Below are 57,671 nucleotides of genomic sequence, written 5' to 3'. Positions count from 1 at the left end.
TACTGTAACGATGTCCGGTTTTATTCCATAATGTTCATAAGCAAACATTTTGCCTGTTCGTCCCATTCCACATTGAATTTCATCACAAATCATTATTATATCATTTTCATCACAAAGCTTTCTTATTCCTTTGATAAATTCTTCATCTGCAGGATATATTCCACCTTCGCCCTGAAGTGTTTCTAAAACAATCGCGCATGTTTTATCAGTTATTAATGACTCAACGCTTTCAAGATTGTTGTACTCAGCAAATTTTATTCCATCAATCATAGGTCCAAATGGTTCCTGATAATGTGCATTTCCTGTAACTGCCAACGCTCCTAATGTTCTTCCGTGAAAAGAATGGTTCATAGCTATAATTTCATGATTTGCATGACCGTCCCTGTCATACGCATATCTTTTAGCCATTTTTATAGCACCTTCAATTGCCTCTGTTCCACTATTTGTGAAAAACACTTTTTTAAGACCTGTTGCCTCAACAACTTTTTGTGCTGCTTCAATTGCCGGTACATTGTAATATAAATTAGAAGTGTGTATTACCTTGTCAATCTGCGCTTTCAATGCATCATTATATTTTTTATTATTATATCCTAATGCAAATACAGCAATTCCTGCTGCAAAGTCCAAATATTTCTTTCCATTTACATCATACAAATATACTCCGTCGCCTTTTTCTATTACAATTTTAAATCTGTTGTATGTATGTACTAAAAATTGCTCTGCTTTATCCATATATTCCTGAGCTGTCATTTCATTTCTCCTTGTATAAATATATTGCCACATCCTTTGATTGTTGGCTAATTATAGGAAATATTTATAGAAAAACTCTCTTCATTTTGTTTTCTATTCATTCCCAAATTTTTCCTGGTCATCTGCTAAAATAGCTGTTCCGATACCTTTATTTGTAAATATTTCAAGTAATAAGCAGTGTGGAATTCTTCCATCTAAAATATGTACTCGTGAAACGCCATTGTTAATAGCATTTATACAGTTATTAATCTTAGGAAGCATTCCTCCCTGAATAGTTCCATCCTCAATCAAATTTTTTGCTTCAGATACTGTCATTTCAGAAATAACTGTATTTGGATCATCCTTATCCATATAAACACCTTCTGTATCTGTAAGGAATGCCAATTTTTCTGCATTTACTGCTTCTGCGATTGCACTTGCAGCATCATCAGCATTAATATTATATCCGTGGAAATCTTCATCCAATCCTATCGGACATACAATAGGAAGGAAATCCTTTTCTATCAAATCTAAAAGGATATCCGGATTTACCTTTGTTACTTCTCCTACATATCCAATATCTTCACCCTGTGAATATTTCTTTTTAACATTAAGCATGCCACCGTCTTTACCACTTATTCCGATTGCTTTTACGCCAAGCTGTTCCACAATCTGAACAAGTTGTTTATTTACTTTATTAAGGACCATTTCCGCAACTTCTAATGTATCTTCATCTGTTACTCTTAATCCGTTTATGAATTTTGGCTCCATTCCAAGCTTATTAACAAAACCGCTTATTGCTTTACCTCCACCATGAACGATGATTGGCTTAAATCCTACTAATTTCAAAAGAGTAATATCCTGTATTACACTCTGCATAAAGTTTTCATCAAGCATAGCACTTCCGCCGTATTTAATAACAATAATTTTTCTGCTAAATCTCTGAATATAAGGTAACGCTTCAATTAATACATTTCCTTTTTCAATCCATTTTTCCATCTCAAGTTCTTTTGATCCCTTCATAATCATGGCCTGCCTATCCTTCTTTCTCTATTCCTTTTTTTATTATTAATTGCTTTTTTAACTTCTGTAATCTGCATTAATTGATACATATTCATGAGTCAAATCACATCCCCATGCTGTTGCTTCACAATCTCCCATTTTCACATCAGCAATTGTTGTAACTTCAGGCTCTGACAAAATCTTTGTAGCCATCTTTTCACTGTAATCTGTTGCTCTACCATTTTCAACTATTTTTAATTTTCCAACTTTGCTTTCAAAATAAATATCTACACTATCAGGATTAAATTTAGCTGTTGAATATCCCATTGCGCATAAGATTCTTCCCCAGTTTGCATCATGTCCGTAAATTGCTGCTTTTACAAGACTTGATGTAACTACAGATTTCGCTAATGTAACTGCCTGTTCTTTTGATTCGCAGTTAATCATTTTTACTTCTAAAAGAGCTGTTGCCCCTTCACCGTCTCCTGCAATCTTCTTTGATAAAGTTACTGTTACTTCATGTAATGCTTCTACAAATTTATAATAGTCTTTGTTCTTTTCAGTAATCTTTTTATTTTCTGCTAATCCATTTGCAAGTAATAATACTGTATCGTTTGTGGATGTATCTCCATCTACAGAAATCATGTTAAATGTATCTTTTATATCATTACTTAATGCTTCATATAATAAATCTTTTGAAATGTTAACATCGGTTGTAATAAATCCTAACATTGTACACATATTTGGATGAATCATTCCTGATCCTTTACACATACCACCAATTGTAACCTTCTTGCCACCTATCATTAATTCAACTGCTACTTCTTTTGGTACTGTATCTGTTGTCATTATTGCTTCCGCTGCCAAATGTCCACCATCTAAACTTGCATCTAATGTAGGTACGAGCATTCCTATTCCGTTTACAATTTTATCCATAGGAAGTTGAGCTCCTATTACACCTGTAGATGCAACTAATACGCTTTCCTTGTCAATCCCAAGCATTGCTGCTGTTTCCTGTGCCATTTCTTCACAGTATTTCATGCCTTCTTCACCTGTGCATGCATTAGCTACTCCGCTGTTACATACAACTGCCTGTGAAAATTCGTTTTCATATATCATTTTCTGATCCCATTTTACGGGAGCTGCTTTTACCTGATTTGTTGTAAATGTTCCTGCTGCTGTACAAGGTACAACACTGTATATCATTGCCATGTCTTTTTTATCTTTTTTTATTCCTGCGTTTAAGCCCATTGCTGAAAAGCCCTGTGGTGCTGTTACGCCGCCTTTTATTTTCTTCATTATATTGCCTCCAAATTTTACATCTGCTTCGCAGATTCCATCTCGCTGTGTTTACATTTGTGATTCCCTGACTTTCGCCATTCTTTTCACATCGTCTCTTCGTTCCGATGTACAACACGGCTTTCGCCGTGCTTCTCTAACCATACAAAACATATTGTTTGCAAGCTAGCTTGCCCAATATGTTTCCATATTCAGCTCGATTCCAGTTGCTTTGCAACTTTCATCTCGCTGTGTTTACATTTGTGATTCCCTGACTTTCGCCATTCTTTTCACATCGTCTCTTCGTTCCGATGTGCAACACGGCTTTCGCCGTGCTTCTCTAACCATACAAAACATATTGTTTGCAAGCTAGCTTGCCCAATATGTTTTGTATGGTTAGTAGAATGGCGATAAGTTGTACTTATGGGAACATTGGTACTTGTTGTAAGCCTTCGTTTTCCGGTAATCCAAATATTATATTCATGTTTTGGACTGCCTGGCCTGCTGCTCCTTTTATGAGGTTGTCAAGGGCTCCCATCATTATGATTCGTCCTGTTCTTTCATCTATTTTGAAGCTTACATCTACATAATTGCTTCCTTCTACCCATCTTGTTTCAGGTGGTGTTTCGTTTTCTAATACTCTTATAAACTGTTCTTTTTTATAATATTTATCGTAAACTGCTTTTACTTCTTCATATGTAACTTCTTTTTTGAGATTTGCGTATGCAGTTACTAATATTCCTCTCTGCATTGGTACTAAGTGTGGTGTGAAGTTTATAAGCACTTCTTCGCCTGCAGCATATCCTAACTGCTCTTCTATTTCAGGTGTGTGTCTGTGTGTTCCTACACCATAAGCTTTTATGTTTTCATTTACTTCGCAAAATAAGTTTGGAACTTTTGCTCCTCTTCCTGCTCCTGACGTTCCTGATTTAGCATCTATAATAATTGATTTTGGATCAATTAATCCTTCTTTTACCATAGGATATATTGACAAAATGCTACATGTAGTGTAACATCCCGGATTTGCAATCAATCTTGCTTTCTTTGTCTTTTCCCTATTTATTTCACATAATCCATAAACAGCTTCATCTATAAATTCAGGACTTTTGTGTTCTATCTTGTACCATTTTTCATAAGTAGCAACATCCTTAATTCGGAAGTCTGCACTTAAATCTATAATCTTTACCTTATTTAATATTTCTTCATTAACTAATGATGAACATAATCCCTGTGGTGTTGCTGTAAATATTACATCTACTTTATCTGCCAACTCTTCTATATTGTCATCCAGACATTTTTCATCAACTATCTCAAACATATTCGCAAATACGTCTGCATACTTCTTATCTATATAGCTTCTTGAGCCATACCATACAACCTCTGCATCTTTATGCTGCTGAAGCAATCTTACTATTTCTACTCCCGCATATCCTGTAGCACCTATGATTCCTACTTTTATCATAACAGCCTCCTCTATTTATTCGGTAAAAAACTAACTAAATTCTATAATTACCTATTTAATTGCCGTAACTTTTATTTTAATCCTTTCCTTTATATATGTCAAAGATTGGTTACTGTAATCCTATCTTTTCTTATTAAAGATATAAATTTATTAATTTCTCTTTCTTTTGTCCGTGGTTCAGTATACATCTTTTATGCATATTATGCAATATATTCTTTAAATTTTGCATAAAATAGCTCATTTTTAATTTTATCTTGCATTTTATACATCATTGTTGTATAGTATCAGATAGTAAAAATATTAATGGAGGAATCACATGAAAGAGAAAGTTGTTTTAGCATACTCAGGTGGACTTGATACTACTGCTATCATCCCTTGGTTAAAAGAAAATTATAATTATGATGTAGTTTGCTGTTGTGTAGACTGTGGACAGGGTGAAGAATTAGATGGTCTTGAAGAAAGAGCCAAATATTCAGGCGCTACTAAATTATATATAGAAGACATTACAGATGAATTTTGCGATGACTATATTGTTCCTTGCGTTCAGGCTGACGCCGTATATGAAAACAAGTACTTATTAGGTACTTCAATGGCTCGTCCGGGCATTGCAAAAAGATTAGTTGAAATTGCAAGAAAAGAAGGTGCAGTTGCTATTTGCCACGGTGCTACAGGTAAAGGTAATGACCAGATTCGTTTCGAGCTTAGTATCAAAGCTTTAGCTCCTGACATTAAGATTATTGCTCCTTGGAGAGATGATAAGTGGAAAATGGATTCACGTGAAGCTGAAATTGAATATTGTAAAGCTCATGGAATTGACCTTCCATTTGGTACAGATCAAAGTTACAGCCGTGACAGAAACTTATGGCACATCAGCCATGAAGGCTTAGAATTAGAAGATCCTGCAAATGAACCAAACTATGAACATCTTTTAGTTTTAGGTGTTTCTCCTGAAAAGGCACCTGATGAACCTGAATATGTTACAATGACATTTGAAAAGGGTGTTCCTACTTCAGTTAACGGAAAGCAGATGAAAGTTTCTGACATCATTCGTGAATTAAACCGTCTTGGTGGAAAGCACGGAATTGGAATTATCGATATCGTTGAAAACCGTGTAGTTGGTATGAAATCACGTGGTGTTTATGAAACTCCAGGTGGAACAATTCTTATGGAAGCTCACAGACAGCTTGAAGAATTAGTTCTTGACCGTGCTACAATGGAAACAAAGAAAGATATGGGCAACAAGTTAGCTCAGATTGTATACGAAGGAAAATGGTTTACTCCTCTTCGTGAAGCAGTTCAGGCATTTGTTGAATCAACTCAGGAATATGTTACAGGTGAAGTTAAATTCAAACTTTACAAAGGAAACATTATTAAAGCCGGAACAACTTCTCCATATTCATTATATAATGAAAGTCTTGCATCATTTACAACAGGTGATTTATATGACCATCATGACGCTGACGGATTCATTACTTTATTTGGCTTACCATTAAAAGTAAGAGCTATGAAAATGCAGGAATTAGAAAAAAATAACAATAAATAATTAATTAAAATTTAAAAGCCTGACTGTCAATTGATTGTCAGGCTTTTTGTCTTTCCTTTTTTTACATTTTATAGTAAAATGGTCTTTGTGTTTAATTATTATCATTGTTAGTTATTACGATGATTTTATTACTTTTTACCAATCACCCGATTTTACAGATAAAAGATAATAAAAAGGATAATAAATTATGAAAGTAAAAGATTCAATTATTGTTATCCGCAAGGCTATTTTGTGCCATATAAAAAATCCTGAAATAAGGCAGTTTCTATATGGTCTTTTAAGTTATGAAATGATATCATACATCTTTTTTGGCGTATTTACAGCTATTATAGATTATTGCGTTTATGCATTTTTGTCTGTTCTTGGAATGAACGTTATGTTTTCAAATGCATTGTCATGGTTATGTGCCGTGATATTTTCATTCTCGACTAACAGACGATGGGTTTTTAAAATGGGTTTTGATAATATTAAGGATGTTTTACATTCCTTTAATAAATTTGTGTGTGCAAGATTTGCCACCCTTATCATGACTGAAGTAATGTTATTAATAGCACAGCTTGCGGCTTTCAATATATATCGTACTAAGATATTTGCCATGATTTTAACGGTAATTATCAATTACATAATAAGTAAATTATTTATTTTTAAGTAAAGCGGACTTATATTTATATCGGTTCGTGTTTACATTAATATATAATGAATTGAGGATGTTTAAGGAGAATAAAAATGAACAAGAAAAATTTTTCAATCTCAAAATGGTTCGATGAAAACAAGTTATATTTGCTTGCTTTTATTTTGCCTGTAATTTCAATGTTATTTGTTTACTACTTTAAGGATGTCTATCCTTTTGGAGACCAAATGTACCTTCGTAGTGACTGTTATCATCAGTATGCACCTTACTTAGATATTTTAAAAGAAAAATTATCTTCCGGTGGCAGCCTTCTTTATACCTGGGAAATTGGTGGTGGTATGAACTTTGTAGCTCTTGCGGCTTACTATCTTGCAAGTCCGTTCAATCTCTTAGTTTTATTTTTACCGGGAACAATTTCAGATGCAGTAAGTTTCTTTATTGTTGCTAAAATGGGACTTGCCGGTTTTTCAGCTGCATACTATCTTTCAAAAAGATTTGGTAATAAAGACTTAATCGTTGTGATATTTAGTATGCTTTATGCTTTATCAGCATATTTTGCAGCTTTTAGCTGGAACATTATGTGGCTTGACTGTATGTTCCTTCTTCCATTTATTATGCTTGGACTTGAAAGACTTGTTAATGAAGGAAAATGTAAAATGTACTGCATTTCTCTTGCTTTAACAATTTTTTCTAATTACTATATAGCAATTATGTTATGTATTTACAGTGTTTTATACTTCATTTACTTATCATTAGTTCGTAATTTTGATGAAGAAATAAATAAAGTTAAATCTCACCTTATTGCAATTAAAGATTTTGCTTTATATTCATTATTAGCAGGTGGACTTGCAGCATGCGTTGTTCTTCCTGAATATTTTAACCTTTTAACAACAAAATCTGCTGACTCAAGTTTTCCTGAAAAACTTGAAGAATATTTTTCAGTATTATATATGTTATTCAGATCGTTATTTGCAATTCCAGTTGCAGATTTAAAGTATCCACATGACCCTAATATCTACTGTTCTATCATAGTATTTATTTTGGTTCCATTATTTGTAATCTGCAAAAAAATTAATATCAAAGAGCGAATTGGTAAAACAGCTTTAGCTTTAATTTTCCTTTTAAGCTTTAGTTTTAATATTCCAAACTACATATGGCATGGATTCCATTTTCCAAACAGCCTTCCATGTAGAGAATCATTTATTTACATTTTTCTTATTGTAACTATGGCATATGAAGCATTTTTACATATAAGAGAAATAAATGGAAAACATTTAGTCGCTACTTTTGCAGGCTCTGCTTTATTAATTCTTGTATTAGAAGAATTGTTCAAGAATGCTGACTTTTTCAGTGATTTAGTAATAACAACAGACATTACAAAAATAATTTACACAAGTTTATTATTCCTTGTTATTTACGTTGTACTTATTGCATTGTATAAATATCATGAGAATTTTAAATTCCTTATTTCATATTTATTAACAATAGTTGTATTTATAGAATTAACTCTTAACTTCAACGTTACAGGTATTCCAAGTACTTCTAACAGGGATGCTTATGTTGAAAGTAACGAAGCCTTCAAGCAGTTAAATGAAGCTGCAAAGAAAGATGCTGACGCTGATGGAGTTAAGTTCTATAGAAGCGAACAGTTATCACATAGAACACGTAATGATGGAGCATTGTTCAAATACAATAGTATTTCTACTTTCTCATCTGTATCATCCGCAGCTATTCAGGATTACTTTACTTCTATCGGATTACAGACATCATTTAACGCTTATTCATCATATGGAATTACTCCACTTACAGCAGCTTTATTCTCATTAAGATATGAATACTCTACCGGTGATACTTCTTTCCCAACAGAGAGTTCACTTTTATCATCAGCAAGTTATATGGCTGATGGAAATAATCAGACAACACTTAATATTTATAAATATGAAAAGAGTCTTCCTCTTGGATTTGTAATTAACTCAAGTACAATGTCTGAATGGGATTTATCAGGTAGTGACCCATTTACAATTCAAAACAGTTTTGTAACTACAGCTATTAGCGGTGGCAGTACAATATTCCATAAAATTCAGTCAGACAGTACAGCTTCATTTACTGCAGAATTTGCTCCAAGCGACGGAACAGATAATAATATTCCAACTGTCACACCGTCAAGTTTGGATGTATATTTCTACTGTCCTACATCTGCTGAAACTTTAAATGCCAATATTACTACACCTGATGGTGTTACAACATCACAATCTTTCTCATCAACTCAGCAGAATTATATCTGCCATATCGGTACCGTTGAGAAAGGAAGCACAATTACAATTACAGCCGGAGATGGTTCTGCAATTTCCGAATGCTATGGTTATGCTTTTGACAGTGATGCATGGGCTGTTGATTATGAATTATTAAATTCTCAGCCATACACTATCGAATCATTTAAAGATACTAAAATTGAAGGTTCTGTAACTGCTGCATCAAGCGGATTACTTTACACTTCAATCCCATATGACAAAGGTTGGTCAGTATATGTTGACGGGAACAAAGTAAAACCTATTGCTATATGTTCCGGCTCATTAATGGGTGTTTATGTATCACAGGGAACACACTCCGTTACATTTAAATATACACCTAGTGGATTTGTTTACGGAATACTTATTTCACTTGTATCATTGTTAATTCTTTTAGCTCTTATATTTAAGAAAAAATTAATTGCATTAATAAAAAAAGATGATATAAACAACAATGGTAACAAGAACAAAAAAGAAGATGCCCAAAAGATGAAAAATGAAAATATAAGTAAAAACAACAATAAAAACAATTAGGAAGAAATAACTTCTCAAGACAATGTTACAGATAATAATCCTAAAGTTCCTGAGCATTAGTCAAATAAAAGATTTATGAATTAGAATTAATAATAAGCATAGATATGAATATATACTAATACGAATATATATCAATGTATTATATTTCATTCATAACAATATAAAAAAAGAACTGAAAATGATATTTTGTCTGCTTGACATTAACGTATCATTTTCAGTTCTTTTTTTATTATTAAATTAAATATATGTTGGGTCAAAAACCCCAGTTTGGATACTTACGGATTTTTTGTGTCATGTACACTCACAATCCCAATCTTAAATAATTCAAATTATATTATTCAGCTGCAATAGTATCAAACACATCCATTATATTTGTGCTAACCATATTTTCTCCATCAGGAAGTGCTATATCATCCCATGCAGATGTATTAAAATCACTCTTTACGTCGCTGATATAATTGTCATATACCTTACTAAATGCAGAATTCTTAGTACTTTCAATAATTGCACTCTTATTCTGTGCTGTCTCATCTTTTAAATAACTGTTTTCACAATATACCAGATATAATCCGTCATCCTGAGTAATTATTGAACTCATTTCTTCATTTGCTAAATCAAATGCGGCAATTTCATAATCCTGTGTTGCCTCATTTTTCTTTATTGTTTTTGTTACTAATTCATCATCACTATACTGCTTTGCTTCTTTTGCAAATGTCTGATATCCACCATTAACAAGACTTATTACTTCCTCTAACTGTTTAGTTGCTTTATTTGTTTTCGTCTTTGTAGTATCGATATGAATATACTGAACTTTAATTACTCTGGCTTCTTCATCGCTTATCTCTTCTCCTACATTAGCTGTCAATGTATTATAAGCTTTCTTTGCCTTGTAATAATTTGTAAATAATGTTTCAACTGTCTCTTCTGTTGCCGTTGTATAATCCTTTTCTTCATCTGTAAGACTATTATAATACTCTTTTGCTGCTGCAGCTATTGAAGTCTTTTCTGCATCATCTATTGTTACATTATTCTTATCAGCTAAAGCTGCCATTGTGTATGTGATTGATATATCATTCTTTACTTCGTCTTTTACAAAATCACCAAGTGTAGTCTTCTCAAGTTTCTGGCTCCAGTCAACAATTCCTCCAAAGTCATTTTTGTATTTATTTGCACTGTTAAGTATTATTAATTTTGCTTCCGACACCGAGCATATTAATTTGTCTACTACAAATGCCTCATCACTTTTAAGTCCAAACAAATCTCCGACTACAGGAGTATCGCTTTTTAAACCACATCCACTAAGAACTGTTGTTGCCATTACCATACTAATGCCTAAGGCAATAACTTTTTTCTTTATCATAACTGATACCCTACCTTTCAATTACATTCTCAAAATATCTTCTAATATAGAGTCAACATCAGGAGTTATATGCTTTGCACACTTTCTTATATCTGAAGGAGAATGTTGCATTGCATAACTATAATAAGAACGTTCAAACATTTCAACATCATTATAATTATCTCCAAATGTTACTGTATCTTCTGAAGTAACTTCGAATATATGCTGTACAACTGCAAGTGCATTTCCCTTATTCACATATTCATCAGTTAAATCTACCCAATTATTGCCTGATATGGCGATTTTTATTTTATCACCCCATCTGTCAACTATTGATTCATAAAATTCCTCTGTAAGTCCATATTTTGCATATATGGAGATTTTTGTAATAGGTTCTTTAACTTCCTTAAAGTCCTTTACATTTTCTGTGGAAAATCCATGCTCTGCAAGATATCTTGTAAAATCAGTATCATATGTGCTTACATAAGATCCTGTTTCTCCTGCTAAAAGAACTCTGCAGTCTCTTTTCTTCTGCATTTCATTCATTATTGTTACGCTAAGCATTTTATCTATAGGTGTCTTACATAAGACTTTCCCCTGATACATAACAACTCCACCATTATTAGTGATATAAATAATGTCATTTTTTATCTTTCCAAAAAGGGGTCTGATAGCATCATAGTCTCTCCCTGATGCTACCGCAAACAAAACTCCTTTTTCCTTTAATTCACCCAAAAGAGACAATGTTTTCTCACTTATTCTTGTCTCCCCCGGTTTTATTAATGTTCCATCTACATCGCTTACAACTAACTTTATCATTGTTTTCTCTTTCAATTCCTTTTAATTTATTACTACATATTACTGCTATTTGCTCAAAGATACAACCTTAGAATATTTTCCATATACTTTTTTCCCATAAACTACCTTGTAACTTCTTACTTTGTAATAATATGTATAGCCGGAAACTGCTTTACCATCAGTAAATTTTACAACAGTATTTTTCTTTGTTGTTCTTACTCTTCTATATTTTAACTGGATGTTTGACTTTTTGTATACCTGATATCCTGTAACCCATTTATCTCTCTTCCATCTTACTACAGCACTATTTCCCTGCAACGCCATTGCGGATACAAATTTTACCCTCTTTGGAACTACTTTTGCAGATGCTGCTGCTGAGAATGATGATTTATGTGTTTTTCCACCACTAACAGTATAAGTTCTTATTTTGTAGCTATATGTGTTTCCTGTAACAAGTTTTTTATCTTTATATGATGTTACGGAAGCCGACAATTTAGCAATCTTTTTATATTTGCCTGCACTGTTTCTTCTGTAAATAATATATCCACTTACATTTGTTGCCGCATTCCATGTCAGTTTAATTGTGTTCTGATTATATGAAGCAACAGACTTAAAGCCAATCTGACCTGAAATAACAGTTATCAATGCCGTTGCTGTCTTTTTACCATTGTTAGTAGTAACTGTAATTGTTGCTGTTCCCGGAGCTACTGCTGTTACCACTCCCTTTTTAACTTTAGCTACTGCCGTGTTATCTGATTTCCATTTTACATTTTTATTAGTAGCATCCTCAGGAATCACAGTTGCTTTTAAAGTATATGTGTTTCCCACTCTTAAAGTCTTCTTTGTTTTATTAAGTTTTACTCCTGTTACCGGACGTATAACTTTAATTTTACAAGTACCTACAGCTCCACCTATAGCTGTTGCAGTCGCAGATATTGTAGCATTTCCTACTCCAACACCTGTTACTTTTCCTGTTTTTGAAACTTTAGCTACTGACGTGTTACTTGAAGTCCATGTTACTGTCTTATCCGGTGCATCAGTAGGATATACTGTTGCATTTAATTTTACTTTCTTCCCTACACCAATTGTTGCCTTTGTCTTATCTAATACACATCCTTTTGTGAATACTTGTATTGTATATGTTGCAAAATTACCACTTACTGCAAATGCTCTTATTGTAGTTGTTCCATCACCTACAGCGGTAATATTTCCTGCATCATCAACTGTTGCTACAGCAGGATTGTCTGAACGGTAAATTACTTTTTCATTAGGATTTGATGTAGTTGCCTTAACACTTACTGTTGTACCTGTAATCAAATTATTTTCAACTTCAGGTGTAACATATTCTGTTGAAACATATCCTGTATAAGAAACTCCGTTTTTTACTACATCAACTTTGGTCCAATATGGATTACTTAACCAGCTTACTGAATAATTTCTGTCTGTAAGCACGTTTTCTTTTATTGTAACGACATCATCTTTACTTAATTTAGTTAATGAACTATATCCGGTACTTGGGCCCTGTCTAAGATTTACATTTGATGTAATAACACCTGTCTTATCTCCTGATTTGCCCATTGTAACAGTTGTATTATCTCCAGGCATATTGTTGTATACAGGAATTATAAAATGACGCTGATTACTTTTAATTCCCAATGTATCATAAGCTTTTGCTGTAGTTCCTGTCTCTGATGCACAGCCAAATATATTTGTCATGTACTGATGTTTATATGTATTTTTAGCTGTTACATTAAACTTCTGCAAATATGTTGTATTCTGTCCTACATTGATATACTTTTCAGCTATATATTGTGCTCCACCTATTATTGAAGCTCCCGGAGTATTCCAAGGTGTACCATATCCATTCTTTGCGTTTGAAGCCCATTTTAAACCGTTTAAAATGGGCTGTGAACTTGTACTTGCACCTATATTATAGAAATTATAAATTCCTTTATATGATGTTGAATAATTTCCGGATACACTTCCACTTGCTCCCATTCCTGCATAAATTCCGTTTCTACCTGAACCTACTTCCTGTAATATTTTTGAAGCAATATAATATGCACTTGCACCTGAAGTCTGAGCCGCCTGCAATATCTTTGATGAATAGCTTTCTGCCGTTGGAATATATGTTCCATTTGCATCAAGGTAAGCTATATTTGTATTAGCCATAAATGAACCTGTAAGTATTGCCTCAACGCCTGCCTGTGTCTGATTAACTGCATCATATGCTAAATTTTCAAACATAAAAACATATGTATCGTTAAGAAAATTTCTTGGATCCATAAAGTATGCTACTGCATTTTTAGAAGCTGTTACCCATGTACTTCCATCTTTTGCAATATATTTTCCTGTAGCTGTATTATAGTCACCTGAAGCATTGCTCTGTAAAAACTCTGAATAGTTTGTATGTGTAAGACTTCTGTCATTAGATGCTTCATTATCTACTGCTGTTCCAAAATCAATTCCTGTATTAAAAGGCTGAAATGTCCAGTTAGGATATGTTGCATGTAACTGTCTTAAATACGGCTTGTAACTTTCCGGAAATCCACTTATGCTCGCCTCAAATGTTGCGTCATCTGCTTTGACTTCCGTAACTCCACTAAACTGTATGCTACTTACGATAATTGCAATTGCTAAAATTGTAACCTGTATATTCTTTGCTATTTTTGTAAAAATTTTACTTTTCAAGTGTATCCCTCTTTTCTCCTAAGTCCTTATTTATATTCGGACTTTAACACCTTTCGTATCTCTTCTTCCTGTTTTAAGTTTTCTAAGTTCAACTTTCTTTCCCTTGTATTCAACAACATCATTGTCTCCTACATCTAACAGATAAACATTACTTACACAATCATCTGCATTTAATTTAATTCCTCTTACACCAACTGCAGTTTTCTTCTTTTCAGGAATCTCCTTAAGTGGAAATCTTAAAAATACCCCATTTTCCGTCTGAAGAACTAATATTTCCCTTGTATACTGAAGTTCTGTATTATTTCCTGCACTATCCATTTGCGAAGGTGTATCAAAATTCATTTCTAACTGAACATCATCCATAGGCATAAATTCGTCATCTGAACCTCCTGTTAATGCAATCGGCATTTCATACTCTTCATCCTCGACAGGCTTTGAAGTAATTCTTGTAATCTGAACTCCTACAAGACTGTCATCTTCCCCAAGCTTTGTAGCTGCAATTGTATTTCTTGTTGTCTCAAATTCACTGCCATCAACAAGCTTCATCATACCTTTTTTAGTAGTAAACAATAATTTCTTATCTTTAATCATTGAAGCACTAAATAATGCCACAATGCTTTCTCCTGCACTACTGTAATTTCCAAGATTATCTATTGGAACACCTTTATCCCTAAATTTTTTAATCGGCATTTTTATTATCTTTATCTGATGCATGTTTCCATTGTCTGTAAAAATGCACACCTTGTCTGTATTCATGCAATTAAAATAATATTTGTTTTCTTTAATTACCGCTTCTCTGTTTCTGTCAAATGTGGCCTGGTCAATTAATTTGGCATAACCAAATTTATCCATTACAAATACTACTTCCTGCTCAATTATCTTATTATCATCAAATACAGCTTCTTTTCCATCTTCAATAACAGTTCTTCTTGGCTGACCATATTCTTTCTTGATTGCAAGCAAATCTTTCTTGATTACTTTTGTCATGGAACGTCTGCTGTGAAGAATATCCTCGTATTTAGCAATTTTATTTACTAAATCTTCATATTCTTTCTGCAATGCAAGAACTTCTAAACCTATTAATTTAGCAAGTCTTAAATCAAGAATTGCCTGTGCCTGCTTTTCTGTAAAATTAAGATTAGCTGCTAACAGTTCTGATTCAGGATTCTTAAATTTAATGCCTTCAGTATTTCCATTTACAAGACACTCCTTTGCCTGTTTTAACTGCTGACTTCCTCTGATAATTTCAATAATCAAATCAATAATATTTGTTGCTCTTATAAGACCTTCTTTTATTTCTTTTTGTTCTAAAGCCTTATTAAGCATTGTTGTATATTTTCTAGTAGTTATTTCATACTGAAAATCCACATTATACTTAATTATTGATTTAAGCCCCATAACTTCCGGTCTTCCATCAGCTATGGCAAGCATATTTACACCAAATGTATCTTCAAGCCTTGTCTTTTTATATAGCATATTTGTAAGTTTTTCTACATCTGCTCCTTTTTTAAGTTCAAGTACTATTCTTATACCATTTTTATCTGATGCATTTGAAATATCAACAATATCATTTGTTTTTTTATTTTCCACAAGTGAAATAACGTCTGATATAAATTTACTAATATTAGCACCTATCATTGTGTAAGGAATTTCTGTTATTACAAGCTTGTCTTTCTCTTTTCCTTTACCTTTTTCAAATTCAAGCTTTCCACGTAATTTTAATTTACCGTTTCCTGTCTTATAAATGTCTGCCAACTCGGATTTGTTGGCTACAATTCCTCCTGTTGGGAAATCCGGTCCCGGCATTATTTCCAGTAATTCTTCTGTTGAAATGTCATTATTCTCCATATATGCGATAACTGCATCTATTACTTCACCTAAATTATGAGTAGGTATATTTGTTGCCATACCAACGGCAATACCTTCTGCTCCGTTAACTAAAATGTTAGGAACTTTTACCGGAAGAACTACAGGTTCTTTTTCCATTTCATCGAAGTTAGGCATGAAATCAACAACATCTTTATCTAAGTCTGCTAAATATACATCCTGTGTAAATTTCTTTAATTTTGCTTCCGTATAACGCATTGCGGCAGCTCCGTCTCCTTCAATTGAGCCGAAGTTTCCGTGCCCGTCTACTAAAGCCATTCCCTTTTTAAAATCCTGAGACATTACAACTAATGTTTCATAAATTGAGCTGTCACCATGTGGATGATATTTACCCATTGCTTCACCAACTATACGTGCTGATTTACGATGTGGTTTATCATAGTTAAGTCCTAACTGTTCCATGGCGTACAAAACTCTTCTCTGTACCGGCTTAAGTCCATCTCTTGCGTCAGGAAGTGCTCTGGCACAAATTACGCTCATAGCATAATCTATGTATGATTTTTGCATTACCTCAGAATATTCTGTTTTCACTATCTGTTCTGACATATGTTACTCCTATATAATATGTATTGTCCCTCTCTACGATGGGGTTGGTAATCGGAAACATCTATAGAAAATAAATTCATTTTGTTTCCTAAATGCTTATATATCTAATTCTGCATCTGTCGCATGTTCGTAAATGAAGTCCCTTCTAGGTCCTACGTTATTTCCCATAAGCATTTCTGTTACTTCTGATGCTAATCTTGCATCTTCTATTTCTACCTGCTTCAAAATTCTCGTTTCAGGATTAAGTGTAGTTTCCCACAACTGGTCTGCATCCATTTCTCCTAAGCCTTTATATCTTTGAAGCGTAAATCCTTTATGATCTTTTCTGTATTTTTCTAAAGCTTTGTCATCATATAAATACTGACCTTTTCCCTTTTTAGGTACAACCTTATATAATGGCGGTGTTGCTAAATAAACATGTCCATGCGTAATTAATTCAGGCATAAATCTATAGAAAAATGTTAATAACAATGTATCGATATGAGCTCCGTCAACATCGGCATCCGTCATTAAAATAATCTTGTTAAACTTTAATTTTTCTATATCAAAATCATTTCCATAGCCTTCAGAAAATCCACATCCAAACGCATTAATCATTGTCTTAATTTCTGCATTTGCAAGAACTTTGTCGATAGAAGCTTTCTCAACATTTAAGATTTTTCCTCTTATAGGTAAAATTGCCTGTGTTCTACGCTTTCTTGCGCTTTTTGCTGAACCACCGGCAGAATCTCCTTCGACAATAAATATCTCACATTCTTCTGCTTTTCTGCTTTCACAGTTAGCAAGTTTTCCATTACTGTCTATTGAAAACTTTGTCTTTGTAAGCATATTTGTTTTTGTTTTTTCTTCCTGCTTACGGATTTTTGCTGATTTTTCAGCACATGCAATAACATTTTTAAGTACTTCAACATTTCTGTCAAAATACAATACCAATTCTTCACCTGTAATTTCAGCAGCAACTTTTCCGGCATCAGGATTATCTAATTTTGTCTTTGTCTGTCCTTCAAATCTTGGTTCAGGGTGCTTAACTGCCACAACTGCCGTCATACCGTTTCTAACGTCTGCCCCTGTAAAATTAGCATCCTTTTCCTTTAATATTCCTAATTCCCTTGCATACTGATTTATTACCATTGTAAATTTTGATTTAAATCCTGTAAGATGTGTTCCACCTTCCTGTGTGTAAATATTGTTACAAAATCCTAAAATATTTTCAGAAAATTCATTTACAAACTGAAATGCTACTTCCATTTCAATCCCATCAACAGTCTTTTTGAAATAAATTACATCATGAACCTTTTCTTTTTCTTTATTTAATTCTGCAACATACGCACAAATTCCATCAGGCTCATGATAAGTAATTACTTCTTCTTCTGCAACTCTTTTATTTTCAAATATAATTGTAAGATTCGGATTTAAATATGCTGTTTCATGTAATCTGCTTTTAATTGCATCTGCTTTAAAATAAGTTTTTTCAAATATTTCGCCATCCGGGTAAAACTGTACTGTTGAACCTGTGTCATTTTTTCTACATGTTCCTACTTCTTTCAAAGGATACATTATTTTCCCACGCTCATATCTTTGATTATAAACTTTTCCGTCTCTTTTAACATTTACCTCTAACCATACTGAAAGCGCATTTACAACTGATGCACCAACACCATGGAGACCACCGGAAATCTTATAACCTCCGTCTCCAAACTTTCCTCCGGCATGAAGTACTGTAAATACTACTTCAACTGCAGGACGCCCTGTCTTATCATTTATATCAACCGGAATGCCTCGACCATTATCACTAATAGTAGCACTACCGTCTTTTTCCAATGTTACTTTTATTTCATTACAATATCCTGCTAAATGTTCATCAACTGAGTTGTCAACAATTTCATAAATCAAATGATTAAGCCCTTTTGTTCCAACACTTCCTATGTACATTCCGGGTCTTCTTCTAACCGCTTCTAACCCTTCTAATACTGCAATACTATTACCGTCGTAATTACTTTTTGCCATTACTAACTCCTTGATTACTTATTTGGATTCAAAAATCCATTGCCAAAATGTTTTCTTAATAATCTGTCTTCATCTTCAAAATGAGCATAATCGTTAAGTCTCTCGATATGATATGTTCCCAAATCTTTATCATACATAATCTCAGATATACTACAATTTTCAAGTTGTCTGCCAAATGTAAGCCACTTAGCATAATCAGCCTTAACTATGCCTGTAAGTAATGCCCTTATAGCACCTCCATGAGTTACTACCACTACATTTTCATAATCTTTATGTGCTATCTCATCTATCGCTTCAAAAACTCTGTTAAATACCATTTCACAATTTTCACCACCGGGATATGCCATATCCTTTTCCATCTTTGAACGCTCTGCGAGAAAATCCTTATATCTTTCTTTAAGGACACTGTTTTCAAGTCCTGTTAAATCACCAAACTCTGCTTCCCTTAATCTTTCATCAACAAATCTTGGTTTCTTAACATATTCATTTATTATATCTGCTGTTTCCTTCGCTCTAATTAAATTGCTTGAATACACAACTTCAATTCCATATTTAGCTAAACGCTTTCCTACTGAGTGCGCCTGCTCTCTACCTTCATCGGACAATTCCACATCAACATTACATAATTTACTGTTCTGTCTGCCATGTCTAATTAAATAAATATTCATATCACACCTGCCTTATCTAAATCTTTCCTTTTTTTACATATATATGATACCTTCAGATTGCTTCGTGCTTCACACTCTCGCAATCTGACCAACATTCGCATATCGTGGGATTTCATTCCACTTTTATGCTCATGTTGGGACGGGTCATGAATTCCATAAACCACATTTGAGCAAGCTCATGTGGTTTATGGAATTATAACCCTGGTATCACAGGTATTGAATCATTCCAGGACCTAATTTGTCCGTTGGTCTTTCTATAAATCCACATTTTTTATAAAAATGTTCTCTTCCCTTTGCACACATTAAATCAAACATCATTTCCGTACCGGGAATCTTTAATTCTAAAACAAATTCTTTTATATTTTGTAATAGTCTGTATCCTATACCACTTCCCTGATATTCCGGTACTACAATCAGATCCTGTACATAACATATAACTGCTCCATCTCCCACGACTCTTCCCATTCCTACCGGTTTGCCATTTTCATATGCAACAACTGTATATAAACTGTTTTCCAATGCTTTTTTAGCCTGTTCTTTAGTCAATGGTTTCCATTTAACTTTTCCCCTTAACATCAAATATGTATCTACATCTAAAACATTTTCTTTAAGTACCATCTTGTTCCTCTATTCAATCACATATTCTGCCCACTTTAACTAATACATTATACTTTATCTGCCAATTCACTTCAAGAAATTTTATTTTTTGCTTTGTTTTTGCTTTATTTTCATGATTAATATTTTTCATTTTGCCCACACTATTTTTATGCAGATTATTTTGTAAACCCATTTTGTAGATTATTTTTTTGGAGGTAATTACAGATATGAAAAACAGATATGCTTTTATAAATTCTTTTAGTTTTTCCCTGATTTTCAAATTATTCGTTTTAGGAATAGCATCATTTTCTTTATATTTACATATTGATATTGATGATTTACCAAATACATTTAGATTTTTTGGATACTTTACCGTACTTTCTAATTTATTCTGTTTTATTATATTACTTTTAAATATTATCAAAATGATTTATAACCGTATTTCTTTTTCGGAAAAATATACTGCTTTAAAAGAATACTCACATTTTTTTGTTTTATTTAAAGGAATGAGCCTTATGTCAATAATCTTAACATTTTTCATATTTCACTATATGGTTGCTAATTACAAATATCCTCTGCTTATAAATAACATCTTAAATCTTCCTATAAAAGATTTATTTGCTCATTATCTGCTTCCGCTTTTTTATGTTGTAGACTGGCTTCTTTTCGCCCCTAAGGGATTGCAGAAATTAAATGCTCCCTTCATCTGGGCTTTATATCCTTTTGTTTATCTTATTTTTACATTTGTAAGACTCTATCAGGTGCCTGCGTCTTCATATTTTCATTTAAATGAGGCTCCTTATTTTTTTCTTGATATAAATAAACTTGGATATGAGCGGGTAACAATTTTTTCAATAATTATACTTTTTATTATTTTGTCTATTGGATATTTGATTATCGGAATCGAAAAAATTATGTGTATACTTCAAAATCGAAAGTTATAATCCGGCTTTCACTTATTTTGCACGCAAACAAATACCAGGCTGTGAATGTAATTCGCAGACTTGTTATTAACTTGAGTTACCTCCCATTCTTGACAAAGGGCAAAAAATAGTGCTTCACTTTTCCAGCAAAGCACTATTTTTATACTTATTTTCTGAAAGTCGGTTTTCATACCACTTTCGGTTTTCTTATTAAGTTTATTTTTCAATTTCTAACCTAATACAAAGCATCTGATTGCCATGTCAATTCCAACGATAACCAACAATGCTCCACCTGCTATATAAGCCTTTGTTTTTTGTTCAAATCCTGCTCTGTATCCTGTATACATTCCTGTATATGCGGCAACCCATGTTACAACCACTACTAAAATTCCTAAATTCAAAGGATTCGTATTACAAAGTCCTGCTGCAATACCTGTAGTTATTGTATATCCTCCAATTACCACCAATGGAAGAATGTATTTTTTTAATTCCATTTTCTCTTCTAATTTTTCATTGATTATATCATTCTTTAGTGCCTTAATAATTAACCTTATTCCTAGCAATACAAATATAGCAATTGCCAAAATGTGTCCAATAACTACTTCGTCGGCTGTTGTTACTATGTTAATTAAAAGTCTTGAAATTATATATCCTACTCCAAGCATTACAAGCTGAAGCAACGAAAGAATTACTCCAATTATAGTAAGTCTGCTTTTTTTAATATTTGCCACCATGGAGCCATTACACTCCATGATTGCAAATACTTCAAAGGATATACCAAATATAATCATTACATTTTCAATCCAAGTCACACAACCCCTCCCTTTTATCTGCTTTAATTTGAGGTTGAATATCAATTGATTTAATATCAATTTATTTTCACAACTAACTAAACCTAATGTTACTCACATAACATATTATGTGCTTTATTTTTATTATTTATCAGCTGAAACTCCATCAGTCTTAATAATAAACTTAACGTTACTGTTTACTCCATCTGCTGTCTTAGTAAATGTTGTATAATTCTGAGCTGCTCTTGAAGTTGCGTTAATTCTATTAACTAACTTCTTAACATCTCCGTTGTATGATGAAATAAGTTTCTGAATTGCTTCATCATTGAATTCTTTCATTCCATCTTTAAGTTCATTTGCACCGTCATCCAACTTGCTTACGCCATCACTAATAGTTGTTGTTGCTTCATTTAACTGTTTTGCACCTTTGTTAAGAGTATCATTGTTTGCAACTAATTTGTCACTACCTGTTTTTAACTTCTTAACACCTGACTTTAATGTTGGCATACTGTCATTTAATGTTCCTACACCTGTGTAAAGTGGAGAAATAGCTTTTTCATATAAAGTTTCAATTCCTGAATCTAATGATTTTGCACCATCTTTTAAATCTGAACTTCCGGATGCGACTGATGATAAACCTGATTTAATCTGGCTTGCACCTTCAGATACAGATTTAGCTCCTGCAGCTAACTGCTTTGTACTAGTTGCAACACTTGTCATTGTTGTGTCTAATGTATTTACACCTGTTGCAGCTTTTCCGGCTCCTGTTGCCAATTCTTTAGCACCATCCTGTAATTCTTTTAAATCTTCTTTCTTAGCTGAAACATTGTCTGCTACTTCATCCATAACTTTCAATGAAGCTACAGCTTCTGATAAAGAATTAACATTTTCTGTTGTTTTTGTAAGAACCTTTGCTGCACTCTTTGCATCTGTAACACCATAAGCATCAAGTCCTGTATAAGTATCTGCTGCAATTGCTGTAAGAATTGCAGTCTGAAGTTTCTTAGCATCTTTTAATGCTTTGTCAGCCTCATCGTATGACTTAACTCCGGCTTTAGCTAATTTTGTATAAATTCCTTTTTCCTGCTCTGCGATTGTGTTTCCAAGTCCGTTAATTGTGTCAGCTACTTCATCAACACCTGCGCTTACTTTCAATGCTCCATTCTTCAAATCTGTCATTGAAGTATTTAATATTGAAACCTGACCTGCAATTGTTGTTACACCATTGCTTAATGTTTCCATGTTAGTGCTTACAGTATTACTTCCTGTAGCTAATGTATCTGCACCTGTTGATAACTTATTAACACCTTCATTTAATGTCTTACTTCCATCTGCAAGTGCTTTAGCACCACCACGGATTGTCTTTGAATTTTCTTTTGTTCCAAAGTTTGTATAAATAGCATCTACAGCTTTTTTAACTGACTTCATGCCTTTTACAAGTTTTCCTGAAGATTTATATAATGTATTAATTCCTGAACTTACCTGACTTACACCGCCTGTATATGTTGCAATACCATTTTTAAGTGTAACCATTCCTGACTTAAATTCAGGCATATTGTTATTTAATGTATCAAGTCCTTCAGCTAAATCACTTGAACCATCCTGCAATTTTCCAGCTGCATCATCGATTTCATCAACTTTTTCATCTAAATCTGATAAGTCAATATCGCTAATGTCAAATCCTTCATTACATAAAGCAACTGTCATTGTCATATCGAGACTGAAGTTTTCAACATCTGCTGTCATTTCTACATAATCAGGAATTTCAACTTCATCATCACTTAAATCAAGATTGTCTTTCATTCCAGGCATTGCCATACCAACTACAATCTGATTCTTACCATCAGAAATTACCTTACCATTCTTAACATCTACATTCTGGAAATCATCATTTAATATCATTCCTGAAACTGCGATAAACGGTACATAAATTTCTTCTTCTGCTCCATTTATGTCTGCTTTAACTTTTTCGTTATTTGTGTAATCAAATCTTACAGTAACTTTTCCACTCTTTCCGGCGATTTCATCTGCTGTCATTTCTTTTCCGTCTAAATAATATGTTATTTTAACATTAACAGGAGTTTCTTTTTCTGTAGTTCCCTGATAATAAATATCATTTCCTTTTGCTTCCCATTTGATGTTTTCGCCATCTTTTGTAAATGTTTCATCACCATTTACATTCTTAATGTCCTTTAAATCAGATTTATCTACAATAACATCTTCTCCAGCTGCATTCTTTAAATGATCACTTACGATTGTGCTTGTAGCTTTACCTGTGTTATCAGCAATTACATATACTGTTTCATCTTTGCCTATTTCTTTTTCTGAAACTGAGATAACATTATCAATTGCATCTTCTAACTCGCTCTTGTCATCACTATTTACATCTGTCTGAGTTTCTTCTGTAGAAACATCCTCCGGATTTGCAAATGTTGTATATCCATATGTTGATGCACCTGCAACAACAACTGTCATTGCACATGCGATTGTTCTTATTATAAACTTCTTACTAATTAAATTTGATTTTCTCATAGCGAACCTCCTACTTATTTGAAACTAACTCTTTGTTAATGAAACCTTTACTTGTTTTAATTATTAATTTATCAAATATCATAAATAATGACGGTAAAACAAATATAACTACTATCATACTTATGATTGCTCCTCTTGCCATTAAGTTACATAATGAACTAATCATATCGATATTAGAATACATACCTACACCGAATGTAGCTGCGAAGAAACTTAAAGCACTAACTATAATTGACTGCATGGATTCTGTAAGTGCCTTTGTAATGGCTTCCTTCTTACCTAATCCTGAGTATCTTCCATTCTTATACTTTGTTGTCATAAGAATTGCATAGTCAACTGTTGCACCTAACTGAATTGTACCAATTACGATTGATGCAATGAATGGCAATGTTGTTCCTGTGTAATATGAAATTCCCATATTCATACAAATAGCCGCTTCAATAACCGCTACTAAAATAAACGGTAATGAAATTGATTTAAATACAAATAATATAATTACAAATACCATTGCAATTGAAAGTGCATTAACTACTTTAAAGTCTGTATCTGTTGTTTCAATTAAGTCTTTAGTACAAGGTGCTTCACCTATTAACATTCCATGCTTGTCATAACTCTTTATTATTTTTTCCAACTGGATACACTGTTCATTTACTTCATCTGATGCTACCGCATATTCAGAACTTATTAATAAAAGTTCATATTTATCATTAATCAAATCTTCTGAGAGACTCTTTGGAATAATATCTCTTGGTATAGACGGACTTAATATTGAATCAATACCTAATACTGTTTTAACTCCATCTAAGTCTTTCATCTGATTAATCATCCTATTTGCATCTGCCTGTGAAAGACTGCTGTCTACCATTGCGATATGAGTTGCACCCATTGCATACTGTTCATCCATCTTAGTATTTGCTGTAATACTTGGAAGTGTCTTTGGTAATGAACCAACTAAATCGTAGTATACTTTGTTGTTCTTGTAACCAAATACTGCAGGTACTAATAATATTAAGAAAATAATTATGCAAATAGCTCTTCTCTTAATAACTGTTTTACCAATTCTACCTACATCAGGGATAATTGGTTTATGTTTTGTCTTCTGAACAAATTTATCAAAGATTAAAAGCATTGATGGTAAAATTGTTACACATCCAATTACACCGAATACTACACCTTTTGCCATTACTACACCAAGGTCTAAACCTAATGTAAATGTCATGAAACATAATGCTATAAATCCGGCAATTGTTGTTATTGAACTTCCTGTTACTGAAGCAAGTGTTTCACTAATTGCATTTGCCATAGCCGTATTATGATCATCCGGCGTCTTTTCACACTGTGCTTCATAACTGTGCCATAGGAAAATTGAGTAGTCCATTGTAACAGCCAACTGAAGTACTGCTGTTAACGCTTCTGTTAAATATGACATTTCACCTTGAATGAAATTCGTACCAAGGTTATAAACAATTGCCATTCCTATTCCAAGTAAGAAGAATAATGGAGCTGCTGCTGAATCCATTGTTAACTGTAAAATTATAAGTGAAAGTATAGCTGCGATAATTACATAAATTGGAATTTCATGCATTACCAAATCTTTAATATCTGTAACTACAGACGACATACCACTTATATAACAATCTTTAGATGCAACTTTTCTTAATTCTTTTACTGCATCCATTGTTTCATCTGAAGACATTGATGAATCATATAAAACAATCATTAATGTGCTGTCAGCATCTTTATTATTGAAAAATTCCCGGATATCATTTGGAAGAACATCCATTGGAACTGTAAGGCCTGCAATTGAGTCATACCAGATAACTGATTTTACATGTTCAACTTTCTCCATGTCCTTTCTCATTGCTGATATATCTTTTTCATCCATTCCTTCAACTACACATAAAGAAAAGGCTCCTGTTCCAAATTCATCTAACAGAATATCCTGTCCTTTCATAGTTTCCATATCCTGTGGTAAATAGGATAAAATATCGTAATTAATTCTTGTTGTTATAAAACCAAATGCAGAAGGTATTAATAAAAGTAAACTGATAACAAATATCAATACTCTGTATTTAACAACTTTTTGTCCGAATTTTTTCATTCTTATCACTTCACCTTTCTTATTTTTCTGCACTCAGTATAAAAAAAAAGACCGAATACTTAAATATTCAATCTTTTTTCCATGTCTCTTTTAAATATACAAATCTGTCAATTTGTATATTTGATTTATTCAACTGTAATATCATTGTATTTTACATCTGACACAAAATTTTAACATTAAAAGAAATCTGTCATCTGCTTAGTCATCATATATTCATACGCTGCTGCAATTTCTCTTGGTGGGATATTCATCCCTGACTTTATCCATTCTATAACGATATAACACATAGACTGCGCATAAAACTGTGCAACCCTCTCATACGTAATCCACGGATGAGCCTTATCCATCTTAGGTCCCTTTTTCTCCATAATTGCAAGTAGTATCTGTCTTACACAATCCTCTGCGATACTCTGCAATGAATTCTGTCCTTCTAACTTTACTGCATTCATATAAAAAGGCTTGTCTTTTTCTAATGATGTAAACATCAAGACAACCGCTTCATTAAACATTCCATTCTCAATTAACGGAGCCGCCGGCCTTATAATCTGCTCCATAACTATCCATTCTATCAGTTCATATTTATCTTGAAAATGATTATAAAATGTTGGTCTGATTACTCCTGCTTTATCCGTAATATCTTTTATAGTTATTTTTTCGATAGGATGTCTACTTGCAAGTTCCTTGAAACTTTCTGCCAACGCTAAATCAATTGCCTGCTTTCCCTGTCCTGTCATATTTTCCTCCTAGTGTTTCACACGCATTCTCTGTTCACTCTCTCCATAATATTCACAACTATGGCTTAGTATAACACGTTTCCACTTTTTTTCAACCTGTGTTATAATTATAAGAATAGTAAAATTATACGATTTAAGCATATGTTTACGGAGGATTTTAAAATGAATAAAATAACAAGTTTTACAATAAACCACCTGAAATTATTACCGGGTGTCTACGTTTCAAGAAAAGATAAAGTAGGCGATAATGTTCTTACAACATTTGACCTTAGAATTACCCGTCCAAATTATGAACCTGTTATGAATACTGCCGAAATTCATACAATAGAACATCTTGGCGCAACTTACCTTAGAAACAACTTTGAGTGGGGCAATAAAACTATATATTTTGGACCAATGGGATGTAGAACAGGTTTCTATATGATTCTTGCCGGAGACCTCACTTCTAATGATGTATTGCAGCTTGTAAAAGATATGTTCCTATTTATAAAGAACTATGAAGGTGATATTCCGGGTGCAAGTGCAAGAGACTGTGGAAATTATCTTGATTTAAATTTATATATGGCTAAATTTATTGCTGCAAAATATTATGACATTTTATCAAATATTACTCCTGAGCAATTAGTTTATCCTGAATAAAATATATTGTTATATATAACAAATACCCTCTTACTTTATTTAATAAGAGGGTCTTTACTATTACTATTTTAATTTCATTAATTTACAATTTTCTATACCTGCGTCCCAAAATTTGCTTAAAGGAAGGTTTCTAATCTGACACACAATACTTGAATTCATTGCTCCATGCCCTACAATAAGAACATCTTTTCCTTCATTTAAATCAGGCATAACAACTTCTTTAAGGAATTCTCCTGTTCGTTTAAACAACTCATAAAATGTTTCGCCTTCCTTAACTCCTTTGTATTTTTCAGGTTCTTTAAAAAATGTACGAATAGGACTATCTGTCGCTTTCGCCGGATTTTCCATTCCTTCATATATTCCAAAGCTCATCTCTTTTAATCTGTCATCATATATAATAGGAACATTTCTTCCTTCAAGAACCAATTTGGCTGTTTCTTTTGCCCTTACTAAAGGTGAACAATAACATACATCAAAATTAATATCTTTATATTTTTCCCCGGCAATTTTTGCCATCTGTCTTCCTTCTTCATTTAATGGTATATCTGTTCTTCCCTGAAGTTTATGTAATTCATTCCATTCAGTTTTTCCATGTCGCATTATGTAAAGCATTTTTGCCTCCTAAACTATGCTCTTCCTTCCGGTAATTTCTTTATGATTGTATTATAAATCCTTATTAAAAATGTAAGTGATACTGCCAACGAAATAATTTCTGCAATTGGGAATGACCACCATACTGCATGTAATCCGCCTACTTTTGCAAGAATATATGCTGCCGGTACTAAAACAAATAACTGACGCATAATAGAAACTATCATACTAAATACCGCTTTTCCTAAAGCCTGAAATACTGTTCCCGCAACGATACAGAACCATGCAATTAAGAAATGAATTCCTATTATTCTAAGTGCCGGTATACCAATTTCTAACAGCTGTTGTGAAGAATTAAACATTCCAAGAAGTACCTGTGGTATTGCTTCAAATGCTATAAATCCAACAAACGTCAGACAAAATGCTACTGCCATACTTAATTTAATGGTATGAATCATACGTTTTCTCTGCTTTGCTCCATAATTATAAGCAATAATAGGTGTAATTCCGTTGTTCAATCCAAATACAGGCATAAAGAAGAAACTCTGTAATTTGAAGTAAACACCAAAAACAGCCGTTGCCGTCGATGAAAATTCTATTAAAATGCGGTTCATGCAATATGTCATAATTGAACCTATTGACTGCATAATAATAGATGGAACACCTACTGCATATATTGTTCCAATAATTTTTAAGTCCGGTTTAAATCCTTTAAAGCTTAATTTAACATCATGATTATATTTATGATTACATGCGGCTGCCACAATTCCTGCAACACACTGTCCAATAACTGTCGCAATCGCCGCACCTGTAACACCCATTTTTGGTGCCCCAAATAAACCGAATATTAAAATAGGGTCTAAAATAATATTAGTTACTGCACCTGTAAGCTGTGATGTCATGCTGAAAATAGTTCTTCCTGTTGATGTTAATAAACGTTCAAAGAAAAACTGTGTAAATAACCCAAATGAGAAAATCATAACTGTACTCAAATATTCAATTCCCATTTCCATTATTTCAACATCTGCATTGCCAATCTGACTTAAATAAAAAGGTTTAACAACACTAAATCCTAAAATCAAGAATAAAATATAACTTAAAATATATAATACTGCTGCATTTGCCGCCGTGTCATTTGCCTTTTTAAAATTCTTTTCTCCCAATGACTTTGATAATAAAGCGTTCATACCAACTCCGGTACCTGCTCCCACTGCAATTAACAATGTCTGTAATGGAAACGCTAACGAAACTGCTGTCAACGCATTTTCTGACAATTTGGCAACAAATATACTATCCACAATATTGTACAATGCTTGAACAAGCATTGATACCATCATAGGCAATGACATATTAAAAATCAGTTTACCTACAGGCATTGTTCCCATTTTATTTTCTTCTTTTACTTCTGTTGCTATTTCCTGACTCATTTTTCCTCCAAGCTGCTATCTCATGATTATTAAAATATTAAGTATATAACAATCTATAATAATTTTAGTTTAATAATTTTTTAGTTCCAATCGAGTACTATAACACAAACCTTTTTAATAGACAACTATTTTAATTACAGCCAGTACAAACAAGTGAACCGGATAGAAAAGGTAGAAAAACCATTTCCATTTATATTTTCCTCTTTTTCCATTATAAAAGGCAATAGGAATAACACTTAAACTTCCAAGCCATTGAATACCCAAAGAATAAAATCCCATATTAAATACCATATTTCCAATTGCTTTTCCTATATGATATTCTCTAAATGTATAGAAAAAGAATATAAGTAAAATTCCTGTATAACTGTAAGTAACCTTTAGCATATATGCAAGTCCCATAGCGCCAAATACAGCAATTAACTGGGTAATCCAATTTAATGTACCAAAACTAAATACTTTTAATAAGATTTTTGGATATCTTATTCTAAACATTGATATATTATATAAAATCCATATCATTATATAGCCTATAAGCAGTCCTACCATTACGCTCTGACCTAATAGATTTATAAAATGTCCATGTATCATATCGTAAGGTACTTCCGAAACAACAGCAAATAGCAAAAGCCTATATAAATGTTTTTTCTTATCTCTTGTGTGATAAAATCCTTCAACAAGTAAAAAGCAATATATAGGAAAACTCAATCTTCCAATACTTCTCATTACCATATATAAACTACTGCCTTGCGCTAAAAAAGCCATAGCAATATGGTCAATAAGCATAGTCACTACAGCTATAATTTTTAAGGCAAATGAGGATAGTCCATATTTATCCAAATCAATATACATCCCCATTCCTTTTTTATTTAATTCCTGAAAATTCATAGATTATGTATAAGCCAATTACATTAAATTGTAATTGGCTTTTCCTTTCTAGTATTATTTTGCAATTAAAATTGCCACACTCCTTGGTTGGGCAGTAAATATTCTGTCACCATCGTAAGCTGTATTTGAATCAGTTGTGCATAATAATTCCCATTTTTTCTTTTTTCTTGCTGATGGGATTCCAAATTTCTGTGGTTCCCAATGCATATTATAGGCTACATACACATCTGCCTCTTCGTCTCTTCCTGCCTCCATGGCGTATACTCCGCAATACATAGCAGAAAAATGTCTGTTAATATGTGCGAAATCCGGATACCACGCTTTACTTCCATGATATGACATATCCGGAAGTCCATATGATTTATAGTCCATTAATCTTAATTCTTCAGGCATGTGTAAAATCTTATGTTCTTTTCTAAACTTTATCATTGCCTTTGTATATGCAAATATTTCTTTTGCACATGCATTAGTATTCCAGTTTGTCCATGAAATTTCATTGTCAAGACAATAAGGATTGTTGTTTCCCTTCTGAGAATTGCACATCTCATCTCCTGCATAAATCATCGGTACTCCCTGACTAAGTAATACTAATGCCAAAGCATTTTTCATCTGCTTCTTTCTAAGATCCATTACCTTTTTCTTGCGGGTTTCACCTTCAAATCCACAATTCCAGCTATAATTGTATACTGCACCATCATTGTTATTTTCACCATTGTCTTCATTATATTTTCTGTCATATGAAACCATGTCAAACAATGTAAATGTGTTATGATTTGCCACATAATTTACATAGGCTACTCCCGGTGGATTTGCCTTAATCTTATATGAAATGGTATTAAGCATATCCTCATCCCCTTTAAGGAATCTTCTTGCTGTCACCATAAAATCATCGTTAAAATTAGCAAGGTTCTTTATTTCAGGTCTGTCATTATAAAAATCCGTATCTGCAGCAAAACTATATGTAAAAATCTTTGTATCTGATAACAAATTATCCGTCTGAATCATCTTCATAACCGCCGGCTCACAATTTGCATGAATTCCATCTATGTGATAACTCATAACCCAATAATGAAGGCAATCTAAAATTAGTGTTGGATTCGTTCCTTCCGGGAAGAAAAATTCCATTGAAACTTCTATTCCGTTCTTATGAAGTTCCTTTACCATATATTTAAATTCATCTACTTCACTGCCTGATTCCTTAGCATAAGCGTAAGAAGCCTTTGGAGAAAAAATATATCCATCGGTATATCCCCAATAATTTAATTTTTCATTAGGAATACTAAAGCTACCTTTCATTGACGTCGGCTGTTTTTCAACATATACTTCATTAAATTCATATGCCGGCATAAGTTCTATCATTGTAATTCCAAGTTCCTTTAAATACGGAATCTTATCTACAATTCCAAGATATGTTCCCGGATGCTTTGACTTTGCACTCTTATGCTTTGTAAACCCTCTTACATGCAAACGATATATTATTGTTTCATCAAATGGATGATGCAATGGGCCATCACCTTCCCAATCATAATCATCATCTATAATTGTTCCTCTTAAATTTTGTGGCTGTACTCCCCATTCTTTCTTTCCTGAAAGCGACTTTGCATATAAATCAGTTACAATATTTCCATCAACAATAAAATTATAGTCGTATTTTCTATAATCCAAACCTTCTACTGACATTGCATGAACATTGCCTATAACCTGAGAAGCCTCAAATGATAATTGTTCTTCTTTTCCTGTCTCTCTGTCATAAAGAATCACTTTACACTGACTTGTATTCTTTGCGGTAATTGCAAAATTAACTTTATTTCCAATTACGCTTGCCCCCATTATTAAAGGGTTTCCTCTTGTGATTTTTATATTAGTTATATCCATGCTGCCTCCTTGATTTGCTGACCATTTTTATCATAAAAATCTGTAAGTAAACTTAAGCTTTTGTTGTTTACGCAATACATTATTGCTTATTACAGACCCTAATACAAATGTAATTATATCATAGTAAAAATATAAGAGAAACCTTGAATTTAATTTTACATCCTTATAATTTTATTTTTCATTGTCACAATTGCTATTTTTCAAAATTTTATTTTCCTATTTATATGTATTTTTCACCGTTGCTTTAATACATAAAAACTGATATACTCTAATTTACGGAAAATTTTTGAGTATTATAAATTCATGAGAGGTAATATTAAATGATAAGTACAAGTAATGTTTCATTGAGATTTGGCAAGAAAGCCTTATTTGAAGACGTAAATATTAAATTTACACCGGGTAACTGTTACGGATTAATTGGTGCTAACGGTGCCGGTAAATCAACATTTTTAAAAATTCTCACAGGTGAACTTGAGCCAACAAGCGGTGAAGTTATTATAACTCCGGGTGAGCGTCTTTCATTCTTAAAGCAGGATCACTTCCAGTATGATGAATATACTGTTCTTGATACTGTTATTATGGGTAACCAGAGATTATACGAAATTATGAAAGAAAAAGATGCCATTTATGCAAAGCCTGATTTTAGTGATGAAGATGGAATCCGTGCTTCAGAATTAGAAGGTGAGTTTGCAGAAATGAACGGATGGGAAGCTGAAAGTGATGCCGCTACTCTTTTAAATGGTTTAGGTGTAGATACAGAATACCATTACAGCACAATGAAAGATTTAAACGGTAATTTAAAGGTTAAAGTATTACTTGCCCAGGCATTATTTGGTAACCCTGATATTCTTCTTCTTGACGAACCTACAAACCACTTAGACTTAGATGCTATCGGATGGTTAGAAGAATTCTTAATCAATTTTGACAACACAGTTATTGTTGTATCTCATGACAGATACTTTTTAAATAAAGTCTGCACTCAGATTGCAGACATTGATTATGCTAAGATTCAGCTTTATGCCGGAAACTATGATTTCTGGTATGAATCAAGTCAGTTAATCGTTAAGCAGATGAAAGAAGCTAACAGAAAGAAAGAAGAAAAAATCAAAGAATTGCAGGACTTCATTCAGCGATTCAGTGCTAATGCTTCTAAATCAAAACAGGCAACATCAAGAAAACGTGCTTTGGAAAAAATCGAACTTGACGACATTAAACCATCAAGCCGTAAATATCCATATATTGATTTCCGTCCTGCCCGTGAAATTGGAAATGAAGTATTAACTGTAGAACATTTATCAAAGACAATTGATGGTGTTAAAGTATTAGACGACATCTCATTTGTAGTTGGACATGAAGACAAAATCGCTTTTGTAGGTTCTAACGGACTTGCTAAAACAACATTATTCCAGATTTTAGCAGGCGAAATGGAACCTGATGAAGGTTCATATAAATGGGGAATTACGACTTCACAGTCATATTTCCCTAAGGACAACACAAAAGATTTCGATTGTGACGACATTATTGTTGACTGGTTAACACAGTATTCTGAGATTAAAGATCCTACATATGTAAGAGGATTCCTTGGAAGAATGTTATTTGCCGGCGAAGACGGTGTTAAGAAAGTTAGAGTTTTATCCGGTGGTGAAAAGGTTAGAGTTATGTTATCAAAGCTTATGATTTCAGGTGCTAATGTTTTAATTATTGACGAACCTACTGACCATTTAGACATGGAAAGTATTACAGCACTTAACAACGGATTAATCAAATTCCCTGGCGTATTATTATTCTCTTCAAGAGATCATCAGGTAGTTCAGACAACAGCTAACCGTATCATTGAAATTGTAAACGGTAAATTAATCGATAAAGTTACTACTTATGATGAATATCTTGAAAATGACGAAATGGCAAGAAAGCGTACTGTATATACAATGGACGGTCAGGATTCTGATAACTAATTTAGTATTACTACGATATATTGTTAAATATCATTTTCATTACAATTCATATTACTTTTATGATGTAATAGAATGGAGAATATTATGAGACCTGCAACTATAATGTTGCCTCCCGGAGATATGGAGGCAATAGGAATTATAGAATTTGTTCACGGTATGTGTGAACACCGTAATCGTTACAACCATGTACTTAAATATTTCAGTGATAAAGGATTTATCTGTGCAATTGCAGATATTAAAGGACACGGAGAAAATGTTCTTACTCCTGACGACTATGGATATTTTGGCGAAGATGGTTACAAGGGACTTATTCAGGATATTGACGACTATACTACATTTTTAAAAAGAGAATACCCTAATCTTCCATTAATTTTAATTGGTCACAGTATGGGTTCTCTTCTTGTAAGAGGTTACATTAAGAAACATTCAGAGAAAATTGATGCTTTAGTTGTATGTGGTTCACCATCTGAAAATTCATTTACAGAATTAGGTAAAATTCTGATTCGCGTTATGGAGGTTTTTGTTGGCAACAGATACAGAAGTCCTTTTATTTCAAGGATGTTAAACGGACCATTTGAAAAACCATTTAAAAAAGATGGAATTAAAAACGCCTGGTTATGCAGTGACCTTTATGAGGTTGACAAATATAACAAAGACGAAAGATGTGGATTTGATTTCACACTAAACGGCTACTACTCATTATTTTCTTTAATGCAGTATGTCTACAATAAAGATGGCTATAAAAATAAAAACCGTGATTTAGAAATAATGTTTATCTCCGGTGATGATGATCCTTGCAAAATTAACGATAAAAAATTTAAAGAATCCGTACTTCTTTTAAAGAAAAGAGGATTCCAGAATACTTTTTCAAATACCTATCCCGGTATGAGACATGAATTATTTAATGAACCGGGTAGAGAAGAAGTTTTTGATGATATTTTAAAATTTATAGAAATTAAACTTGGAATTGAAACTTCAAGAGAATAAATATAAAACCTCCTGTGATATTAAGATGTATCACAGGAGGTTTTATATTATTTTAATTACTTTTTTACCTCATTCAACTATTTATATATTCCTTATCCATGCATTTGCCAAATCCATCCAGCATTCACATTCCTTTACTACTCCATATCCGTCAGAACTCATTGTAAGTTCTCCTGCTGTTCCGATTCCATGCGCTCCGCCTGCAAACACATGTAATTCTGTAGGTATATTATGCTGTCTTAATGCTGTTGCAAACATTAATGAATTTTCTACTGGTACTGTCTCATCATCAAAGCAATGCCATATAAAAGTCTGTGGAGTATCATTGTTCACATATTTTTCCATGGACATTTTATAATTAAGTTCATCAAATCTGTCTCCTAAAAGGTTTTCTATTGATTCCTTATGTCCATATTTACCTGATGATATAACCGGATAACACAAAATCTGTGCATTAGGTCTGCATACTTCATTTCCATTTGCCCTGTTATTTGTAAACTGTGCTTTATTCCATGAATTTCCATAACTTGCAACCAAATGACCACCCGCTGAAAATCCACAGATAATTATCTTGTCTGCATCTATGTAATATTTATCTGAGTTTTCCCTAAAATACTTAACAGTTGCTGCTAACTGTAATAATGCTGTTGGATAAACTGCCGGTTTTACCGAATATCTTAATACTGCAGCATGATATCCCATAGCCATGAATTTTAAAGCAATTCCTTCAGCTTCTCTATCAGACGTCATCTCATAACCGCCACCCGGACATATAATAATCAATGGTCTTAATCTTCCATCGTACAATTCTTCTGAATTGCCAATCATATATGTAGTTATCTCAGCTGTTGGATGATGCTCCCCTATCTTTACACTAATCTTTTTGTGTATCATATTCTTTCCTTTCCCTTTGAAAATTCAAAGTATTTTCATCCGTCATAAAATTATATTTCTAATAATTTCCTAAAATCTGCATATTTAACGCCTCTGCATTAATACCACTTAAAGCATTAACAACTCCCGGCTGGTCTGATTTTCCTTCAAATTCAACGTAAAATCTGTATTCCCATTTCTTTCCCGGAACCGGTCTTGATTCAATTCTTGTCATATTCAAATCATTATAAATAATATGTGAAAGCATTGTATACAATGAACCACTTTCATGAGGCATTTCAAAACTTATACATATATTATTTGCTTCACGTCTTGCAATCTTTCTACGGCTTACTATTATGAACTTTGTTGTATTTATACTGCTTTGATTTACATCTTCAGCTAAAACTTCTAATCCATATAGCTTAGCTGCATTTTTGCTTGCAATACATGCCCTTGTATTATCTTTTTCCTGAGATATAATCTGTGCCGCAATTGCAGTATTAGCACAATTTACTTTATTCCATCCGTATTCATCAATAAATTTGCTACTTTGCATTAATGCCTGTGGATGAGAATAAACTTCTTTAATTGTTTCTAAAGTTGTTCCTTTTACCGCACTTAAACAGTGGCTGATTTTTACATCAAATGAATCAACTATATAATTTTCAAATTCAACCAATAAATCATACACGTCTGTTACAATTCCTGCTGTTGAATTTTCAAATGGAAGTACAGCATAATCTGCAACTCCATCTCTTACTTCTTTCATTGCCTGTTTAAAGGTAAGCACATTATGGTATGTTGCATTGTCACCAAAATAACTCATTGCTGCCTGCTGACTGTACGCTCCATCGATTCCCTGATATACCACCTTAACATTTTCCATAGGAAGTTTACTTATGATATCAAATCCTATATCATTATTTATTCCTTCTTCTGTTAAAAGCTTATACTGAAGTTTTCTACTCATTGACATTATTTGCTCAAATAATTCTTCAATGCTATGAGCATAAAATTCATCTGAAGCCATAGATTTAAGAACTGCGATTTTTTCCAATTCTCTTTTTCTGTCTAATACAGGCTTTCCTGTATAAAGTTTATACTCTGCAACTTCCTTGCAAAGTTCCATTCTCTCTTCAAATAATTCTATAATCTGTTTATCTACGCGATCAATCTCGCCTCTTGTTTCTTTAAGATCTAACATAATAGTACCTGCTTCTCTATGATTTATTTTCTCATTGCACAGCCCTGACATCCTGCACATCCCGAATTAACATTTTCTGACTGTCCTCTTAATTCATCTAAAAGCTGTTCTGCTGTCTTTTTACTTATTGGATTTATTGCATATGGCGCAATCTGTACTAATGGTTCTAACACAAATTCCCTTTTATGCATTTCTCTATGTGGAATAAACAAATTGCTGTCTGCAACTATTTCATCATCATATAAAACAATGTCCACATCTAATGTTCTTGGTCCCCAGTGAATTTCTCTTGTTCTATTAGCTGCTGCCTCGATAGCATTAACAGCCTTCAATAATTCCTGTGGAGAATATAATGTTTCAATTTCAACACATCCGTTTAAGAAATCATCCTGTTCTACCGGACCATAAGGCTTTGTCTGTATAAACTTGGAAATTGCTCCTACTTTACAGTTTTCATCATCATATAGCATATCTACAGCCTGATTAAGATATCCCTCTTTATCACCTATATTTGAGCCTATGCTAAGATATGCCTTATGCCACTCTCTGCTCACACTTACAGCCACATTTCCAAATGGTAATTTAATAGGGGCATTTGGCTTATTTATAGTAAAATCTACTTTTGTTATTTTCGGAAATTCTTTTAATAATGCCCTTGTTGTCTGCTCAGCAACTGCCTCAATTAAATCAAATCTGTTTTCAGTTAAAAACTTATTTATAAATTTACATGCTTTTGCATAATTAACCGTATCCTCTAAATCATCGCTGAGTCCCGGTGTCATTACATCTGTATACAAATTAGCATCTACATAAAATTTCTGACCATCTCTCTTTTCTTCTTCATTGCATCCATGATATGCAAATATCTCAAGTTGCTCTATTCTAATAATGTCCATAAATACTCCATTAATATATTTAAAATTAGATTAATCTTCTATAATAATAGTGACATAAATATAATGCCGGGATCAAAAACCTCAACTTTGATGTCACTTTATTTCTTATTCATTTTCATTAAATATTATCTTATCTTTGTTTGCAAATAGCCTGAGCCATCAAAAGTGCCTGATAATTATCTATTACATCATGTACTCTGAATATTCTGCAACCTCTTTCATATCCAATAACAGTTGTAGCACATGTTCCAACACTTCTTTCAGGTGCAGGAATATCTAATGTAAGACCGATAACTGATTTTCTTGAAGTTCCAAGAAGCACAGGGAATCCAAGATTTACTACCTTGTCACATTCATTAATAATCTGAAGATTATGTTCGTATGTTTTACCAAAACCTACTCCCGGATCAAGCACTATCTGGCTGTCATTTACACCGTTTTTTCTTCCTATATCAACACTTTCTTTTAAGTCATTTAATAAATCTTCAACGTAATTATCATATTCTGCTTTAGGTCTGTTATGCATTACACATGCTGCAACATCTGTTCCTGCTATTGATTTTGCTACTTCCTCATCATATTTAAAGCCCCATATATCATTAATCATATCTATTCCGGCCTTTACACCTGCTTTAGCAACATTTCCTTTATAAGTATCAAGAGATACTGCTATATCAAAATTATTTTTTATTGCTTCAATAATAGGTACAGTTCTTTCTATTTCCTCTTCGTCACTTATCTTTGTGTATCCCGGTCTTGTAGATTCTCCACCTACATCTATTATCTTTGCACCATCTCTAATCATCTCTGCTGTATGCTTTAAAGCTTTGTCTATTGAATTAAATTTACCACCATCTGAAAATGAATCCGGTGTTACATTTAAAATTCCCATAATAACAGGTTCGTTGTCTAAATCAAAATAATATTTTCCTATTTGCATTGTAAAACTCCCATAATTTCTCTTTTTAATTCTTTATCTGCATTAAATTCACCTCTTGAAGCAATTGTAATGGTTTTGCTTCCCGGCTTTTTTATTCCTCTTGCTGACATACACATATGCTCAGCTTCAACTAAAACTAATACACCCTTTGCATCCAAATATTCCATAAGAGCATCTGCTATCTGATTAGTCATCTGTTCCTGAATCTGAAGTCGTCTTGCATACACTTCGACAGTTCTTGCAAGTTTGCTTATTCCTACCACTTTTCCATTTGGAATATACGCTATATGTGCCTTACCGTAAAACGGCATTAAATGGTGTTCGCAAGTTGAATAGAATGTAATGTCTTTTTCAATAACAACATCACTATTATCACACGAAAATGTCCTTGCTAAATGTTCCCTGGGATCCTGATTCATCCCTGAAAGCAGTTCCTCATACATACGTGCCACACGGTTTGGAGTATCCACTAACCCTTCTCTTGTTACATCTTCTCCAATACCCTCTAACAATAATGTAATCGCCTGCTCAATTTTTTTCTTGTCAAACATGTCAATCTCTCCTTCCGGCTTTAACTGTTTGCGTCATTAATAATATTTTTCAAATCACCTAAGTACGATAAGGAACCAAAAGCAAGTATCATATCTATTTCATTATTTCTGTACAATTTTTCTGCTTCCTTTACTGCTTCTTCTAATGTTGGTTCAAATATCACATTCTTATTAGAATCGGCAACCGCCAAAGCTAACGCTTTACCATTAAGTGCTCTTTTATTATCTGGCGTAATTGTAAAAATCTTTTTGGCTAAACCTGCTACAATTTTTATTTCCTTACTGTAGTCCTTATCCGCCAACACTCCCATTATAAAGGCTATTCTTTTATTTGTAAAATACATTTCTATAGATTCTTTAAGCTTAACTGCCGCTCCAGGATTATGAGCACCATCAATTACAATAAGCGGAGACTCATTTATTATCTCCATTCTTCCAGACCATTTTGCATTCTTCATTCCTTCTATTATATTTTCATCCGAAATATTATATCCTTTATTTCTTAAGACTTCTAACGTTTCAATAGCTGTACAGGCATTAATTAACTGATATGCTCCCATCATTGATATTTTAATAGACAGTTTTGTATCATTTGCCGTTACATAGTCAAATGAAGTTATATACCCATCTATCTTTATGTTGTAAGGTTCATTTGCTACAACAACTTTGCTATTTTTAATTTCTGCCTTAGACTTTATAACATTTATTATGCTTTCATCCTGATTTGCCACTACTACATCACTGTTTTCTTTAATTATTCCAGATTTAACCCTGGCAATCTCTTCTATAGTTTCTCCTAAAAACTGCATATGATCCAGACTAATCGATGTTATAACACTGCATAATGCTTCCTTTTCCACATTGGTTGCGTCTGTCTCTCCACCCATACCTGTTTCTATCAAAACTATGTCACAAGGCTTGTTTGAAAAATATAAATAAGCCAACGCTGTTTCAACCTCAAACGATGTAGGGTGGTGCTTTCCATTTCTTACCATTCTTTCACAAGCCATATTTACCGTTGTTATATATTTTGCAAATTCTTCTTCAGTTATATTTTTCCCATCAAACTGAATTATTTCTCTATACTCAAATACTGCCGGAGAAGCATATCTGCCAACATGATACCCTGCCTGTAAAAGCACATTCTGTACAAATGTAAAAACTGAACCTTTTCCGTTTGTTCCCGCAACATGAACTATTTTCACTTTATCCTGAGGATTTCCAAGTTCACCAAGCAGTGTTTTTATAGTATCTAATCCTAATATGCTTCCATATTTTGTAGTTTCTTCAACAAATTTTCTTGCTTCACTATAATTCATAATCTTCTCTCTTTTATATCTAATCTTATTCTATATTTTGCATTTTTCATAATAAATGTTTCATAACAAAAATTACATTTTCTATACAATAAAAGTTGCAGCAAATATGCTGCAACTTTTATTATATCATATGATGTTGGGGTCAAAAGGTGTTCTGCCCCTATGATACACGGATTTCTTCGCACTTGTGTTCCCGAAATCCTAAATACATTCTAAGGTGTAGAAGTTGTTTCTACTGCACTTGTAGTTTCTTCAACTGAACCTGACTCTTCAGCCTGTTGTGTTGTCTGACTTTCATCAGCCTTAAGATACTCTGCTTTAAGATAGCCCTGCTTATCACCATACTGAACCTGATACCATTCTCCTTCGTTATTTAAAACTGTAACAGCTTTTCCTGAAGGTACCTGTGTTATAATCTCAGCTTCTGTGCTGGCTGACTGCCTCAAATTTAATGTATCTGTAGTGTACATTGTAAGTACCGCCTGTGTTGTTTCTTCAACAGTAGTTGGTTCCTGAGTTGTTGTCTCTACCACAGGTGTTGTAGTAGGTACTTCATTCTTTTTCTTACTTCCTCCGGAAGCAATCTTTGAGATAATTATTATCAGAACAATTAAAACAACTAAAGCTATGCCACCAATCATAAAAATCTGATTTCTCTTTCTGATTTGTTCTTCTCTGGCCTGCTCAGCTCTTTTCTTTCTTTCTAAAATTCTCTGCTGTATCTCATCATCATAAGTTCTTGGCATATTAACTCTGCCTCCTTTTTAAGATGCAATTTATTCTTCTGCATCCTCTTCTTCTGCATAAATCTGTTCAAATACTTCTGCTACCATTTCATATTCTTCATCATCAGGTATAGATTCAATTGAAGGTGTTCCTTCTTCATCTTCATAATGACGATAAAATTCTACTGAAAAATCTGGCTTATCTTCTTCATAATCATCAGATACTGCTACATAATCCTGACCTTCAATCTCAAAAATGCCAATTACTTTGTAATCTACTTCTGAGCCATCATCAAATTCTATTGTTACATACATATCCATGTCATCTTCATCATCTTCAAACTGTTTTCCCATAGTTCACCTCTATTAATTATATTTTTAATACCACTACTTTATCAAAAACCGCCTAAAATTGCAATGCTTCTCCCACAAACTGCGACATTTGCATTGTATTTCCAAGATTTTGCCGCATTCCAAAAATGTGCAGTTTTTTCTTTGTTCTTGTCATTGCAACATAAAATAATCTTCTTTCTTCTTCAACTTCATCCTGTTTTATCGCCCTTGCTGAAGGAATAAGGCCCTGATTTGCATCAACTATAAAAACCACCTCAAACTCAAGCCCCTTAGCACTATGCATTGTAATTATATTTACTCCCTCACACTCTTTTGCCGTCTCATTATCAATTGCATGTTTCATCCATGCTTCAACTGTTTCATATTTCTGAGCATCATACTGAATTATATTTATTATATCAGATAATTTTGAAAATTTTATGCCTTTTTCTTTTGAATACTGTTGCAAATATTTTTCATAATTGCATCCGTTCTTTATATACAAAACACAGGCTGCCGGATTCATTCTTCTTATCATTTTAAAATGAAACTCTAAGTTTCTTATGTTATTCATTATCTCGTCATTATGCCCATATATCTTTTTCAGATTATAAAAATTCATATTATTGTCATTCATAACCTGTCTGCTTATATACCTCACAGGCTTATTCATAATTCTTACTAAATCTTCATTTTCACAAATAGGTTTATTCAAATCTGAATAGGCACATCTTACATACGATAATATATCTTTTCCCACCGAATTATCGTATATGCTTTGTTTTTTCTTCTTTACGCTGGAATTAATCCTATAATCCGAAAACACATTTTTTATTGAAGGAATCTGGCTGTTATTTCTTACAAGTATTGCAATGTTTTTTAATTCAATTCCTGCCTTTTGATATTGATTTATTTTCTTTGCTATATATTCAAATTCTTCTTTTTGATTGTAAAATATCCTCACATCAGGTTTATTTATATCTTTAAATTTTTTATTTGCAATAATTTTTTTACTAAATCTTTCTTTATTATTTTCAATGAGACTTAACGACATCTGTAAAACTTCCTCCGGACATCTGTAATTGATGTTTAATAAAATTTCTTTGCAATCAGGAAAATCCTTCTTAAAATCAAACATCAGCCTTGGTACAGAACCCCTGAATCCATAAATTGCCTGGTCATCATCCCCTACTATAAAAACATTATTTCTTGGAGTTATTAACATTTTTATATTTTCATACTGCATTTTATTAATATCCTGAAACTCATCTATTAATACATATCTATATTTATCCCGCCATTTTTGTAATGCTTTTTCATCATTTTTAAATATTTCATTACATATAATTACCATGTCATCAAAATCTATTTTATTATTTTCCCGCAATTCGCAATTATACTCATCATAAATTCTGTCAAATTCTTCCTTTTTGCACACTAATGATTCATATTCATCTAAAGGTATTCCATTTCCCTTAACTTTACTTATTTCTCCGATTATACATCTTGTAAACTCCATCAAATCATTAGTCTGTACTTTTAATCTGGCAACTATCTCCTTGATAATATCTGCCTTATTCTGCTCTGTTAATATCGAACACTTTCTTCCATTACTATCTTGTATAATCCTATAAAATATACTGTGAAATGTTCCAAACGAAACAGGATAAGTTATTATTTCGTTTCTATTACTATCAGATTCATTCATCAGATTCGTAAATCTTTCCTGCATTTCTACTGCTGCTGCCTTCGTAAATGTAACTACAAGAATATTATCCGGACTTACTCCTTCCTCTATAAGTTTCTTTGTTCTTCTGGTAATTACCGTTGTTTTTCCACTGCCAGGACCCGCTAACACTAATGCAGGCCCATCAATATGATTTATTGCCTCTAACTGACTTTCATTAAACATATGTCACCTTTCGCGGCATCTCTCTTTTTAGATAGTATCATATTGTATATATTCTTTCAACAGTAATTTTGCCTACTTATTTTTTGCCGAACTAAAATCCATATCCAAAAAAGCTACTATCACACCATGTGGTAATGATAATAACTTTTTATTAGTTTTCGACTTTTTTATATTTTAGTATATGCTTTATTATAATAGTCTCATTTGGCCATAAAATATGGGCACACCGCCTCAAAGCGATATACCCATATTTTTATATACTATGCTTTTAACATTTCAATTCCTTTTTTAATTCTTGCTAAGGATTCTTCCTTACCAATAACTTCCATTATTTCAAAAGCTCCGGCAGGTGTCATCTGCTTTCCTGACACTGCTGTTCTAAGTGGCCATAAAGCCTGACCATTCTTGCATTCCTTCTTAGCAATATATTCAAATACTACATCATGAAGATTCTGTACTGAATAATCGTCTGTAGCTTCTAATATTGGTAATAATTCCTCTAATACTTCTAATGAGTTTTCAGAATTTGTTTTCATCTTCTTATGTGTGTACATAGCCACATCATATTCAGGTAATTCTTCAAAGAAATCAACCATTTCAGGAATTTCAGGGAACACTTCAATTCTTGTTTTTACCATATCAAGAATCTTCTTTAAATCGTAATCCTTTGTAATTACTTTCTTTATATATGGCATTGCAAGTTCATAATACTTGTCATTATCCATCGCCTTAATATATTCACCGTTCATCCATTTTAATTTAACAATGTCAAATACAGATGGTGATTTATTTACCTTATGATAATCGAATTCTTTAATCAATTCATCTAATGTAAAGATTTCCTTGTTATCTTCAGGGCTCCATCCAAGAAGTGCTATATAATTAACAATTGCCTCTGAAACAAATCCCTGCTCAAGTAAATCTTCATATGAAGAATGTCCGCTTCTCTTGCTTAACTTCTTGTGATTTTCATCTGTAATTAATGGCAAATGAACGTACTTTGGTGATTCCCATCCAAATGCATCATATATTCTCTGATACTTTGGTGATGATGAAATATATTCATTTCCTCTTACTACATGTGTAATCTCCTGAAGATGATCATCAATTACATTTGCAAAGTTATATGTTGGATATCCGTCAGACTTAATTAAAATTATGTCATCTAATTCCTTATTTTCAACTGTTATTTCACCATAAATTTCATCAACAAAAGTTGTTGTTCCTTCTGTTGGCATATTGAATCTGATAACATATGGCTTTCCTGCTGCAAGATTAGCCTCTACTTCTTCTTTTGATAATGAAAGGCAATGCTTGTCATAAACTGTAATTTCCTTATCAGCACCTTCTTCTACCTTTGTCTTTAAAGATTCAAGTCTTTCCTTGTCACAGAAACAATAATATGCATCTCCCTGCTCAATAAGCTGCTTAGCATACTTAAGATAAATTCCTGATGCCTGACGCTCACTCTGAATATAAGGACCATAACCCTTATCTTTATCAGGTCCTTCATCGTGTATAAGACCTGTAGATTCCAATGTTCTATAAATGATGTCTACAGCACCTTCAACATAACGTTCACGGTCTGTATCCTCAATTCTTAAAATAAAATCGCCACCTTCATGTTTTGCGATTAAAAATTCATACAATGCTGTTCTTAAATTTCCTACATGCATTCTGCCTGTTGGGCTTGGTGCAAATCTTGTTCTAACCTTTGACATTTTCTTTCTCCTCGATTTAAGTATCTCTTTTTACACACTATTTTTATTATAGTTTATTTTTTATAGGTTGTCTATTGATTCGTATGACAGGTTAAAGATTTTTCTATTCCTTTATTTATCATATTTTACGTCAAAAAAGATGTCATTACACTCTAAGCTAAAAGCTATCTATGTAATAACATCCTTTTTATCTTTTCTAATTCTTAATATTCTGCAATTATAAATTATTGAAATAATCTACTGCATTCTTTAATGATTCCTTAAATGAGTTATCAGATGAATTGTCAAATTCAAATAAATTCTTAATTCCCTGTGGGATTGAGAAATCAAGTTTCTTAACATATTCATCCCAATGCTCTAATTTCCATGTATCTCTGTCTGAATCTCTCTGAATCATTCTCTGACGACAAACTTCTACGTCACATTTAACCCAAACAACAACTAATTCAGCACCACGTTTTAATAACTGCTGTCTTAAGTTTTCCATATATTCAGGCTGTCTTACTTCTCTTGTAAATGGAGCATTGATAAATACTGTATCATTGTACTCTAATGCTTCATATGCAACTTCCATTATTGCATCATATTCATAATCTCTAATATTTTCTTCAAAGAAATCTGAACTTCTGTTATATTCTTGATTAGCAACTACAAATATCTGTTTTGATAATACAATTAATGTATCCTTATCAAGATATACACAATTAGGCATTGCCTTAGCTAATTTTCTTGTTACAAATGTCTTACCACATGCTGGTGGTGATGTTACCAGAATTAATTTCTTCATAATGATTACAACCTCTTTCTAACATATTATCTTTATTGTAAAATATAGAATTTTCTTTCCTAAAAAAAATCGTTACAAAAAACCCGATTTTCAAATTATTTTACCACTTCTATTCTTTATTAGTCAATAGGAATAGCATAAGATAGTCGCTCTAATTATTTACTTTATTTTTGTTTAATTTTACTAAATATTATTATGGTGAACTTTTTTGATTTTATCAAGTACTATTATGGTGAGCTTTTTCGATTTTACCAAGTACTATTATGGTGAACTTTTTTGATTCTATCAAGTACTATTATGGTGAGTTTTTTATTTTTACTAATAGCACTATGGGAATCTTTTTTATAGAATAAACACTTTTTTCAAATTGATTCTACATCAGAAACAGGAAATGGCATCTTAGATGCCTCTAAGATGCCATAAAATTGAAAGGGTTTAGATTATTATATTACCTAAAAATCTAATACTTCTTTAGTTTAATAATTAAAAACGTTTTTTGCAATATTCTTTAAAAATATTATTTTTTTTGTGAATTTTTTCTATGTTTCATCTATTTCTTTATACATAATGCACATTTTTTAGGTCGTTTTTGTAAATTTTTGAAGCTTTTTCTCCTATTTTTACTATTTAACCAATAAAAAAAGGATAAAAATGTTTTTATCCCTTTTTTATCATTATATTTAATTGCAATTGAAGAAAATCCTTTCTTATTTTTTTACTGTTATATTTAATTATAATTAAGAAATTTTTCTTCTCACTTTATTATTATATTGTTATATTTTACTTTAGCTATAGAACTTCTCTTCTTCTTTTTTGTTTCCTAATTCAACTTTGATGTTGTTTTCATCCATCTTAATCTTTGGAATTACAATAGGTGGCATACCTGCTGTTGTCAGTACTGACATTGTTAATGCTCTCATATGTGGATACATTTCATCGTATGCTTTCTTATGTACTTCTTTCTTTTCCATTTCTCCTTCAATATCAAAGCTTGCTCTTACGCTTATTTTGAAATTAAAATCATTTGGTGCATTCTTATTCATCATATCTACTACACAAGTTGCGATACAATGTTTCATATCCTGTGTATATTTAACATTGAAAGATGCTCTCTGTTCAATATCTAACTTTACCTGTCCCTGTAATTCATTTGACATGTCGATTTCATTTACCTGAATGCCTCTAAAAACTAATTCGCCCATTATTCTGTCTCCTTTGCGTCTTTTATTTTATGATATATAATGGTTAATTAACCAATACCTTCATATATCTAAATCGTTACATGACTAGCCGTTCTTACCGACGTCGCCGTTAGTTGCTATTATATCAGATTACATTTTTGATTTCCATAAAATCACACCAACTTTACACGACTTTGTATGACTATACAAAAATACTTAAATTAAATTATCACTTTATACAATAAAAGAGAGCAACTACTGCTCCCTTTTACCTCCCGTTACACTATATAATATTTAAACCCTCTCCTGATTTTCCTTGATGGAAAATCTATATCCGAACAGATAAATAATCTGCTCCCTTTCAATTTTATATTAATTATAATACTTTTTTTCACCGAATAATTAAAGTTCTCATTTTTTATTTTTAGTACACTATTTTATATGTTGAGTGTTTATTTAACTGGTTTTGCGCCATGGTGGTAGTATTTTGACTTATATATTACACTTTCATCGCTTGAAGCGTGTTTGTGCTATACACCGTCAATATAGTCACACCTTTTACTATCTTTCATTCAGTATTAATAATTTAACTATTCTAAAGATTTTGCTAAATTAATAACAAGCTATGTTATACTTTTTTAACAACACCCCTGCTCTTTTTAACTCAACGCAAAATTGAATTCATGTAATAGAGCATTGTTTGTGTAGTCAAATGTTCAATGATATATTTTAATCACGGTACCGATAATCAATTAGGAGGATGCCAGATTATTGGCTAAAAATTTTATGGAATCAATAGGAAATAATATAAAAAAAATACGTAAACAATTAGGTTTAACACAAGAAGAACTTGCTATGCATGTAGGAGTAACACCACAGGCGGTAAGCAGATGGGAAAACGGAACCGGAATGCCGGATATTTCTTTAGTTGTACCACTTGCAAAAACTCTTCGTGTTTCTACGGACTCACTTTTTGGCATTAATGAAGAAAAATATGACAGTCAAATCTATATTAATCTTAAGAGAAACATCGAAAAAATTGAAGCAGATGCAGAAAGCAACGAGGAAGCTGCATTGACAAAATGCCAGTTCATGTTAAAGAAAGTCTACGAAGATCCTGATAATTATATTTATTCAGTTTATTTCGTAGAGCAGGTTGCAAATTTAAGCCGTTTTGTTCACTATAATCATTTTGCGGAAGATAAATGGTCTGAATTTAGGGAACTTGCAATTAAATATGGTTCAAATGCAATAAGATTTACAGATGATAGAGAATGGAATGAAAGAGCTCATTTCGCACTCGCCTGGATTTATATTCATGATGGAAATTATGCATATGCCAGGGAGCATATCGAACAGCTTCCAACAATAAAATCGAATCGTCTGCAGGAAAGCATACTAGCTCAAATTACTTTATTTGAAAATGGATTTGAAGAAATGAGTAAAGTTTTAACTGTTAATCTTCAAAATTTTGTCAGAGCAATTAACAAAGAGAATTTATATGCAGTACAAAGTTTTGCTTGGGGAAATCCTAAGAAAGCTGTTGAGCATGGCAAATATTCTCTTTCATTAATGGAAACTTTTTGCCAGAAAAAAGAAATGAAATCATATTGTCGAGGCTTTATGAGAGATATTTATAAGTTTATTATTTTTGCAGAAATTCGATTAGACAATATCGATGAGGCAAAAAAATATTTAGATGAATTAAAAGAACAAATGAAAAGCATGTATGAATATCATCAGGAAATTCTTGCATCAGAGACTGAACGTGCCAAATACAATGACCGTGCAATAGGTTATATGGAATCTTATACAAAAGAATTTATGGCACAACAATTGCAGGAAATCATTGACTTTGTAATCGGTTGCAATATGGATAATAATGGTCAAAAATTTGCTAATGCATTGTAAATAAAATATATCAATCAAAGGCATAAATATACATATACAAATCTAATTTAAACTCAAAACGATTTTTAACGCGAGACGGGTTGCGGTCATCCGGTGGATGACTCTGCGAAGCAGAAGCAACGACCGAGCCGGTAGGCGAGACATCGAACCCTAAAGTGAATTGTTCAGAGCCCCCATAAATAAAGGGGTTCTGGCAATTTATCCCGATAAATAAGGTTACTTTTAATTACTTTTAAGTTACCTTGTAGTTACTGTTAGCTAAATAGATAAGGCTTTAATGACTGCTTTATCGGTGTCTGACGCTTCATTAGTGTCAAATGTATAATTTCTTAAAGTTGTTTCTTCGTCGGAGTGTACCATGATTTCACGAACTGTGTTAATATTGATACCTGAATCAATCAGAGTAGAACATACAGTTTTTCTTATCTTATGAACAGACCGATATTTAATATTTCTGTCAATAATGTTAAATTCTTCATCAGAAGCCAAATCAAAAATTTCTCGTAATATCAATGCCATACTGCCAAAGGCTTTAGAGGTTAATTGATAGTCTATAATTTTTGAATAAGCCCAATCCTTGAGGTAACGTTTTGTCATATGGCTGTTTGTCTATTTCCAAGCATTAAAAAAAGAAGAGAAAACCGGATTTTGGCTTTCCCTTCTATTTTTAACTGTTTATAATTTTATTTTTTTATCTCAACCTGCTTTGGCTTTGACCATTTGCCCTGATAAGTTTCCCCTCCTTTGACAACAATGGCTTTTGCTCTTGCATACAATTTTTTAGCCTTTATAAACTTGCTATTTGATACACTATATGTCAATTTCTTAGTTGTTTTTGTCACTATTGTCTTTTTAAACTTCTTATCTTTTGCAATCTGTACTTTGTACTTAGTTGCGCCTTTAACGCTCTTCAATGTAAGACTTATTTTCTTAGCATTTTTCTTTTTAATTGCTTTTTTAACAACTGCCTTTCCAACCTTTACAGATGATTTTTCTGTAGTCTGACTTGGTTGTTTTTTAGTTGTTGTTTGTGCATTTGTATTTGACTCCTGTGGCTTTGTAGTTTTTACTGCTGATGTTGTCTCTACTACTGCAGGTGTAGTTGTTTCTACTGCCACTGGTGTGGTTGTCTCTGCTGTTGCAACTGTAGTTGTTTCTGTCGCTGCAGTTGTAGTTTCTATTTCAGGTGTTGTCTCAACTGATGGTGTTGTCTCAACTGATGGTGTTGTCTCAACTGATGGAGTTGTCTCAACTACTGGTGTTGTTTCATTTTCTGCAGTAGTTGTTGGATTTGTAGTTGGTTCCTCGTATTTTGAATATGCAGGATCTGCAAGTTCTTCAGGTGTTTTTCCTGAGAGTCCAGGGTCTGCCTTAATTGACACAGTTTTCTTTAATCCAAATGATTCTACATTGTTACTTGTATACTGTGATCTTACTTCTACTTCATATGTACCTGTCGCAAGTCTGTTTTCATAGTAACTTGCCACTTTTCCATTGATTCCTACCTTGATACAAACACCATCTACAAAAAGATTCAATCTCTGACCTGTTAAATCTGCCACATCAGACCATGCAATAGTAAATCCATAGTCTATACCTTCTGTTAAAATTGAAAGTCCAAGTGGTAAATTTGGCTGATTTGGTTTGTCAAATGACTGTGCATTATCTATAACCTGACCTTTAACAGTAACCTTTGATGACTGACCAAATGATGTTGCCGCCAAAGCTGACTCTCTGCCTTCTGCATCCACTGCTGATAAATATGCCAGATATTCACCTGCCGATACACTTTCCAATATAACATTTGACTTGGTAATTCCGTCTACATATACACGTCTGTAAGGTGTACCTGTCTTTGCATCAAATAAATATAAATTGTATCCTACAACTGATGAATCTGCTGATGGAATACTTGCGTTTGATGATGCTGCCCATGCAACACCTAATTTATTGTCTGCCTGCGCCGGATTGTCAGCAGGAACTTCCGGATTTCCTGTAATATAACTTAATCCCGCCGGTGTTTTTGGACCTATGCAATTAACAGGATATGTGTAATTAAGAGTTGCTCCTGTTACTGTAAAACTAACTGTTTCTGATAATTCTCCTTCTCCCATGCTGTTTACATTTGCGGCCTTTGCTGTATATGAACCTGCTGAAAGTCCACCTACTACACCGCCTTTTGTAGCATTGCCAATCTTTGTAACTTGCTTTCCATCCTTGTAAATATAAATAACTGTTGATGTAACTGTTGGATCATATCCAGCTACATTTGCTGGGTCATCGGCTCCTGCCCATGCAAACATAATTGCATTTTCAATTGTATCCGAACCACTTTTGCTATTAGCAACAAGTCCTATTACATTCTTAGGTAATGCTGTTGCTGCACTTACATTGCTTGTTGGATAGTATGTAATCGAAGATACTATCATTGCAATGGCACAAATAATTGCACCAAATTTCTTTAACCCTTTCATTTCTTAACCTCTCTTTCATTTGATTAAATATTCATTGCAATTATACACTTTTAAAGAGTTATTTGTTAGTATCCTAATTTTATATATGGGATTAATTTTTTAGGAAAGTGTTTTAATTTTAAGATTTTCCATATATATGTACAAACACAAAAAACTCCTAAAAATGTAAAAAAAAGCGCGAGACGGGTTGCGGTCATCCGGTGGATGACTCTGCGAAGCAGAAGCAACGACCGAGCCGGCAGGCGAGACATCGAACCCGCGCGGGTTCGATACACGTCGCGGAACAAAATAACAAAAGAGGTATCCATTGGATACCTCTAAAAAATAAAAGCGCGAGACGGGGATCGAACCCGCGACCCCCTCCTTGGCAAGGAGGTGCTCCACCACTGAGCCACTCGCGCAAATCTTACGTGTGCGTCACACGCAAGAAATAATATACTATACTCTTTATATTTTGTAAAGTCCTTTTTTATTTTTTTCGATAGTGCCCCACTAATATCTTTTAAGATGTCATCAGTAATCATCACTCCTTAGAATTCTCTAATTTACTTCTTAAATTTATATCTTCCTTTTCCATAACCAGATACCGGTTCAATAATATCCGCCTGCACCAAATTGGAAATAAGTTTTGAAGCACCTGAACTTTTCATCTCAAGAAGTTCCATAACTGCACTTCTTCCAAAAACTTCATCAAAACCAAACCTATCAAAAAGTCTATGGATATGAACTGTCGTTTTTATCGAGAAATCGCTGCTTTTTTCGGAAAGTATATTTTCAATATTCACCTTTTCGTCTTGAATGTCCACTTTTTTATTTTCAATGTCCACTTTTGCATTTCCAATGTCCACTTTTTCTTCATTCAAAAGTCCACTTATATGAAGATTTCGATTATGAAGTTCATTTTTCTCGTTCAAAAGCAAGTTTCTGAGAAACGCTTCCAAATATTCTGTTGTTTCGTGAATACCTTTTTGCAGGTTCGTATAGTTTGCACGAACGAGTGCATTTCGAAAATACCACGCATTTTCTGCAAAAATATCATTGGTTACAGAGAAACCAAGTGTCCTCAAATATTTAATAAAGAACACCGCAGTTGTCCTCGTATTGCCTTCTCCGAAAATATGGATTTGCCATAATCCTGAAATGAATACTGCAAGATGATGGATAATCCCGTCCATTGAAAGCCCTTTATAACTAAAATCTTACTCCTGCGAAAAATCATATTCAAGTGTCGCTTTCCTGCATATCCTGATCGGCTTGTGCAATCATCTGTCTGTACTGTTCTTTTACACTTTCCGGTGCAAGTATCTGTACCTTGCCATTAAAGCCAAACACCCAACCGAAAAAGGTTTGACTGGCTGATACTTCGGTCTGTACTCTAAAAGACGTCATATCATACGCAAGGGTTGTCACATCTTCTCCGAAACGGTCAACCATTGTTTTCATCAGGCTGTTATCACACCGTAAATCCACAAGGACTTTTTCGCCTGAGAACATAAAGAATACTTCCTTTGTGTAATTCTCAAAATCAAAATCATCCGGCATAGGAATAATAACTTTATCCAATATCTCCGGCTTGGAAGCAATACGGTCTACCCTGAAATTGATAACCTTGCTTTTCTTCTCTGAATATCCGAGAACATAATAATAGTCCCCACACCAGAGAAGTTTATACGGACTGAGCTTATACACTTCGCCTTTATTCTTCAGAACCTTTTTCTTTAATCCGGTATAATCGTAATACTGGAAAGAAATCTGCTTGCCTGCGTTGATGGCGTCATTTATAGCGTCGATGATATAATATATCTGCTCATTATCGGGCTTAATGCGATTGACCACATAGTTATTACGCTTCAGCTTTGCCACCTGCCCCGGACTGGTCATCGTATGTATCTTCTCAATCAAAGTTTCGCTTTTTTTCTTGGTAATGAACTTCGATGACTCCACTGCGTCTATCAGCAATTTCAGTTCTGGCAATTCAAACTTACGACTGGCTACAAAGTATTTGCTCTGAGTAGAATGGATAGTAACAATGTCCATGCCAAACTCCTGAAGTGCAGCAATGTCTTTCGTAACAGTAGTTCTATGTGCAGATATCCCGTATTCATCATTCAATATATTGATTAACTGTGTTGTGGAAAGAGGATTTTCTTCATCGGTTCTTTCCAGTAAAATCTTTTGTAGGTATAAAATCCTTGGCTTTGTTTCCATAGCCCGACCTTTCTAAAATACTATTTAATCAAACTGTTTTTCTGCAAGTAATTGATAAAGCAATCAATCATCTTTTTATATCGGTCAATAATATCTTTCTCAGTAAAATCAGCCGATGTAGCCGTCAGGTCAAGAAGTTCAACAACACCTGTTCCCTCTTTTATCTGACCTTTACTGTTTGTAAATCCCTCATAATACTTCTTCTTATCCGTAAAACGATAATCAGAAGCACGAATGTTGATTCTTTTCTCAAGTAATGCTTTATTGCCCAATGACTCTACATTTCGAGCATCTGTTAATGAATTTTCTTTCTCGTTTCTATTCCGAGCATAAATATGTTCAATCTCAAAAGTAGTTTCAAGTGAAAGTAATGGCTGTTTATCATTCTGATATGCCCACCAAGCTATCATTGCTTTTGTAATTGGACGTGCATTATTGAAGCTGAAATTATCAAACATACTTCTTATAGTATCTGCATCGAACTTATATTTTGAAAATTCAACAGGCTTATCATTTACGATATTTACCATCTCAGCATACACTGGTGTTCTAAGTGCATTTACACCCGGATTTGTAATAGCATACGTCCATATAAATCCAGTTATCTTTTGCAAGAATGTATAGAACTTCTCATCATCAAGCAAACCTTCATCATCTTTATTTTGCATAAAATATACGGATACAAAATATGTCCACATTCCGTTCGGAGCATAGTTCAATACAAAAAATTGCTTCAAAACTCTATTTGAAAATCTTTCGGTATCTTGATTGGAAACATCTTCCCAAAATTCAGCCAATACAATCAATTCCGTTAATGTATTAGTGTCTTTCAAAAGGGCATAAGAATTTTTCTCATAAAACTTTCTTAAAGCTTCTGTTGTAGATGATACAATCCCCATTTTTGCACGGACAAAATACATATATCGTGTAAACAATTCGTCCATCGGTGTACCAGAAATCGGATGGAATATTCTCTCACAAAGTTCTTCGAGCTTTTTCCATTGAGCAATAAATTCTTCTTTTTTACCCAATTTAGAAAAATGCTTATAAAACTGTGCCTTAAAAATATCCGCATCAGACAGCGGCTTTCCTCTATCATTAAGCGTTGAAAAAATACGCAACGCTGTATCCTGCGACTCAGCTTCAATCGGAAGGAGAATACAGTTATTCATAATACGGGTAGGTAAATAAGCAAAGTAAGTAGGGTATTTGGACAAAAATTCATCAATATTATTCTGGAAGAATCTGAAGTTGCAAGCGTATTTGCTTTTCATTTCTTTATTGACAATTCCTGTTCTTAATATTTCAAGAAATTCTTCCTTGTCATTATCAGTAGCAACCTCAGAGTCTATCTTGAGCTGTGACATATCAGGCTCGCCAAATTCATCAGTTTTCCATAAACACTTTTCAATGTTCTGCTTTGTTGATATAGAAGCCTTGTCCTGCATATGACCGAACTTAGAATAGAACGCTCTTAAAAGCAGCATAAGAGTTGTCAATCTCTGCTGTCCATCAATAACCTCTAATTTATCCTCATTTCTGAAAGTTACAATCGGACCGAGGAAATACTCGCTATTACTATCAAATTCTGTCTTTCCTTCATCGGGAATAGCAAATGAAAATATATCGTCCCAAAGCGTTCTGCATTCAGCTTCGCCCCAAGCATAAGGTCTTTGATAATCTGGTATTAAAAAGTCCGATTTTTTACTCTGAAATAAATCTTTTATTGTTTTTTGGTCAACATTTAATTTTGACATAACTCAATTCCTTCCTCTTCTAAGTTCTATCTTCTGAAAATTTTTCCTGCTACAATCAGTTCTTAATTCGCATACTTCTTGAAATTTTCTGCCTGCTCAAAAACTTCCTTGTAAACATAGAACGATTCGACATAGATTACATGCCCTCATTCTATGTTTCCTTCTAAAATTCCCTTGAACAAATTATGCTATCGTTGCAATATAAAGATTGTCCTTGTCTACTAATAACTGCACCGGATTATTATTCAGCCGATTTACAGTATCAATATTATCAATAAACGGACGGACAAAGTTACTCTGTCGTTCAATCAACTGCCGCATCTGTTTGCGGATTTTTTCTGTTCCTATGTTGCTAAGCTTTTCCCCGGCTGCAATGAGCGTTTCATCAGCCTGCGTATCCCCAACAACTGGTATCCGCTCTACAATCTTGCCGACTGCTTTCGTTGTCTTTGATAATCCTTTCAGCAAAGAGGATTGTATGGAAGTGGAAGAATATCCAGATATTTCTTCATAGCACTGCGTATAAAGTTCTCTGTATTTCATCGAATAATCATCCAATTTTTCTGAAATACCGGACAAATACTCTTTGTCATAATTTCCCACAAGCATTACATCCAGGAATGAGGAGAATGCAAGTGTATATAATGCAAGCTGGTAATCTTTAAATTGGTCTTGTACCGCCTGCAACTGCTTATTTACCGTCTGGTCACTATGAATCAAAGATTTCTTATTTACTTTGGCAATTATCTGTTCACGGTAAAATACTATCTTTGCTTCTGCTTCTTTTTTTATAGCAAGCACCATTGTATGATTGCTATTCTTATACATTTCATTATTCCAGTTATACTTGTAATTATTGAACACGTCATACAGAAATGTAAGATTTCCTTTTAATTCAGCCTTTTCCTTCTGAATAAGAAAATCCATCATTTCCTGCTGCATTTCTTTTATAGAATCCAGTTTTTTATCAATATTCGCAAGTGCAGCCGCCATAAAAAGCATTGTCGGGTCAAAAGCAAGCGGCATCATCTGAGCCTGTCCTCCGCCAACCAAACCTGCTGATGTTTTCAGAGAACCGATAAAATTACCCGTTTCCTTCATCTGAAACATTGTTTTTCCGGCTGTATTAACATAGTACAGTCCACTTCCACCAGCTCCGGTTACTGCGGTTTGCACAGCAGTTGTCAATGGTTGAAACGCTGTTCCCATAGCTGCCAATCTTGTTACTGGTAATTTTGTGTAATTAGAAACACCAACTTTTGTTTCCTCTAACAGCGGACATAGCGATGCATCGTTCATCATTGCCATTATCTCATTATCTTTTCCATTATCCATTTTTACAATCTCGCCCATATTCATACCTCTTTTCGGTCTGTTATTTTAGTTTCATAACAGACCTTGTAAATTCTGCGAATTGTCTTTTTTAAATAGAGTTC

At 33.2% G+C, this 57,671-nt stretch carries 47 protein-coding genes and 1 tRNA gene (2 of these 48 only partly in view); 8 read left to right on the top strand and 40 right to left on the bottom strand.

Features of this window, described 5'->3' with window-relative positions:
• The 4 genes from N5B56_RS05560 to argC form a co-directional block, all read right to left on the bottom strand.
• Positions 1-750: the 5' portion of an aspartate aminotransferase family protein gene (locus tag N5B56_RS05560; protein WP_178515927.1), read on the bottom strand. Its footprint begins 435 nt before the window's first position; only the first 750 of its 1,185 coding nucleotides appear in the window; its start codon is at positions 748-750; its stop codon lies off the left edge, out of view.
• Positions 751-843: 93 nt separating this feature from the next.
• On the bottom strand, positions 844-1,758 hold the full coding sequence (gene argB, locus N5B56_RS05555; RefSeq protein ID WP_117909864.1) for an acetylglutamate kinase: 915 nt from the start codon (positions 1,756-1,758) through the stop codon (positions 844-846).
• Positions 1,759-1,809: 51 nt separating this feature from the next.
• On the bottom strand, positions 1,810-3,030 hold the full coding sequence (argJ, locus tag N5B56_RS05550) for a bifunctional glutamate N-acetyltransferase/amino-acid acetyltransferase ArgJ (protein WP_118565235.1): 1,221 nt from the start codon (positions 3,028-3,030) through the stop codon (positions 1,810-1,812).
• Between the two features lie 400 nt (positions 3,031-3,430).
• Positions 3,431-4,471 carry an N-acetyl-gamma-glutamyl-phosphate reductase gene (argC, locus tag N5B56_RS05545; RefSeq protein ID WP_260978541.1) on the bottom strand — a complete coding sequence of 347 codons (1,041 nt, stop codon included), beginning with the start codon at positions 4,469-4,471 and terminating at the stop codon, positions 3,431-3,433.
• Between the two features lie 316 nt (positions 4,472-4,787).
• Between argC and N5B56_RS05540 the strand changes: the two genes are divergently transcribed.
• From N5B56_RS05540 to N5B56_RS05530, 3 genes are all read left to right on the top strand, one after another.
• On the top strand, positions 4,788-6,014 hold the full coding sequence (locus N5B56_RS05540; RefSeq protein ID WP_022089377.1) for an argininosuccinate synthase: 1,227 nt from the start codon (positions 4,788-4,790) through the stop codon (positions 6,012-6,014).
• Positions 6,015-6,201: 187 nt separating this feature from the next.
• Positions 6,202-6,666 (top strand): GtrA family protein, encoded by a 465-nt coding sequence (locus N5B56_RS05535; protein ID WP_117909862.1) that lies wholly within the window; start codon positions 6,202-6,204, stop codon positions 6,664-6,666.
• 74 nt (positions 6,667-6,740) lie between these two features.
• The gene (locus N5B56_RS05530; protein ID WP_260978540.1) at positions 6,741-9,467 is read left to right on the top strand and encodes a YfhO family protein; all 2,727 of its coding nucleotides are present in this window, start codon (positions 6,741-6,743) and stop codon (positions 9,465-9,467) included.
• A 334-nt stretch (positions 9,468-9,801) separates the two neighbouring features.
• Here the strand turns inward: N5B56_RS05530 and N5B56_RS05525 are convergent, their stop codons facing one another.
• The 8 genes from N5B56_RS05525 to N5B56_RS05490 all read right to left on the bottom strand — a co-directional run bounded on the left by N5B56_RS05525 (position 9,802) and on the right by N5B56_RS05490 (position 20,424).
• Positions 9,802-10,827 carry a peptidylprolyl isomerase gene (locus tag N5B56_RS05525; protein ID WP_022089380.1) on the bottom strand — a complete coding sequence of 342 codons (1,026 nt, stop codon included), beginning with the start codon at positions 10,825-10,827 and terminating at the stop codon, positions 9,802-9,804.
• 21 nt (positions 10,828-10,848) lie between these two features.
• Entirely contained in the window at positions 10,849-11,625 is a 777-nt protein-coding gene (locus tag N5B56_RS05520) for a Cof-type HAD-IIB family hydrolase (RefSeq protein ID WP_022089381.1), read from the bottom strand.
• Positions 11,626-11,670: 45 nt separating this feature from the next.
• On the bottom strand, positions 11,671-14,295 hold the full coding sequence (locus N5B56_RS05515; protein ID WP_260978539.1) for an Ig-like domain-containing protein: 2,625 nt from the start codon (positions 14,293-14,295) through the stop codon (positions 11,671-11,673).
• 30 nt (positions 14,296-14,325) lie between these two features.
• Positions 14,326-16,728: a DNA gyrase/topoisomerase IV subunit A gene (locus tag N5B56_RS05510; protein WP_022089383.1), complete on the bottom strand. Its 2,403-nt coding sequence runs from the start codon at positions 16,726-16,728 to the stop codon at positions 14,326-14,328.
• 96 nt (positions 16,729-16,824) lie between these two features.
• Positions 16,825-18,735, bottom strand: a complete 1,911-nt coding sequence (locus N5B56_RS05505) for a DNA gyrase/topoisomerase IV subunit B (protein ID WP_022089384.1) — start codon at positions 18,733-18,735, stop codon at positions 16,825-16,827.
• 14 nt (positions 18,736-18,749) lie between these two features.
• Positions 18,750-19,403: a histidine phosphatase family protein gene (locus N5B56_RS05500; RefSeq protein WP_260978538.1), complete on the bottom strand. Its 654-nt coding sequence runs from the start codon at positions 19,401-19,403 to the stop codon at positions 18,750-18,752.
• A 207-nt stretch (positions 19,404-19,610) separates the two neighbouring features.
• The gene (locus N5B56_RS05495) at positions 19,611-20,021 is read right to left on the bottom strand and encodes a GNAT family N-acetyltransferase (protein ID WP_260978537.1); all 411 of its coding nucleotides are present in this window, start codon (positions 20,019-20,021) and stop codon (positions 19,611-19,613) included.
• Positions 20,022-20,034: 13 nt separating this feature from the next.
• A complete protein-coding gene (locus N5B56_RS05490; RefSeq protein WP_260978536.1) occupies positions 20,035-20,424 on the bottom strand; it encodes a hypothetical protein in 390 nt (129 codons plus the stop codon).
• Here N5B56_RS05490 and N5B56_RS13515 point away from each other — a divergent pair.
• Positions 20,324-20,944 (top strand): Pr6Pr family membrane protein, encoded by a 621-nt coding sequence (locus tag N5B56_RS13515; protein ID WP_428979584.1) that lies wholly within the window; start codon positions 20,324-20,326, stop codon positions 20,942-20,944. The two genes, N5B56_RS05490 and N5B56_RS13515, sit on opposite strands and share 101 nt — an antisense overlap.
• Positions 20,945-21,153: 209 nt before the next feature.
• Here N5B56_RS13515 and N5B56_RS05485 read toward each other — a convergent pair whose 3' ends face one another.
• The 4 genes from N5B56_RS05485 to N5B56_RS05470 all read right to left on the bottom strand — a co-directional run bounded on the left by N5B56_RS05485 (position 21,154) and on the right by N5B56_RS05470 (position 27,081).
• Positions 21,154-21,735, bottom strand: coding sequence for a manganese efflux pump MntP (locus tag N5B56_RS05485; RefSeq protein WP_118565227.1), 582 nt, complete (start codon positions 21,733-21,735; stop codon positions 21,154-21,156).
• Positions 21,736-21,858: 123 nt separating this feature from the next.
• Positions 21,859-24,246: a YhgE/Pip domain-containing protein gene (locus N5B56_RS05480; RefSeq protein WP_260978535.1), complete on the bottom strand. Its 2,388-nt coding sequence runs from the start codon at positions 24,244-24,246 to the stop codon at positions 21,859-21,861.
• 10 nt (positions 24,247-24,256) lie between these two features.
• Entirely contained in the window at positions 24,257-26,347 is a 2,091-nt protein-coding gene (locus tag N5B56_RS05475) for an efflux RND transporter permease subunit (RefSeq protein ID WP_260978534.1), read from the bottom strand.
• A 176-nt stretch (positions 26,348-26,523) separates the two neighbouring features.
• Positions 26,524-27,081, bottom strand: coding sequence for a TetR/AcrR family transcriptional regulator C-terminal domain-containing protein (locus N5B56_RS05470; protein WP_022089391.1), 558 nt, complete (start codon positions 27,079-27,081; stop codon positions 26,524-26,526).
• Positions 27,082-27,243: 162 nt separating this feature from the next.
• On the opposite strand from N5B56_RS05470, the gene N5B56_RS05465 reads away from it, so the two are divergent.
• Entirely contained in the window at positions 27,244-27,720 is a 477-nt protein-coding gene (locus N5B56_RS05465; protein WP_260978533.1) for an S-ribosylhomocysteine lyase, read from the top strand.
• A gap of 63 nt (positions 27,721-27,783) precedes the next feature.
• Here the strand turns inward: N5B56_RS05465 and N5B56_RS05460 are convergent, their stop codons facing one another.
• The 4 genes from N5B56_RS05460 to N5B56_RS05445 form a co-directional block, all read right to left on the bottom strand.
• Positions 27,784-28,332: a histidine phosphatase family protein gene (locus tag N5B56_RS05460; protein ID WP_260978532.1), complete on the bottom strand. Its 549-nt coding sequence runs from the start codon at positions 28,330-28,332 to the stop codon at positions 27,784-27,786.
• A 14-nt stretch (positions 28,333-28,346) separates the two neighbouring features.
• Positions 28,347-29,738 carry an MATE family efflux transporter gene (locus N5B56_RS05455; protein ID WP_117910013.1) on the bottom strand — a complete coding sequence of 464 codons (1,392 nt, stop codon included), beginning with the start codon at positions 29,736-29,738 and terminating at the stop codon, positions 28,347-28,349.
• A gap of 114 nt (positions 29,739-29,852) precedes the next feature.
• Positions 29,853-30,587 (bottom strand): TraX family protein, encoded by a 735-nt coding sequence (locus N5B56_RS05450; protein WP_260978531.1) that lies wholly within the window; start codon positions 30,585-30,587, stop codon positions 29,853-29,855.
• A 90-nt stretch (positions 30,588-30,677) separates the two neighbouring features.
• Entirely contained in the window at positions 30,678-32,498 is a 1,821-nt protein-coding gene (locus tag N5B56_RS05445) for a hypothetical protein (protein ID WP_117910011.1), read from the bottom strand.
• A 320-nt stretch (positions 32,499-32,818) separates the two neighbouring features.
• Here N5B56_RS05445 and N5B56_RS05440 point away from each other — a divergent pair, with 320 nt between their 5' ends.
• Together N5B56_RS05440 and N5B56_RS05435 are read left to right on the top strand one after the other, a co-directional pair.
• Positions 32,819-34,453: an ABC-F family ATP-binding cassette domain-containing protein gene (locus tag N5B56_RS05440; protein WP_022089397.1), complete on the top strand. Its 1,635-nt coding sequence runs from the start codon at positions 32,819-32,821 to the stop codon at positions 34,451-34,453.
• Positions 34,454-34,525: 72 nt separating this feature from the next.
• On the top strand, positions 34,526-35,440 hold the full coding sequence (locus N5B56_RS05435; RefSeq protein ID WP_117910010.1) for an alpha/beta fold hydrolase: 915 nt from the start codon (positions 34,526-34,528) through the stop codon (positions 35,438-35,440).
• 81 nt (positions 35,441-35,521) lie between these two features.
• Here N5B56_RS05435 and N5B56_RS05430 read toward each other — a convergent pair whose 3' ends face one another.
• From N5B56_RS05430 to N5B56_RS05375, 12 genes are all read right to left on the bottom strand, one after another.
• Positions 35,522-36,334, bottom strand: coding sequence for an alpha/beta hydrolase (locus tag N5B56_RS05430; protein WP_022089402.1), 813 nt, complete (start codon positions 36,332-36,334; stop codon positions 35,522-35,524).
• Positions 36,335-36,392: 58 nt separating this feature from the next.
• Positions 36,393-37,520, bottom strand: coding sequence for a bifunctional chorismate mutase/prephenate dehydratase (locus N5B56_RS05425; protein WP_118565277.1), 1,128 nt, complete (start codon positions 37,518-37,520; stop codon positions 36,393-36,395).
• Between the two features lie 23 nt (positions 37,521-37,543).
• The gene (gene folK / locus N5B56_RS05420) at positions 37,544-38,416 is read right to left on the bottom strand and encodes a 2-amino-4-hydroxy-6-hydroxymethyldihydropteridine diphosphokinase (protein WP_260978530.1); all 873 of its coding nucleotides are present in this window, start codon (positions 38,414-38,416) and stop codon (positions 37,544-37,546) included.
• Positions 38,417-38,546: 130 nt separating this feature from the next.
• Positions 38,547-39,356, bottom strand: a complete 810-nt coding sequence (gene folP, locus N5B56_RS05415; RefSeq protein WP_260978529.1) for a dihydropteroate synthase — start codon at positions 39,354-39,356, stop codon at positions 38,547-38,549.
• Entirely contained in the window at positions 39,347-39,907 is a 561-nt protein-coding gene (gene folE / locus N5B56_RS05410; RefSeq protein WP_260978528.1) for a GTP cyclohydrolase I FolE, read from the bottom strand. Before folE ends, folP begins: the two co-directional genes overlap by 10 nt.
• 20 nt (positions 39,908-39,927) lie before the next feature.
• Entirely contained in the window at positions 39,928-41,226 is a 1,299-nt protein-coding gene (locus N5B56_RS05405) for a bifunctional folylpolyglutamate synthase/dihydrofolate synthase (protein WP_260978527.1), read from the bottom strand.
• Between the two features lie 212 nt (positions 41,227-41,438).
• Positions 41,439-41,972, bottom strand: coding sequence for an SH3 domain-containing protein (locus tag N5B56_RS05400; protein ID WP_117910006.1), 534 nt, complete (start codon positions 41,970-41,972; stop codon positions 41,439-41,441).
• Positions 41,973-42,002: 30 nt separating this feature from the next.
• Positions 42,003-42,305 (bottom strand): DUF1292 domain-containing protein, encoded by a 303-nt coding sequence (locus N5B56_RS05395; RefSeq protein ID WP_022089409.1) that lies wholly within the window; start codon positions 42,303-42,305, stop codon positions 42,003-42,005.
• A gap of 52 nt (positions 42,306-42,357) precedes the next feature.
• Positions 42,358-44,196, bottom strand: a complete 1,839-nt coding sequence (locus tag N5B56_RS05390; protein ID WP_260978526.1) for an ATP-dependent helicase — start codon at positions 44,194-44,196, stop codon at positions 42,358-42,360.
• Positions 44,197-44,456: 260 nt separating this feature from the next.
• Positions 44,457-45,917 carry a glutamate--tRNA ligase gene (gene gltX / locus N5B56_RS05385; protein WP_022089411.1) on the bottom strand — a complete coding sequence of 487 codons (1,461 nt, stop codon included), beginning with the start codon at positions 45,915-45,917 and terminating at the stop codon, positions 44,457-44,459.
• A gap of 217 nt (positions 45,918-46,134) precedes the next feature.
• Positions 46,135-46,704, bottom strand: a complete 570-nt coding sequence (locus tag N5B56_RS05380; protein ID WP_022089412.1) for a P-loop nucleotide/nucleoside kinase family protein — start codon at positions 46,702-46,704, stop codon at positions 46,135-46,137.
• A 785-nt stretch (positions 46,705-47,489) separates the two neighbouring features.
• Positions 47,490-47,906 (bottom strand): hypothetical protein, encoded by a 417-nt coding sequence (locus N5B56_RS05375; protein ID WP_260978525.1) that lies wholly within the window; start codon positions 47,904-47,906, stop codon positions 47,490-47,492.
• 750 nt (positions 47,907-48,656) lie between these two features.
• On the opposite strand from N5B56_RS05375, the gene N5B56_RS05370 reads away from it, so the two are divergent.
• Positions 48,657-49,796, top strand: coding sequence for a helix-turn-helix domain-containing protein (locus tag N5B56_RS05370; protein ID WP_260978524.1), 1,140 nt, complete (start codon positions 48,657-48,659; stop codon positions 49,794-49,796).
• A 258-nt stretch (positions 49,797-50,054) separates the two neighbouring features.
• Here N5B56_RS05370 and N5B56_RS05365 read toward each other — a convergent pair whose 3' ends face one another.
• The 8 genes from N5B56_RS05365 to N5B56_RS05330 all read right to left on the bottom strand — a co-directional run.
• The gene (locus tag N5B56_RS05365) at positions 50,055-50,309 is read right to left on the bottom strand and encodes a tyrosine-type recombinase/integrase (RefSeq protein ID WP_158574495.1); all 255 of its coding nucleotides are present in this window, start codon (positions 50,307-50,309) and stop codon (positions 50,055-50,057) included.
• Between the two features lie 170 nt (positions 50,310-50,479).
• The gene (locus N5B56_RS05360) at positions 50,480-52,270 is read right to left on the bottom strand and encodes a hypothetical protein (protein ID WP_260978523.1); all 1,791 of its coding nucleotides are present in this window, start codon (positions 52,268-52,270) and stop codon (positions 50,480-50,482) included.
• A 329-nt stretch (positions 52,271-52,599) separates the two neighbouring features.
• Positions 52,600-52,671: transfer RNA gene (locus N5B56_RS05355), tRNA-Gly, on the bottom strand.
• 144 nt (positions 52,672-52,815) lie between these two features.
• Positions 52,816-53,445: a hypothetical protein gene (locus N5B56_RS05350; protein ID WP_346432190.1), complete on the bottom strand. Its 630-nt coding sequence runs from the start codon at positions 53,443-53,445 to the stop codon at positions 52,816-52,818.
• A gap of 46 nt (positions 53,446-53,491) precedes the next feature.
• On the bottom strand, positions 53,492-54,478 hold the full coding sequence (locus tag N5B56_RS05345; RefSeq protein WP_260978522.1) for a helix-turn-helix transcriptional regulator: 987 nt from the start codon (positions 54,476-54,478) through the stop codon (positions 53,492-53,494).
• A 20-nt stretch (positions 54,479-54,498) separates the two neighbouring features.
• Positions 54,499-56,235, bottom strand: coding sequence for a DUF262 domain-containing protein (locus N5B56_RS05340; RefSeq protein ID WP_260978521.1), 1,737 nt, complete (start codon positions 56,233-56,235; stop codon positions 54,499-54,501).
• Between the two features lie 183 nt (positions 56,236-56,418).
• Complete coding sequence (locus N5B56_RS05335; protein ID WP_260978520.1) at positions 56,419-57,588, bottom strand: hypothetical protein; 1,170 nt, start codon at positions 57,586-57,588, stop codon at positions 56,419-56,421.
• Positions 57,589-57,658: 70 nt separating this feature from the next.
• Positions 57,659-57,671, bottom strand: partial view of a type III restriction-modification system endonuclease gene (locus N5B56_RS05330; protein ID WP_260978519.1) — the end only. The gene runs 3,137 nt beyond the window's last position; only the last 13 of its 3,150 coding nucleotides appear in the window; its start codon lies beyond the right edge, outside the window; its stop codon occupies positions 57,659-57,661.

Origin of the sequence: Eubacterium album, from assembly GCF_025336545.1 — a bacterium.
GTDB classification, from domain to species: domain Bacteria; phylum Bacillota; class Clostridia; order Lachnospirales; family Lachnospiraceae; genus Eubacterium_U; species Eubacterium_U album.
This window is presented reverse-complemented; position numbering and strand designations above follow the sequence as displayed.

Coding starts and splice junctions, on each gene's coding strand:
- argB (WP_117909864.1), bottom strand. CDS start 1,758: ATGATTATGAAGGGATCAAAAGAACTTGAGATGGAAAAATGGATTGAA.
- argJ (WP_118565235.1), bottom strand. CDS start 3,030: ATGAAGAAAATAAAAGGCGGCGTAACAGCACCACAGGGCTTTTCAGCA.
- argC (WP_260978541.1), bottom strand. CDS start 4,471: ATGATAAAAGTAGGAATCATAGGTGCTACAGGATATGCGGGAGTAGAA.
- N5B56_RS05540 (WP_022089377.1), top strand. CDS start 4,788: ATGAAAGAGAAAGTTGTTTTAGCATACTCAGGTGGACTTGATACTACT.
- N5B56_RS05535 (WP_117909862.1), top strand. CDS start 6,202: ATGAAAGTAAAAGATTCAATTATTGTTATCCGCAAGGCTATTTTGTGC.
- N5B56_RS05530 (WP_260978540.1), top strand. CDS start 6,741: ATGAACAAGAAAAATTTTTCAATCTCAAAATGGTTCGATGAAAACAAG.
- N5B56_RS05525 (WP_022089380.1), bottom strand. CDS start 10,827: ATGATAAAGAAAAAAGTTATTGCCTTAGGCATTAGTATGGTAATGGCA.
- N5B56_RS05520 (WP_022089381.1), bottom strand. CDS start 11,625: ATGATAAAGTTAGTTGTAAGCGATGTAGATGGAACATTAATAAAACCG.
- N5B56_RS05510 (WP_022089383.1), bottom strand. CDS start 16,728: ATGTCAGAACAGATAGTGAAAACAGAATATTCTGAGGTAATGCAAAAA.
- N5B56_RS05505 (WP_022089384.1), bottom strand. CDS start 18,735: ATGGCAAAAAGTAATTACGACGGTAATAGTATTGCAGTATTAGAAGGG.
- N5B56_RS05500 (WP_260978538.1), bottom strand. CDS start 19,403: ATGAATATTTATTTAATTAGACATGGCAGACAGAACAGTAAATTATGT.
- N5B56_RS05495 (WP_260978537.1), bottom strand. CDS start 20,021: ATGGTACTTAAAGAAAATGTTTTAGATGTAGATACATATTTGATGTTA.
- N5B56_RS05480 (WP_260978535.1), bottom strand. CDS start 24,246: ATGAGAAAATCAAATTTAATTAGTAAGAAGTTTATAATAAGAACAATC.
- N5B56_RS05475 (WP_260978534.1), bottom strand. CDS start 26,347: ATGAAAAAATTCGGACAAAAAGTTGTTAAATACAGAGTATTGATATTT.
- N5B56_RS05470 (WP_022089391.1), bottom strand. CDS start 27,081: ATGACAGGACAGGGAAAGCAGGCAATTGATTTAGCGTTGGCAGAAAGT.
- N5B56_RS05465 (WP_260978533.1), top strand. CDS start 27,244: ATGAATAAAATAACAAGTTTTACAATAAACCACCTGAAATTATTACCG.
- N5B56_RS05460 (WP_260978532.1), bottom strand. CDS start 28,332: ATGCTTTACATAATGCGACATGGAAAAACTGAATGGAATGAATTACAT.
- N5B56_RS05455 (WP_117910013.1), bottom strand. CDS start 29,738: ATGAGTCAGGAAATAGCAACAGAAGTAAAAGAAGAAAATAAAATGGGA.
- N5B56_RS05450 (WP_260978531.1), bottom strand. CDS start 30,587: ATGTATATTGATTTGGATAAATATGGACTATCCTCATTTGCCTTAAAA.
- N5B56_RS05445 (WP_117910011.1), bottom strand. CDS start 32,498: ATGGATATAACTAATATAAAAATCACAAGAGGAAACCCTTTAATAATG.
- N5B56_RS05440 (WP_022089397.1), top strand. CDS start 32,819: ATGATAAGTACAAGTAATGTTTCATTGAGATTTGGCAAGAAAGCCTTA.
- N5B56_RS05435 (WP_117910010.1), top strand. CDS start 34,526: ATGGAGAATATTATGAGACCTGCAACTATAATGTTGCCTCCCGGAGAT.
- N5B56_RS05430 (WP_022089402.1), bottom strand. CDS start 36,334: ATGATACACAAAAAGATTAGTGTAAAGATAGGGGAGCATCATCCAACA.
- N5B56_RS05425 (WP_118565277.1), bottom strand. CDS start 37,520: ATGTTAGATCTTAAAGAAACAAGAGGCGAGATTGATCGCGTAGATAAA.
- folK (WP_260978530.1), bottom strand. CDS start 38,416: ATGGACATTATTAGAATAGAGCAACTTGAGATATTTGCATATCATGGA.
- folP (WP_260978529.1), bottom strand. CDS start 39,356: ATGCAAATAGGAAAATATTATTTTGATTTAGACAACGAACCTGTTATT.
- folE (WP_260978528.1), bottom strand. CDS start 39,907: ATGTTTGACAAGAAAAAAATTGAGCAGGCGATTACATTATTGTTAGAG.
- N5B56_RS05405 (WP_260978527.1), bottom strand. CDS start 41,226: ATGAATTATAGTGAAGCAAGAAAATTTGTTGAAGAAACTACAAAATAT.
- N5B56_RS05400 (WP_117910006.1), bottom strand. CDS start 41,972: ATGCCAAGAACTTATGATGATGAGATACAGCAGAGAATTTTAGAAAGA.
- N5B56_RS05395 (WP_022089409.1), bottom strand. CDS start 42,305: ATGGGAAAACAGTTTGAAGATGATGAAGATGACATGGATATGTATGTA.
- N5B56_RS05390 (WP_260978526.1), bottom strand. CDS start 44,196: ATGTTTAATGAAAGTCAGTTAGAGGCAATAAATCATATTGATGGGCCT.
- gltX (WP_022089411.1), bottom strand. CDS start 45,917: ATGTCAAAGGTTAGAACAAGATTTGCACCAAGCCCAACAGGCAGAATG.
- N5B56_RS05380 (WP_022089412.1), bottom strand. CDS start 46,704: ATGAAGAAATTAATTCTGGTAACATCACCACCAGCATGTGGTAAGACA.
- N5B56_RS05375 (WP_260978525.1), bottom strand. CDS start 47,906: ATGGGCGAATTAGTTTTTAGAGGCATTCAGGTAAATGAAATCGACATG.
- N5B56_RS05360 (WP_260978523.1), bottom strand. CDS start 52,270: ATGAAAGGGTTAAAGAAATTTGGTGCAATTATTTGTGCCATTGCAATG.
- N5B56_RS05350 (WP_346432190.1), bottom strand. CDS start 53,445: ATGGACGGGATTATCCATCATCTTGCAGTATTCATTTCAGGATTATGG.
- N5B56_RS05345 (WP_260978522.1), bottom strand. CDS start 54,478: ATGGAAACAAAGCCAAGGATTTTATACCTACAAAAGATTTTACTGGAA.
- N5B56_RS05340 (WP_260978521.1), bottom strand. CDS start 56,235: ATGTCAAAATTAAATGTTGACCAAAAAACAATAAAAGATTTATTTCAG.
- N5B56_RS05335 (WP_260978520.1), bottom strand. CDS start 57,588: ATGGGCGAGATTGTAAAAATGGATAATGGAAAAGATAATGAGATAATG.